The 52,999-nt window shown below is 62.4% G+C and carries 68 protein-coding genes and 1 pseudogene (2 of these 69 cut by a window edge); 48 read left to right on the top strand and 21 right to left on the bottom strand.

Translation table 11 applies throughout. From position 1 onward, the window contains the following. Positions 1-53, bottom strand: partial view of a hypothetical protein gene (locus NKJ35_RS03505; protein ID WP_352645054.1) — the 5' portion only. The gene continues 232 nt to the left of window position 1, outside the view; the window shows 53 of its 285 coding nt (coding positions 1-53); its start codon is at positions 51-53; its stop codon lies beyond the left edge, outside the window. Next, positions 1-201: a tautomerase family protein gene (locus tag NKJ35_RS03500; RefSeq protein WP_352644973.1), complete on the bottom strand. Its 201-nt coding sequence runs from the start codon at positions 199-201 to the stop codon at positions 1-3. The genes NKJ35_RS03505 and NKJ35_RS03500 overlap by 53 nt, the downstream gene beginning before the upstream one ends. A gap of 34 nt (positions 202-235) precedes the next feature. Beyond that, positions 236-975, bottom strand: a pseudogene (locus tag NKJ35_RS03495) (SDR family oxidoreductase). 100 nt (positions 976-1,075) lie between these two features. Between NKJ35_RS03495 and NKJ35_RS03490 the strand changes: the two are divergent. Together NKJ35_RS03490 and NKJ35_RS03485 are read left to right on the top strand one after the other, a co-directional pair. Beyond that, positions 1,076-1,966 carry a LysR family transcriptional regulator gene (locus NKJ35_RS03490; protein WP_352645048.1) on the top strand — a complete coding sequence of 297 codons (891 nt, stop codon included), beginning with the start codon at positions 1,076-1,078 and terminating at the stop codon, positions 1,964-1,966. Positions 1,967-2,813: 847 nt separating this feature from the next. Beyond that, complete coding sequence (locus NKJ35_RS03485; protein ID WP_352644971.1) at positions 2,814-4,436, top strand: ABC-F family ATP-binding cassette domain-containing protein; 1,623 nt, start codon at positions 2,814-2,816, stop codon at positions 4,434-4,436. 35 nt (positions 4,437-4,471) lie between these two features. Here the strand turns inward: NKJ35_RS03485 and NKJ35_RS03480 are convergent, their stop codons facing one another. Next, positions 4,472-4,918: an SAM-dependent methyltransferase gene (locus NKJ35_RS03480; protein WP_352644969.1), complete on the bottom strand. Its 447-nt coding sequence runs from the start codon at positions 4,916-4,918 to the stop codon at positions 4,472-4,474. A gap of 491 nt (positions 4,919-5,409) precedes the next feature. Here NKJ35_RS03480 and NKJ35_RS03475 point away from each other — a divergent pair, with 491 nt between their 5' ends. Beyond that, positions 5,410-6,570, top strand: a complete 1,161-nt coding sequence (locus NKJ35_RS03475) for a KamA family radical SAM protein (RefSeq protein ID WP_502904607.1) — start codon at positions 5,410-5,412, stop codon at positions 6,568-6,570. 153 nt (positions 6,571-6,723) lie between these two features. After that, positions 6,724-6,975 (top strand): exopolysaccharide production repressor protein, encoded by a 252-nt coding sequence (locus NKJ35_RS03470; protein WP_352644965.1) that lies wholly within the window; start codon positions 6,724-6,726, stop codon positions 6,973-6,975. 299 nt (positions 6,976-7,274) lie between these two features. Here NKJ35_RS03470 and yghU read toward each other — a convergent pair whose 3' ends face one another. Then, complete coding sequence (gene yghU / locus NKJ35_RS03465; protein WP_352644964.1) at positions 7,275-8,162, bottom strand: glutathione-dependent disulfide-bond oxidoreductase; 888 nt, start codon at positions 8,160-8,162, stop codon at positions 7,275-7,277. A 249-nt stretch (positions 8,163-8,411) separates the two neighbouring features. On the opposite strand from yghU, the gene NKJ35_RS03460 reads away from it, so the two are divergent. Further along, positions 8,412-9,317 (top strand): S1C family serine protease, encoded by a 906-nt coding sequence (locus NKJ35_RS03460; RefSeq protein ID WP_254819635.1) that lies wholly within the window; start codon positions 8,412-8,414, stop codon positions 9,315-9,317. 15 nt (positions 9,318-9,332) lie between these two features. On the opposite strand, the gene NKJ35_RS03455 is transcribed toward NKJ35_RS03460, so the two are convergent. The 5 genes from NKJ35_RS03455 to NKJ35_RS03435 form a co-directional block, all read right to left on the bottom strand. Then, positions 9,333-9,944, bottom strand: a complete 612-nt coding sequence (locus NKJ35_RS03455; protein ID WP_352475530.1) for a hypothetical protein — start codon at positions 9,942-9,944, stop codon at positions 9,333-9,335. Between the two features lie 43 nt (positions 9,945-9,987). Next, positions 9,988-10,170, bottom strand: coding sequence for a hypothetical protein (locus NKJ35_RS03450; RefSeq protein ID WP_245274654.1), 183 nt, complete (start codon positions 10,168-10,170; stop codon positions 9,988-9,990). A 223-nt stretch (positions 10,171-10,393) separates the two neighbouring features. Then, positions 10,394-10,576 (bottom strand): DUF3606 domain-containing protein, encoded by a 183-nt coding sequence (locus tag NKJ35_RS03445; protein ID WP_023675702.1) that lies wholly within the window; start codon positions 10,574-10,576, stop codon positions 10,394-10,396. An 11-nt stretch (positions 10,577-10,587) separates the two neighbouring features. Continuing rightward, complete coding sequence (locus NKJ35_RS03440; RefSeq protein WP_352475529.1) at positions 10,588-10,896, bottom strand: hypothetical protein; 309 nt, start codon at positions 10,894-10,896, stop codon at positions 10,588-10,590. Further along, positions 10,893-11,147 (bottom strand): hypothetical protein, encoded by a 255-nt coding sequence (locus NKJ35_RS03435; RefSeq protein WP_352644963.1) that lies wholly within the window; start codon positions 11,145-11,147, stop codon positions 10,893-10,895. The genes NKJ35_RS03440 and NKJ35_RS03435 overlap by 4 nt, the downstream gene beginning before the upstream one ends. Before the next feature lie 410 nt (positions 11,148-11,557). On the opposite strand from NKJ35_RS03435, the gene NKJ35_RS03430 reads away from it, so the two are divergent. Further along, positions 11,558-12,517, top strand: coding sequence for a prohibitin family protein (locus tag NKJ35_RS03430; RefSeq protein WP_254819631.1), 960 nt, complete (start codon positions 11,558-11,560; stop codon positions 12,515-12,517). Positions 12,518-12,577: 60 nt separating this feature from the next. Here NKJ35_RS03430 and NKJ35_RS03425 read toward each other — a convergent pair whose 3' ends face one another. Then, a complete protein-coding gene (locus NKJ35_RS03425) occupies positions 12,578-13,144 on the bottom strand; it encodes an RBBP9/YdeN family alpha/beta hydrolase (RefSeq protein ID WP_352644961.1) in 567 nt (188 codons plus the stop codon). Between the two features lie 111 nt (positions 13,145-13,255). Here NKJ35_RS03425 and NKJ35_RS03420 point away from each other — a divergent pair, with 111 nt between their 5' ends. Next, positions 13,256-13,729: an Lrp/AsnC family transcriptional regulator gene (locus NKJ35_RS03420; protein WP_352644960.1), complete on the top strand. Its 474-nt coding sequence runs from the start codon at positions 13,256-13,258 to the stop codon at positions 13,727-13,729. Between the two features lie 5 nt (positions 13,730-13,734). On the opposite strand, the gene NKJ35_RS03415 is transcribed toward NKJ35_RS03420, so the two are convergent. Next, positions 13,735-14,211, bottom strand: a complete 477-nt coding sequence (locus NKJ35_RS03415) for an Lrp/AsnC family transcriptional regulator (RefSeq protein ID WP_254819628.1) — start codon at positions 14,209-14,211, stop codon at positions 13,735-13,737. Between the two features lie 156 nt (positions 14,212-14,367). Here NKJ35_RS03415 and NKJ35_RS03410 point away from each other — a divergent pair, with 156 nt between their 5' ends. Then, entirely contained in the window at positions 14,368-15,120 is a 753-nt protein-coding gene (locus NKJ35_RS03410) for a tryptophan 2,3-dioxygenase family protein (protein ID WP_352644959.1), read from the top strand. A gap of 252 nt (positions 15,121-15,372) precedes the next feature. Then, positions 15,373-15,804: a DoxX family protein gene (locus NKJ35_RS03405; protein ID WP_352644958.1), complete on the top strand. Its 432-nt coding sequence runs from the start codon at positions 15,373-15,375 to the stop codon at positions 15,802-15,804. A 39-nt stretch (positions 15,805-15,843) separates the two neighbouring features. Here NKJ35_RS03405 and NKJ35_RS03400 read toward each other — a convergent pair whose 3' ends face one another. Then, positions 15,844-16,149 carry a hypothetical protein gene (locus tag NKJ35_RS03400; RefSeq protein WP_254819625.1) on the bottom strand — a complete coding sequence of 102 codons (306 nt, stop codon included), beginning with the start codon at positions 16,147-16,149 and terminating at the stop codon, positions 15,844-15,846. 764 nt (positions 16,150-16,913) lie between these two features. Between NKJ35_RS03400 and NKJ35_RS03395 the strand changes: the two genes are divergently transcribed. From NKJ35_RS03395 to NKJ35_RS03335, 13 genes are all read left to right on the top strand, one after another. Then, positions 16,914-17,321 (top strand): hypothetical protein, encoded by a 408-nt coding sequence (locus NKJ35_RS03395; RefSeq protein ID WP_352644957.1) that lies wholly within the window; start codon positions 16,914-16,916, stop codon positions 17,319-17,321. A 3-nt stretch (positions 17,322-17,324) separates the two neighbouring features. Continuing rightward, positions 17,325-17,723 (top strand): hypothetical protein, encoded by a 399-nt coding sequence (locus NKJ35_RS03390; RefSeq protein WP_254819622.1) that lies wholly within the window; start codon positions 17,325-17,327, stop codon positions 17,721-17,723. Positions 17,724-17,802: 79 nt separating this feature from the next. Then, entirely contained in the window at positions 17,803-18,354 is a 552-nt protein-coding gene (locus NKJ35_RS03385) for a terminase large subunit domain-containing protein (protein ID WP_254819621.1), read from the top strand. A 279-nt stretch (positions 18,355-18,633) separates the two neighbouring features. Then, complete coding sequence (locus NKJ35_RS03380; protein ID WP_352644956.1) at positions 18,634-19,389, top strand: phage terminase large subunit family protein; 756 nt, start codon at positions 18,634-18,636, stop codon at positions 19,387-19,389. After that, entirely contained in the window at positions 19,386-19,979 is a 594-nt protein-coding gene (locus NKJ35_RS03375; protein WP_352475518.1) for a hypothetical protein, read from the top strand. The genes NKJ35_RS03380 and NKJ35_RS03375 overlap by 4 nt, the downstream gene beginning before the upstream one ends. A 468-nt stretch (positions 19,980-20,447) precedes the next feature. Then, entirely contained in the window at positions 20,448-21,611 is a 1,164-nt protein-coding gene (locus NKJ35_RS03370) for an acyltransferase family protein (RefSeq protein WP_352644955.1), read from the top strand. A gap of 180 nt (positions 21,612-21,791) precedes the next feature. After that, positions 21,792-23,543 carry a portal protein gene (locus tag NKJ35_RS03365; RefSeq protein ID WP_352644954.1) on the top strand — a complete coding sequence of 584 codons (1,752 nt, stop codon included), beginning with the start codon at positions 21,792-21,794 and terminating at the stop codon, positions 23,541-23,543. Then, positions 23,540-23,860 (top strand): Bbp19 family protein, encoded by a 321-nt coding sequence (locus tag NKJ35_RS03360; protein WP_352644953.1) that lies wholly within the window; start codon positions 23,540-23,542, stop codon positions 23,858-23,860. The genes NKJ35_RS03365 and NKJ35_RS03360 overlap by 4 nt, the downstream gene beginning before the upstream one ends. A gap of 272 nt (positions 23,861-24,132) precedes the next feature. Next, positions 24,133-26,622, top strand: coding sequence for a hypothetical protein (locus tag NKJ35_RS03355; protein WP_352644952.1), 2,490 nt, complete (start codon positions 24,133-24,135; stop codon positions 26,620-26,622). Further along, positions 26,622-27,050, top strand: coding sequence for a hypothetical protein (locus tag NKJ35_RS03350; RefSeq protein ID WP_352475513.1), 429 nt, complete (start codon positions 26,622-26,624; stop codon positions 27,048-27,050). The genes NKJ35_RS03355 and NKJ35_RS03350 overlap by 1 nt, the downstream gene beginning before the upstream one ends. Before the next feature lie 795 nt (positions 27,051-27,845). Further along, positions 27,846-28,034 (top strand): hypothetical protein, encoded by a 189-nt coding sequence (locus NKJ35_RS03345; RefSeq protein ID WP_352644951.1) that lies wholly within the window; start codon positions 27,846-27,848, stop codon positions 28,032-28,034. Between the two features lie 174 nt (positions 28,035-28,208). Further along, entirely contained in the window at positions 28,209-28,508 is a 300-nt protein-coding gene (locus NKJ35_RS03340; protein ID WP_352644949.1) for a DUF7716 domain-containing protein, read from the top strand. Between the two features lie 8 nt (positions 28,509-28,516). Next, positions 28,517-28,831, top strand: coding sequence for a hypothetical protein (locus NKJ35_RS03335; RefSeq protein WP_352509919.1), 315 nt, complete (start codon positions 28,517-28,519; stop codon positions 28,829-28,831). Positions 28,832-28,860: 29 nt separating this feature from the next. Here the strand turns inward: NKJ35_RS03335 and NKJ35_RS03330 are convergent, their stop codons facing one another. Then, on the bottom strand, positions 28,861-29,163 hold the full coding sequence (locus NKJ35_RS03330; RefSeq protein WP_352644948.1) for a hypothetical protein: 303 nt from the start codon (positions 29,161-29,163) through the stop codon (positions 28,861-28,863). 243 nt (positions 29,164-29,406) lie between these two features. Further along, on the bottom strand, positions 29,407-29,724 hold the full coding sequence (locus NKJ35_RS03325) for a YMGG-like glycine zipper-containing protein (protein WP_352644946.1): 318 nt from the start codon (positions 29,722-29,724) through the stop codon (positions 29,407-29,409). A 251-nt stretch (positions 29,725-29,975) separates the two neighbouring features. Here NKJ35_RS03325 and NKJ35_RS03320 point away from each other — a divergent pair, with 251 nt between their 5' ends. From NKJ35_RS03320 to NKJ35_RS03255, 14 genes are all read left to right on the top strand, one after another. Continuing rightward, a complete protein-coding gene (locus NKJ35_RS03320; protein ID WP_352644944.1) occupies positions 29,976-30,548 on the top strand; it encodes a hypothetical protein in 573 nt (190 codons plus the stop codon). A 218-nt stretch (positions 30,549-30,766) separates the two neighbouring features. Continuing rightward, a complete protein-coding gene (locus NKJ35_RS03315; RefSeq protein WP_352644943.1) occupies positions 30,767-31,675 on the top strand; it encodes a hypothetical protein in 909 nt (302 codons plus the stop codon). A gap of 24 nt (positions 31,676-31,699) precedes the next feature. Further along, a complete protein-coding gene (locus NKJ35_RS03310) occupies positions 31,700-32,689 on the top strand; it encodes a Coat protein (protein WP_352644941.1) in 990 nt (329 codons plus the stop codon). A 208-nt stretch (positions 32,690-32,897) separates the two neighbouring features. Further along, a complete protein-coding gene (locus NKJ35_RS03305) occupies positions 32,898-33,149 on the top strand; it encodes a hypothetical protein (RefSeq protein WP_352505470.1) in 252 nt (83 codons plus the stop codon). 287 nt (positions 33,150-33,436) lie between these two features. After that, positions 33,437-34,039, top strand: coding sequence for a phage connector family protein (locus NKJ35_RS03300; protein ID WP_352644939.1), 603 nt, complete (start codon positions 33,437-33,439; stop codon positions 34,037-34,039). After that, the gene (locus tag NKJ35_RS03295) at positions 34,036-36,492 is read left to right on the top strand and encodes a phage tail protein (RefSeq protein WP_352644937.1); all 2,457 of its coding nucleotides are present in this window, start codon (positions 34,036-34,038) and stop codon (positions 36,490-36,492) included. Before NKJ35_RS03300 ends, NKJ35_RS03295 begins: the two co-directional genes overlap by 4 nt. Positions 36,493-36,692: 200 nt before the next feature. Next, positions 36,693-37,349, top strand: coding sequence for a hypothetical protein (locus tag NKJ35_RS03290; RefSeq protein WP_352644936.1), 657 nt, complete (start codon positions 36,693-36,695; stop codon positions 37,347-37,349). A 2-nt stretch (positions 37,350-37,351) separates the two neighbouring features. After that, positions 37,352-37,843, top strand: a complete 492-nt coding sequence (locus NKJ35_RS03285) for a hypothetical protein (RefSeq protein ID WP_352644935.1) — start codon at positions 37,352-37,354, stop codon at positions 37,841-37,843. Next, positions 37,843-40,551 (top strand): hypothetical protein, encoded by a 2,709-nt coding sequence (locus NKJ35_RS03280; RefSeq protein WP_352644934.1) that lies wholly within the window; start codon positions 37,843-37,845, stop codon positions 40,549-40,551. Before NKJ35_RS03285 ends, NKJ35_RS03280 begins: the two co-directional genes overlap by 1 nt. After that, complete coding sequence (locus NKJ35_RS03275) at positions 40,514-41,134, top strand: DUF1851 domain-containing protein (protein WP_352644932.1); 621 nt, start codon at positions 40,514-40,516, stop codon at positions 41,132-41,134. Before NKJ35_RS03280 ends, NKJ35_RS03275 begins: the two co-directional genes overlap by 38 nt. A gap of 290 nt (positions 41,135-41,424) precedes the next feature. Next, positions 41,425-41,775 (top strand): hypothetical protein, encoded by a 351-nt coding sequence (locus NKJ35_RS03270; RefSeq protein WP_254820487.1) that lies wholly within the window; start codon positions 41,425-41,427, stop codon positions 41,773-41,775. A 142-nt stretch (positions 41,776-41,917) separates the two neighbouring features. Further along, positions 41,918-43,390, top strand: a complete 1,473-nt coding sequence (locus NKJ35_RS03265) for a hypothetical protein (RefSeq protein WP_352644930.1) — start codon at positions 41,918-41,920, stop codon at positions 43,388-43,390. After that, positions 43,291-44,649: an SGNH/GDSL hydrolase family protein gene (locus tag NKJ35_RS03260; RefSeq protein WP_352644929.1), complete on the top strand. Its 1,359-nt coding sequence runs from the start codon at positions 43,291-43,293 to the stop codon at positions 44,647-44,649. Before NKJ35_RS03265 ends, NKJ35_RS03260 begins: the two co-directional genes overlap by 100 nt. 33 nt (positions 44,650-44,682) lie before the next feature. Next, complete coding sequence (locus NKJ35_RS03255) at positions 44,683-45,267, top strand: acyltransferase (RefSeq protein WP_352644928.1); 585 nt, start codon at positions 44,683-44,685, stop codon at positions 45,265-45,267. Between the two features lie 92 nt (positions 45,268-45,359). On the opposite strand, the gene NKJ35_RS03250 is transcribed toward NKJ35_RS03255, so the two are convergent. From NKJ35_RS03250 to NKJ35_RS03230, 5 genes are all read right to left on the bottom strand, one after another. Beyond that, a complete protein-coding gene (locus tag NKJ35_RS03250; RefSeq protein WP_352475728.1) occupies positions 45,360-46,106 on the bottom strand; it encodes a hypothetical protein in 747 nt (248 codons plus the stop codon). 270 nt (positions 46,107-46,376) lie between these two features. Then, positions 46,377-46,550: a hypothetical protein gene (locus tag NKJ35_RS03245; protein ID WP_352644927.1), complete on the bottom strand. Its 174-nt coding sequence runs from the start codon at positions 46,548-46,550 to the stop codon at positions 46,377-46,379. A 167-nt stretch (positions 46,551-46,717) separates the two neighbouring features. Then, positions 46,718-46,885 carry a hypothetical protein gene (locus NKJ35_RS03240; protein WP_254820491.1) on the bottom strand — a complete coding sequence of 56 codons (168 nt, stop codon included), beginning with the start codon at positions 46,883-46,885 and terminating at the stop codon, positions 46,718-46,720. A 175-nt stretch (positions 46,886-47,060) separates the two neighbouring features. Further along, complete coding sequence (locus tag NKJ35_RS03235; RefSeq protein WP_352644925.1) at positions 47,061-47,210, bottom strand: hypothetical protein; 150 nt, start codon at positions 47,208-47,210, stop codon at positions 47,061-47,063. Between the two features lie 171 nt (positions 47,211-47,381). Then, positions 47,382-47,567: a hypothetical protein gene (locus tag NKJ35_RS03230; RefSeq protein ID WP_254820493.1), complete on the bottom strand. Its 186-nt coding sequence runs from the start codon at positions 47,565-47,567 to the stop codon at positions 47,382-47,384. A gap of 151 nt (positions 47,568-47,718) precedes the next feature. Here NKJ35_RS03230 and NKJ35_RS03225 point away from each other — a divergent pair, with 151 nt between their 5' ends. The 6 genes from NKJ35_RS03225 to NKJ35_RS03200 all read left to right on the top strand — a co-directional run bounded on the left by NKJ35_RS03225 (position 47,719) and on the right by NKJ35_RS03200 (position 49,987). Next, a complete protein-coding gene (locus tag NKJ35_RS03225) occupies positions 47,719-48,522 on the top strand; it encodes an N-acetylmuramidase family protein (protein ID WP_352644923.1) in 804 nt (267 codons plus the stop codon). Position 48,523: 1 nt separating this feature from the next. Next, the gene (locus NKJ35_RS03220; protein ID WP_352644922.1) at positions 48,524-48,736 is read left to right on the top strand and encodes a hypothetical protein; all 213 of its coding nucleotides are present in this window, start codon (positions 48,524-48,526) and stop codon (positions 48,734-48,736) included. Then, positions 48,736-49,005 (top strand): hypothetical protein, encoded by a 270-nt coding sequence (locus NKJ35_RS03215; RefSeq protein ID WP_352644921.1) that lies wholly within the window; start codon positions 48,736-48,738, stop codon positions 49,003-49,005. The genes NKJ35_RS03220 and NKJ35_RS03215 overlap by 1 nt, the downstream gene beginning before the upstream one ends. Further along, positions 48,990-49,193 carry a hypothetical protein gene (locus tag NKJ35_RS03210; protein ID WP_352644920.1) on the top strand — a complete coding sequence of 68 codons (204 nt, stop codon included), beginning with the start codon at positions 48,990-48,992 and terminating at the stop codon, positions 49,191-49,193. Before NKJ35_RS03215 ends, NKJ35_RS03210 begins: the two co-directional genes overlap by 16 nt. Next, on the top strand, positions 49,193-49,516 hold the full coding sequence (locus NKJ35_RS03205) for a hypothetical protein (protein WP_023675762.1): 324 nt from the start codon (positions 49,193-49,195) through the stop codon (positions 49,514-49,516). The genes NKJ35_RS03210 and NKJ35_RS03205 overlap by 1 nt, the downstream gene beginning before the upstream one ends. Before the next feature lie 171 nt (positions 49,517-49,687). Next, a complete protein-coding gene (locus tag NKJ35_RS03200; protein WP_254820498.1) occupies positions 49,688-49,987 on the top strand; it encodes a hypothetical protein in 300 nt (99 codons plus the stop codon). Positions 49,988-50,045: 58 nt separating this feature from the next. Here NKJ35_RS03200 and NKJ35_RS03195 read toward each other — a convergent pair whose 3' ends face one another. Next, entirely contained in the window at positions 50,046-50,321 is a 276-nt protein-coding gene (locus tag NKJ35_RS03195) for a hypothetical protein (RefSeq protein WP_254820499.1), read from the bottom strand. 168 nt (positions 50,322-50,489) lie between these two features. Between NKJ35_RS03195 and NKJ35_RS03190 the strand changes: the two genes are divergently transcribed. The 6 genes from NKJ35_RS03190 to NKJ35_RS03165 form a co-directional block, all read left to right on the top strand. Further along, a complete protein-coding gene (locus NKJ35_RS03190) occupies positions 50,490-50,783 on the top strand; it encodes a hypothetical protein (protein WP_352644917.1) in 294 nt (97 codons plus the stop codon). 364 nt (positions 50,784-51,147) lie between these two features. After that, entirely contained in the window at positions 51,148-51,453 is a 306-nt protein-coding gene (locus NKJ35_RS03185) for a DUF1236 domain-containing protein (protein WP_352475486.1), read from the top strand. Positions 51,454-51,578: 125 nt separating this feature from the next. Continuing rightward, positions 51,579-51,791, top strand: a complete 213-nt coding sequence (locus tag NKJ35_RS03180) for a hypothetical protein (protein ID WP_254820502.1) — start codon at positions 51,579-51,581, stop codon at positions 51,789-51,791. A gap of 81 nt (positions 51,792-51,872) precedes the next feature. Further along, positions 51,873-52,103, top strand: coding sequence for a DUF2934 domain-containing protein (locus NKJ35_RS03175; RefSeq protein ID WP_352475485.1), 231 nt, complete (start codon positions 51,873-51,875; stop codon positions 52,101-52,103). Positions 52,104-52,389: 286 nt separating this feature from the next. Continuing rightward, on the top strand, positions 52,390-52,641 hold the full coding sequence (locus NKJ35_RS03170) for a hypothetical protein (RefSeq protein WP_352644915.1): 252 nt from the start codon (positions 52,390-52,392) through the stop codon (positions 52,639-52,641). A gap of 167 nt (positions 52,642-52,808) precedes the next feature. Beyond that, a protein-coding gene (locus NKJ35_RS03165; protein ID WP_352644914.1) for a GntR family transcriptional regulator crosses the window boundary here: on the top strand, positions 52,809-52,999 show its 5' end (the start). Its footprint extends 535 nt past the window's final position; only the first 191 of its 726 coding nucleotides appear in the window; its start codon is at positions 52,809-52,811; its stop codon lies off the right edge, out of view.

Below are 52,999 nucleotides of genomic sequence, written 5' to 3'. Positions count from 1 at the left end.
TTATCCTGCCCCAGGAATCGTGAACACCACGTCGGCGCGGCCGTAGCCGCCATCGGCAACCTCCTCGATCAGCACCATGGTGTAGGGGCGCACGCCTTCGCCGAACATCTCGACGAACAGGGCTGTGGTCTTGTGGACGAGATCCTCCTTCTGTCCGGCGGACAGCGCGCGCTCAGGTACCTTGAAGTTTGTAAAGGGCATGACGTCGATTTCCTGTTGGTTGTTGGAGATAAAGTCAGACCGTGCCGCCATTGGCGCGCAGCACCTGGCCGTTGACCCAGCCGCTGTCCGGTCCGGCGAGGAACGACACCACGCCGGCGATGTCGGCGGGCTGGCCGAGCCGCCCCAGGGGATCATCCTGGTGATCGTTTCGACCAGTGCCTCAGATTTGCCGCCGAGGAACAGCTCGGTGGCCACCGGCCCCGGCGCCACGACATTGACTGTGATGCCGCGCGGCCCGAGTTCCTTGGCCAGCACATGCGTCATCGCCTCGACGCCGGCCTTGGTGGCAGCGTAAACGCCGTAGGTCGGCTGGTAGAGCCCGACCACGCTGGACGAGAAGCTGACGACGCGTCCGCCGTCGCGCAGCCCTCGTGCGGCCTCGCGCATGCCGCGGAAGACGCCACCGAGGTTCACCGCGACCTGCTGCTCGAAACCGGTGTCGTCCATCTGCGCGATCGGCGCGAGCTTCATGATGCCGGCGTTGTTGACCAGCACGTCGAGGCCGCCAAACGCCTGCTCGGCTGCGTCGAACAGATGCGCCACGCCTTTGGGATCGCCGACATCGGCCTGAACGGCGATCGCCGTGCCGCCCGCCGCTTCGATCCCGCCCACCACGCCTTCGGCTGCTTCGGCGCCCCTGGCATAGTTGACGACGACCGAAAAGCCGTCGCGTGCCAGCCTTCTGGCAATTTCGGCGCCAATACCCTTCGAGGCGCCGGTTACCAGCGCCACCTTTGCATTCCGCGCAATCATGTCAGCTCTCCAATTCTTGTCGGCTGAAAATAGGCGATAAATCCTGCGGGATAATCGCTCGGGACTTGCCAACACCATTCGGATATGGCGAACAATGGCGATGGACAGTCTCGACCGGATGCGCCTGCTTGCCCGTGTGATCGAGCGCGGCAGCTTCACCGCGGCCGCCGCCGATCTGTCGATGTCGCGATCGAGCGCCACCGAGGCGATCAAGGATCTCGAGGCGCGGCTGGGGGTGAGGCTGCTGGAACGCACCACGCGCCATGTCAGGCCGACATTGGACGGCCAGGCCTATTACCAGCGCTGCCTCGCCATCCTTGCCGATGTCGAAGATGCCGAGGCCGGCTTTCAATCGGCGCAGCCGCAAGGCCTTTTGAGGATCGACGTGCACGGCTTCATCCTGCCGCGGCTCACCGAATTTCTCGACCGCTACCCCGGGATCGACCTGCATATCGGCGACGGCGACCGGCTGGTCGATCTGGTGCGCGAGGGCATCGACTGCGTGCTGCGTTCCGGCGAACAGGCCGACAGCGGCATGATCGTGCGGCGGGTGGCAACATTGCGCGAAGTCACCTGCGCCAGCCCCGCCTATCTCGAAAAGCACGGCATGCCGGCAACCCCCGACGATCTCGAAGGCCATCTGATGGTCGGCTTCCGCTCGTCGCGGACCGGCGAGATCATGCCGCTCGAATTCACCGTTGGCGGTGCGTTGCGCTATGTCACGCTGCCGAACCGGGTGACGGTCAACGGCTCCGACACGATGGCGGAACTGGCGCGTCTCGGCTTCGGCCTGGTGCAGGCGCCGCATTACCGCTTCGCCGGGGATTTCGCACGCGGCACGCTTGTCGAAGTGCTGCCGGATTACCCGCCGTCGCCGACACCGCTGTCGGCGCTCTACCCACAGAACCGCCAGCTCGCGCCACGGGTACGCGTGTTCATCGACTGGGTGACCGGGATTTTTGGCGAGGGTGGGACATCGGGCCGGGTGTGATCGTGCACCCAGGCCGCCGGCTACTTTGCGAAGGGCGATCGGACGAGATAAACATCGCGCTTGCGTTTAGTGACAAGATCGGGACCGGGACCAAGACCAAAACCAAAACCAGCGCAAAGTCCATGTCAACGGCGAGCCTGTCATTATGCATCGGAGCGGCATCGGAGCGGCGCGCGCTTCACCGGTAGTGTCCTTGTGCCGGCCGGTGCGACTTGAGGACAGGCGCGCCGCCGGCGCCTATGAGGCGACGGGATCGGGTGAGTGGTCCTGCTGCAACCAACAGTGTTGACCGAATGCAGTAGCCAATAGGGAAGCTCCAGTGAGAAGATTTCGTGTAGTCGGCGCGATTATGCTCGCAACCTACGGCGCCTCGCACGCCCAGACTGTGGGCGAAGGCATCCACCGCGACGCGCATGGGCCGTCGACGATGTGCGGTTTCCACGGTGCTGACGCATTGGATTTGGTCGAGCAACTGAGGGCGTCTCCCGCGTTGCGTCGGGTTGCTGCCTCATCCCGCTTCGAACTGTTCGTTTCTGCTGACGGGCTGACACAGTGGACTTTCACAAGGCCCACCGAACAAGCGTATCCCGCCATAACCTGCAATCGCCTCAGCAGGGACCGGCAGGGCAGTTGGTACCAAACACGGACTATGCGATGCGAAGCGGGTCGCCGGGCATGCGATGGGCTCTTTGCCGAGTTCCAGCAACTGGACGAGCGATTCCGGCGGGCGATGCAACGATAGGGTTCAGACAATTTGGCGCGGGGCGCCTCACCACTGCGGGCTTCCGCCGGCGCGGCCTATCGCGTATTGGCGCGGGAACTCTCCTTTGGCCTTTCCTGGAAAACCATGATTCGTCTCGAAAGCATCAGCAAGCAGAACGGCCGGCAGATCGTCTTCATCGAAGCGTCCGCCGCGTTGCAGAAGGGCGAGAAGGTCGGGCTGGTCGGGCCTAACGGCGCCGGCAAGACAACGCTGTTTCGCATGATCAACGGCGAGGAGCAGCCTGACGAGGGCCAGGTCTCGGTCGATCGCGGCGTCACCATCGGCTATTTTAGCCAGGATGTCGGCGACATGTCCGGCCGCAGCGCCGTTGCCGAAGTGATGGACGGCGCCGGGCCGGTCAGCGAAGTGGCGGCCGAGATGCGCGAGCTCGAGCACGCGATGGGCGACCCCGATCGCGCCGGTGAAATGGACGAGATCATCGCCCGTTACGGCGAGGCACAGCACCGCTTCGAGGAGCTCGACGGTTACGCGCTGGATGGGCGCGCTCGCGAGGTGCTGGACGGCCTTGGCTTCAGCCAGGAGATGATGGACGGCGACGTCGGCAAGCTGTCCGGCGGCTGGAAAATGCGCGTGGCACTGGCCAGGATCCTTTTGATGCGGCCCGACGCCATGCTGCTCGACGAGCCGAGCAACCATCTCGACCTCGAAAGCCTGATCTGGCTGGAGCAGTTCCTGAAGAACTACGACGGCGCGCTGCTGATGACCTCGCACGACCGCGAGTTCATGAACCGCATCGTCAACAAGGTGGTCGAGATCGATGGCGGCTCGCTGACCGCTTACTCCGGCAACTACGAATTCTACCAGCAGCAGCGGGCGATCGCCGACCGGCAGCAGCAGGCGCAGTTCGAGCGCCAGCAGGCGATGCTGGCCAAGGAGATCGCCTTCATCGAGCGCTTCAAGGCACGTGCCTCGCATGCCGCCCAGGTGCAGAGCCGAGTGAAGAAGCTGGACAAGATCGACCGGGTCGAGCCGCCCAAGCGCCGCCAGAAGGTATCGTTCGACTTTCAGCCGGCGCCGCGCTGCGGCGAGGACGTGGTGACGCTGAAGAACGTGCACAAGGGCTATGGCAGCCGCTCGATCTACGCGGGATTGGATTTTCAGGTGCGCCGCCGCGAGCGCTGGTGCGTGATGGGCGTCAACGGCGCCGGCAAGTCGACGCTGCTGAAGCTGGTCGCTGGCGCTTCCGAGCCGGACAATGGCACGGTTGCGCGCGGGCCTAGCGTCAAGATGGGCTATTTCGCCCAGCACGCCATGGAAGTGCTGGAGGGCGAGCGCACCGTGTTCCAGACGCTGGAAGATGCATTTCCGCAGGCCGGCCAGGCGCCGCTCAGGGCGCTGGCCGGCTGCTTCGGCTTTTCCGGCGACGAGATCGAGAAGAAGTGCCGCGTGCTGTCGGGCGGCGAGAAGGCGCGGCTGGTGATGGCGCTGATGCTGTTCGATCCGCCCAATTTGCTGGTGCTGGACGAGCCGACCAACCACCTCGACATCGCCACCAAGGAAATGCTGATCACAGCACTGTCGCAGTACGAGGGAACCATGCTGTTCGTCTCGCATGACCGCCATTTCCTGGCGGCGCTGTCGAACCGGGTGCTGGAACTGACGCCCGAGGGCATCCACACCTATGGCGGCGGCTATACCGAATATGTCGAGCGCACCGGGCAGGAGGCGCCGGGGTTGCGGAGCTGAGGCGCGCACCCAGCTCTGCCGCTCGATTCCGGAGGCTAAGCACGAGCTGTTCTGCCGTGTATCGCAATTTCGCGCAGCGGATCGCCGCCGTCGATGAACAGCCGGCCTTGCGCGGTCAACGCCGCCTTGAGCCGTCGCAGGGCAATTTTTCCTGCTTCGGGATGACGCCCGTCCAGCGCGCCGACGCGCACCGCAACGGCAATGTCGAAGTGCTTCTCGTCGGCCTCCAACTCGAAATCCTCGATGGCGACCTGGCGGAGGCTCAGCCGGCCTGCCGCAATCTCGGCGCGCGAAGCGGCCCCGGCCTGCGCGATGGCCTTGGCCGAGCGGTCGATCGCCAGCACGTGCCCGCCGCCGATCCGGCGCGCGATCTCGCGCGCTGCAGCCCCCGGTCCGCAGCCGATCTCCAGCACTCGCATGCCCTGCCGCAAGGGCAGGGCATTGACGATCGCCAAAAGCCTTGGCGACAAGTCGTTCGCCATACGCTCTTCTCCAGCTTTTTCGCAATCCGAGATTAGCGACCGTGGCCGGCGACGGGAAGGCCGGAGAGACGCGGGCATCGCCGATGTGTTCAGCTGGTATGTTCTGTTGGGTGCTGCTTGAGCAGGGGGCATGATCGACATCGAAGAGGTCGACGATCCGGTCTCAGCCGCGGGCGACCGGGCGGACCCCGAGCGGCCCGGCGTCGTTGACCTGAGGGGTAGGGAGGGACTGGCGCCGAGCCTAACCGGTTGGGGGGTAGATCACCGGCCGTTTATGTGTATACGCTCAAGCTAATATGAGCGCAAGCTAATGTTTTGCCTCAGCGATGTTGGACGATTGTGCTGATCAGTGGCCGGTTGTGGCTTCCTGCCGCGCCCTCCAACCCGGCTAACACCGCTTATTGCCTTCAAGTCCTGGCTCCGATGCTGTACCTCGGCCGAAATTCAAGGAGCCTTCAATGACCTCACATCCCGACATCCCCGACGCCAGCATGGCGGTCGATGCGGCCGGCGTGGCAGCCGATGACCGGCGCGCTTGCGAGGCGGATGCCGCATGGCAGGACGATGTTCGCGAGGGCGTGCGGCATGTAGGCGATCTGGATTCGCTGCCGCTGTCGCCAGCCGAGCGGGCGGCGGCCGAAGCCGCGGCCACGCGCCACAAGGTTCGCATCCCCAAGGCCTATCTCGACCTGATCGACTGGAACGACCCCGCCGATCCGATACGGCTTCAGGTCATCCCGTCGCCCGACGAACTGGCAGAGCAGGAGGGCGAGCTCGACGACCCGATCGCCGACCACGCCTTCAGTCCGGTGCCGAGATTGACGCATCGCCATGCCGACCGGGTTTTGCTGTTCCCGACCTATCAATGCGCCGTCTATTGCCGGTTCTGCTTTCGCAAGGAGCAGCTGACCTCGATCGGCCGCGGCTATACGCGCGAAGCTCTCGACGAAGCCTTCGCCTATATCGCGGCACATCCGCAAATCCGGGAGGTGATCCTGACCGGCGGCGACCCACTGTCGCTGCCGGACAAGGCGCTGGCCGAAATCCGCGCCCGAGTCGAGGCGATCCAGCACGTGCGGCTGTTGCGCATCCACACTCGCGTACCCGTCGCGCTGCCGTCGCGCATCACCGGCCGGTTGGTTCAAGCCTTGCAAGGCCGGCTGATGGTCACGGTCGTCACCCATTTCAACCATCCACGGGAAATCACGGAGGCGACCGAGCGGGCCTGCCGTACTTTAAGGCAGGGCGGCTTCGTGCTGCTCAACCAGAGCGTTCTGCTGAAAGGCGTGAACGATACGGTCGAGGTGTTGGAAGAGCTGTGCCGCGAGCTGATGTATCGCCTTGGCGTCAAACCCTATTACCTGCACCACGGTGATCTCGTGCGCGGAATGGCGCACCGGCGCACCACGATCGCCGAGGGCCAGGCGCTGGTCAGCGCCTTGCGTGCGCGCCTGTCCGGCATCTGCAATCCCGTCTACGTGCTGGACCTGCCGGACGGCGGAGGGAAAGTCCCGCTCGGCCAGTCCTATCTCGAGGCGTGCGAAGGGGAGACGTGGCGAATACGTGGGCTTGATGGGGTTGTGAGGGGGTATGGAGAGCTGGTCGGGGAGGAGGGACGCGCAGCCGCCGTCCAAGCCAGCCCACCTTGGTGACCTGACACGCAGCCCTTGATCACGGAAGCATGCGTTAACTGCTGTTCTATTCGGTGGTTGCGCAATTGCCAAAATAGTGAAAATGTTGGTCCGGGGTAATGGGTTAGGGGAGTTCGTCCCGGCTGTTGCGAGTTACGGGGCGGCGCAAAAATCATGAACTTTCCACGGTTCCTGGTGGGGCTGACCACCATATCGTCCGTCGTGGCGATCTCGACTTACCTTGCGACGGGTTCAATCTGGAAGACGCTGGCCTGGACGATCTTGACCTTGATCGTCATGCAGGTTGGATATTTCCTGTTCGTCGTCCGGTTGATCTACGGATCCGGGGCGAAAAGCGCGGAGGTAAAGCCGCGGCGTCTGAGGGCTGTGCCGCCAAACCGTCGAGGTCGCGTTCAGCTTATGTAGTAATGTCCCATATAGATATCATGGTCTAGACAGGACATGTTCGGTTCTGGGAATGTGCATTGGACGTTCCGCTAGTTTAGTCAACTAATATATATCGCCCAACTCATATCGTCGTTTTTGAGCTAGCGGGAAAACCTGCCTGCTGCTTGTACGACCGTGCCCAACGCCACATTTTACAACCGGCTGGCAAGCTCCCTTTTGTTGATGCCAGCTTGGATGGCGGCGGTAGAGACGGGCCTGAGCAGTCGGCCGAAGCTGCCGATCTCCCCTACAAGGCGAGAGATCGGCGCGTCGTCGGCTTAGCTTTTGGCCGCCGCGAGCTTGTCTTGCGTCTTGGTCTCGAAATCGCTGGCATCATGGCGCTCGTGCAGCTGCATCGAAGGCTCGCCGAAGGTGCGGTTGACCATGCGGCCGCGCTTGACCGCCGGCCGCGCGTCGATGGCGTCGGCCCAACGCTGCACGTTCTTGTACTGCTCCACCTGCAGGAACTCGCCGGAATCGTCATACATGCGGCCCTTGGCCAGCCCGCCATACCAGGGCCACACCGCAATGTCGGCAATCGTATAGTCGCTGCCGCCTAAATACTCGCTTTCGGCGAGGCGTCGGTCGAGCACGTCCATCTGCCGCTTGGTTTCCATGGCGAAGCGGTCGATGGCATATTCGATCTTCGTTGGCGCATAGACATAGAAATGGCCGAAGCCGCCACCGAGATAGGGCGCCGAGCCCACCTGCCAGAATAGCCATGACAGGGTCTCGGCGCGGGCCGGCTGCTCCGTCGGCAGGAATTCGCCGAATTTTTCGGCGAGGTAGAGCAGGATCGAGCCGGATTCGAAGATGCGGACCGGCTTTTTCCCACTGCGATCCATCATGGCCGGGATCTTCGAGTTCGGGTTGACCTCGACGAAGCCGCTGCCGAACTGGTCGCCGTCGTTGATCCTGATAAGCCAGGCATCGTATTCGGCGCCGCTGTGGCCGAGCGCCAGAAGTTCCTCCAGCATGATCGTCACCTTGACGCCGTTCGGTGTCGCCAGCGAATAAAGCTGCAGCGGATGCTTGCCGACCGGCAGTTTCTTGTCATGCGTCGGGCCGGCGATCGGCCGATTGATGCTGGCGAAAGCGCCGCCATTTGCCTTGTTCCAGGTCCAGACTTTTGGCGGCGTGTATTGGTCCGTTGCGTAGTCGTTCATTTGGCAGGCCTTTGGAAGGGTTGGGTTGGGAGGATATCGGATATCAACGTGGGTAATGGCGGAGGAACTTTGCATAGGGCAGCTTGGGATAGCCGTAGGTACAGATAGGGCTGCCGGCGCTGTTGCAAAACCCCGGCGCGAACGGCGCGGCGCCGGTCCACGCCAAAGCCGGCGCCACCTCTTGCGCCTGATCACCTGCGCCATACCTATAGCCCATATAAGCCTGCGAACATTGCCGGGAACCAAAGCATGAATATCGAACCCCTTTTGCGATCCATCGTGGCCGTCCGCGCCACCGTGCCGGAGGACGCCTTCACGGCAAATACACTTGGCACCCGCCGCGAGGGCAGTGGCGTGGTCATCCGCGGCGACGGGCTGGTACTCACCATCGGCTATCTCATCACCGAGGCCGAGGAGGTCTGGCTGGCCGACCAGGACGGGCGCGTGGTTCCCGCCCATGCGCTCGCCTACGACCAGGAGTCGGGCTTCGGCCTGGTGCAGGCGCTGGCGCCGCTTGGACTGCCCGCCATTGCGCTCGGCGACGCGTCCAGGGCGAAGATCGGCGATCCCGTCGTGCTCTCCGACGGCGTCGGCCGCTCCGTGCGGGCGCGAATCGTCACCAAGCAGGAATTCGCCGGCTATTGGGAATATCTGCTCGACGAGGCGATCTTCACGGCGCCGGCTCACCCCTCATGGGGCGGCGCCGGCCTCATCGGCGCGGATGGAAGGCTGCTCGGCATCGGTTCGCTGCGCCTGCAGATGAGCCGCAACGGCGAGGTCGCCGACATCAACATGGTGGTGCCGATCGATCTTCTGCCACCCATCCTCGACGATCTGCTGACGCGCGGGCAGGTCGCCAAGCCGCCGCGGCCGTGGCTCGGCGCCTTCTCGGCCGAGAGCGACGGCAAGGTCGTGGTGATGAGCGTCGCCGAAGGCGGTCCAGCCGCCCAGGCGGGCCTTCGCCAAGGCGATGTCATCTCGGATGTCCGCGACACGGCGGTCGATGGGCTTGCCGATTTTTATCGCAAGCTTTGGAACAGCGGCCCGGCGGGCGCCGAGATACCGCTCCGGGTGCTGCGCGACGGCCGCGAAACCTGGCTGCGCGTCAAGTCCGCCGATCGCAACAGTCTGCTGTGGAAGCCGCCGCTGCAGTGAGGCAACCGAAACCTCTCACTCTCCGCAAGCGCTGAAGCCAGTGCCCGGAGTCCATTCCGCAAATGGGATGACCTTGCCTTCGACCGATACGGTCGCTTGCCTGGTGCTGCCGTCCGCCAGCTTCTTGCTGCTTTTGCCCTTGCCGGTCAGCACATTGTAGTCGCAGTCGCCGGCAACATTGTCGTCCATGTAATCCCAATACTCGTAGGCAAAACCGGCGACGACGAACGTGCCGTTGCGCCAGGCGAGCGTCAGCGTCTTGTTGGTCCGCTCGCTGCCGATCTCCATCGCCGGAACATAGAGCTTGATCGAGCCGTTGGGGAGCGCGGTGAGTTCGGGCTCGGTGTCGGATGTGGCGGGGCCCGGCCGCTCGTAATCCTTCCATTCGCCGTAAATCTGTTCATGCACGACCCCGGCAGGTCTGAGAAAATTGCCGTCGCGGTCCCTGAGGAACAAATGCAGATCCATGGGATGGCCGGGCTCGGTCTCGACGATCATCGCCAGATCGGCGGCACCGTCGCCGTTCCAATCGCCGGTCGCCGCCGTGATGATCTTCTGCGTCTCGATCGGTTCTGCCAGTGCGGCGGCCGGCAGCAGCAGGACCAGACCGAATATTGTCGATCGCATGTAAAATCCTCTTGGCCTGGCAGGCCTGAGACGCACGCGCTTCTCAGGAGGCCCGGCTCTGCCGCGTCTCGGAACGGCTCGTCTCGTTTAGCAGCCGGCAGAGCGAAACCGCTTCACGACGGCTCAGGCCGATCAGCGCGATTTCCGAAAATTGCGCCGGCAGATCGTGAACGATGTCCCACACCATCCAACGGCCGTTCGGCTCCATGACACATTCGTAGCGCAACAATTGTTCCTGCATCCGACCCCCGGCTTTGCTCACCGGACTGGTACAGCGTCGAGGTAAATGAGTTGTTGCGCCGCGAGAGTATTCCGCGGCTGTCAAAACCAGGCGTTGAATCCCCACAGGGGCGAACCCGACAGGTCATGGCTGACGGTGCCGATACTCTCGACAAGGCGGCAAGGCAGGGACGCTTCCGGCGTGAACGGCGGCCGCCGCCAGAATTGGTTCAGGCGTTGCGGCTCGCCATATGCGCGTCGAGCTTCCTCCTCGAGGGGCCGTAACGCTTGATGATGGTCGCGGCCTCGCTTTGCGGTATGCCGTATTTGCGGGCAAAGGCAGCGACCTCGTATGGCTCTTCGCCGGAAACCAGTTTGCGATCCTGCTTGGTCTTGGATTTGTCGTCGGCCATGGCGTCCTCCATCACATCTGGTCGTTATAGGGCTGCTTGGTCCGGCCGACCATCCTTGCCAGTTCGGCAAAGGACGGTACGCCGGTTTCCCCCTGGGCATTGTTGGCCGCCTGCAGCAGCCTGAGCGGAAAACAGACGGCGTCGCGGTTGGATGGCGACATGTCTTCATAGAGACGCTCGTCGCTCGTCATCGCCGCCTCGGCCCGGCGCAACGCCATGTCGACCTCGTCGACCGACAGCAGGCCCTTGTGGACCAGCGCATTGTTGACGGCCGCGATCGCCATCATCAATCCTTCGAGCTGGAGATTGGCGACGTTCATCGTTTTGCGTCCTCGCCGGGCTTGTTGGGGCTGGCCTTGTCGTCTGGCCGGATCACTGCGCGCGGCGGGTTCTGGCCCTCCGAATGCCGGGTCTTGTCGTCGAAATCGTCAGCCGGCCTGGTCAATCCCATGCCGCCGGGAGGCGGCTTGTTGCCGGCCGCATCCTGCGAAAATTGGTCGGCCGCGTCGGTGCTCGTCTTTGCCGGATATTTCCTCGCTCCGGTCTCGTAGCGGTTCGGGTCGTCGGCCATGTCCTGTGCTCCCGTTGCAATGAGTAGATAACTTTCATGCGGCGGCAGCGGTTCCGTGGCGAAATCGACGTTGCCGGTGCGCAAGCCTTCGCAATCTGTCGGGTTTTCGTGCATCCTTGTGCATGCCAACGATGCTTCGCTCCGACGCGCCGGCAAAATGCTGCTCCTACTGCGGTGGGCGCGACCACGACTACGAGGATTGCCCGAAGCGCAAAAGCGATGCCGAACGGCAGAAGGAGACGCCAGCCAACGCGTCCCAGCCCGCTGCCGCGACAGCAGGGGAAATCCGCTAGCCAGCCTGACCACCCCGCCGGTCCGGGGCCGGCGCGAAGGTCCTTCCATATCCAGAGGATTGCAATGCCGCCACTATTGGGCAAAAGCAGCACGGGCAATCGGGTTGGGGTGGGGTAATGACCGAAACGCAAGGCAATTCAGGCCGTCCGCAGGGCAAGCCGGGGACGGCGTCGGGGTCGATCGGTTCCGGCCTGGTCGCACTCCTCATCGTGGCGCTCGGCATCTTTGCGCTGTTTGGATCCTGGTACACGATCGACCAGGGCGACCGCGGCGTGCTCTTGACCAACGGGGCGCTGAGTTCGGTCGTCGATCCCGGACTGCATTTCAAGCTGCCGTGGTTGCAGCGCGTCGAGAAGATCAGCCTGCGCCAGCAGGTGCTCAAATGGGGCTGCGAGAACCAGAACGATTGCAGCGGCCTGCCGGCCATGCAGGCCTATTCGCGCGACCAGCAGCCGGCCGACATGCGCGTCACCGTCAACTTCCACGTGCCGGCCGCCGAAGTCAGCAACGTCTACACCAATTACGGATCGATCGAGGCACTGGCCGACCGTGTCATTGCCAGGAAAGCACCGCAGGAGATCAAGACCGTGTTCGGCCAGTACGACGCGGTGTCGGTTATCCAGAACCGGGCGAAGTTCAACAAGGACGTCGCCGACGCCATCGCGGCGGTAACCGACGGCCCGGTGATGATAGACAGCGTGCAGGTCGAGAACATCGACTTCTCCGACGCCTACGAGCAGGCGGTCGAAGCCAGGATGACGGCGCAGGTCGAGGTGCAGAAGCAGGAACAGAACCTGCAGCAGGAAAAGATCAAGGCCGATATCGCCGTCACCCAGGCCAAGGGCCGCGCCGACAGCGTCAAGGCCGAAGCCGAGGCCAGCGCCTACAAGACCAGGGTCGAAGGCGATGCGACCGCGGGCGCCATCAAGGCTCGCGCCGCCGCGATCGCCAACAATCCGCTGCTGGTCGAACTGACCAAGGCGGAGAGATGGAACGGCGAATTGCCGAAGTCGATGATCCCGGGTTCGACAGTGCCGTTCCTGGAGCTCAGCACGCCTGCCGCAGCATCGAACTGAGGCGCGGCGCCGCGGCGCAAACCAGATCAGGACGGCGGCGCGGTAGCCGTCCCATTGCGGTCACGGCTGAAGCACGGCGCCTCGGGCGCTTGCTTCCGTTCGCCCGAGAAAAGCCGTCAGCAGCTCCATTCCCACCGGCCAGTCGCCGAGCCCGCTGTCGCCATTGATGTGGCCAAGCGGCCCGGCGATATGGAGATCGCTGCCCCAGCGCTCGGATTTCGCCCTGACATAGTCCAGCGAGCCGTAGGGATCGTTGGTGCTGGCGACAATCAGCGACGGAAAGCGAAGCCGTTGTTGCGGCGCGTCGGCGAAGGCCCGGGCGGAGGAGGGAAAGGCCGACGACGCAGGGTCCGGAACCGCGACCAGCAACGCGCCGCCGATAGAGCGGGGGGAGATCCGCTGCCAGTGTACGACCAGCAGACAGCCGAGGCTATGGGCGACGAGCACCGGCGGTGTCCATGCCTGGCATACAGCGGTTTCCAGTGCTGCCACCCAGTCGTCGAAATCCGGCGCATCCCAACTCGCCGGACTGAACCGCCGCATCGCCGGGCTTGCCTGCTGCCAATGCGTCTGCCAATGGGCTTTGCCCGATCCGCCGATGCCCGGCACAATGATGAATTCGGTCATGCGAAGCCCTTCTTTCCTGATGCAGCGCGTGCAATTCTAGGTCTTCTCCCCGGCGGCGGAATGAGAGATCATCGGAAAGCAGCGACGAAATCCGATGGATTAAAGGCGATCATGCGGAACGGCGATTACCGGCCAAGGCTCGATCCCACCGATCTGGCGATCATTGAGATCATGCAGGAGGATGGCCGCATCGGCATCTCCGAGCTTGGCCGCCGCGTCGGACTGTCCCAGCCCGCCACCTCGGAACGGGTGAAGCGGCTGGAGGAGCGCGGGGTCATCCTCGGTTACAAGGCGGTGATCAATTCGGCAGCGCTCGGGCTCGGCACCATGGCGGTTATCCGCCTGCGCACCACGCATGAGCATATCCAGGCCTGCCTGAAGAAGTTCGCCCAATTGCCGGAGGTGGTCGAGGTGCTGCGGGTGACCGGTGAGGATTGTTTTCTGGTCAAGGTCGTGGTCCCGTCACCGCCCGACCTTGAAAGCATCGTCGACAGCATCGGCCGGTACGGCACGGTGACGACAAATGTGGTTCTGCGCGCCGAGCAACCGAAGCGGCTGGGCCGCGAATTGATGACCAGGGCCTGACCGGTCTATCGCTTGGTCTGTGTATGCCCGACGGCATTGGCGAACGAGATGCCGCCCTTGATCTCGCGCATCGCCATCGAGGTGATCGTGCGCCGCACGCCGGGCAGCCGGCTAAGCTCCTCGCGCAGCATCCTGTCGAGCGCCATCATGTCGACGGTGACGATCTGCAGGAGATAGTCTGCCTCGCCAGTCGTGGCGTGGCAGCGGCGGATCAGCGGATGCTGTTTGACCGCCGCCTCGAAGGCGTCCGACAGTTCGAAATCGATCGACACCTGGATGAAGGCTTCGATGCCGAAGCCGAGCTTGGCCGGGTCGATCCGGGTCGAGTAGCCGCGGATGACGCCGGCATCCTCCAGCGCCTTGACCCGCTTCCAGCACGGCGTCTTGCTCAGGCCGACCTCGTCGGCGAGCGCGGCAAAGGAGGTGCGGGCATCGCGTTCGAGCGCCGCGACGATCTTCCGGTCGACCGCATCCAGCATCATTCGTTCTTTCTGTCTGCTTCAGAAGCAGCTTTCGTCCTTCATTTCTCGCCAATCGAATAACAGAAAGGGACAATGTTCGGCAAGAAAGCGATTAGACTCGGGGGCTGGGGTCCAACAAACGCCTGCGGCCCAACGGCCGCGGCAAGGAGCATGGCCATGGACAAGCAGGACTATTATGCCCGCATCGAAACGCCTGAGATGCGCGACTATGGCGTCTACCTCAAATGCGACAGGCTGCTGGCCTGCCAGAAGCCGCTGGCCGAGATGGTCAATGCCGACGAGCTGCAGTTCCAGATCGTGCATCAGGTCGAGGAGCTGTGGATGAAGCTCATCGCCTATACGCTGGTCGATGTCGTCGATTTCCTGGAAAAGCAGGACACGCATCGCATCGTCACGCTGATGGGGCGCGTGCACCGGCTGATGCGGCTGATGACGGCGCAGCTCGACCTGCTCGAAACCATGTCGCCCAAGGAGTACCAGCAGATCCGGCTGCAGCTCGGCAATGGCAGCGGTCAGGAATCGCCGGGTTTCAAGCAGCTGTTGCGTCTGCCGCCGGATCTGTGGCGGGCCTTCAAGGCGTCATACCTCGACGGCCGCGGCCTCTCGGTCGAGGATGTCTACGATACCGGCTACGATCACGGCGACAGCTATGTCGTTGCCGAAGCGCTGGTCGAGTTCGACGAGCTGTTCCAGAAATTCCGCGCCAACCACCTCTACCTCATCCACCGCACGATCGGCCTCGGCGCGAGATCGCTGAAGGGCAGGCCGGTCGAATTGCTGGAGGCCGGCGCCCGCCACCGCTTCTTCCCGGAACTCTGGGACATACGCTGGGCGATGACCGACCGCTGGGGCAGCCAGTATGGAACGGTACGGGAGCCGATCAGCAAGCCGGGGGTGAACTTAGGGTAGTTCCAGGCTCGGGTTCCTCGCCTCGCGGCGGAGAGAGGGCCGCGAAGCGGCCGGAGAGGGGCCTTTCTTTGCCGGCGCAGTCCCCCGCTTCGCCGCGCCACCTCCCCCCATGAATGGGGGCGAGGAAACCTGGTCTTGCGAGGCCTTCTCCCCGCGCACTTGTCTCCTGCAGGTTTTTCGGGAGATGATGTCGGGCTTGCGGCTGGTGGTGCGTCCTTGGGGCACAACCATCGTAACTCTCGGGAGGACGTCGTGACCTTGGAAACCGCTCAATCAACCGTCCAGTCGCCGTGGCAGACGGCGGCAATCCTTATCGCCCGCCTGATCTTCGCAGCCGTCTTCCTGATGGCCGTGATCTTCAAATTCGTCGATATCGGCGTCACCGCCGGCTATATCGCGGCGGCCGGGTTTCCATTCCCGCTCTTCCTGGCCTGGTGCGCAGCCCTGCTTGAGGTCGTCCTCGTTCTATGCTTCCTGACTGGCGCCTTCTTCTCATGGGCAGCACTCGTCGCCGGCGCCTATGTGCTGTTCCTGGGCTTCGCCTTCCACGGGCCGTCGCACTGGGCCGGCAACCAGGCGGAGTTCGGCTTCTTCGTCGATCACTTCACCTTCCTGGCCGGGCTGCTGTTTGCCGCCGTGCACGGGCCGGGCCGCGTCCTGGCACTGAGGCTTGGCAGGGGGTGATGCCAAAGCTTGCTGCGGCGGTCACCCTTGGTCGCGGCGTCACATCTGGTCGTTGTAAGGTTCCTTGATCTGACCGACCATGCGCGCAAGTTTTGAGAAGGACGGCATGTCCGTCTCCGGCTGACATTGATTGGCCAGCTCCAGCAGTCGGATCGGGAAGTTGACGGCATCGCGACTCGACGCCGACATGCCTTCGGACCTTTCCTCGTTGGTCTCGCTGGCTTCGGCCTTGCGCAAGGCGATGTCTATGTCCTCGACGGAGAGCACGCCCTTGCGGACCAGGACCTGATTGATCGATGCGATGGCCATAAGCAGGCCTTCGAGTTGCAGATTGGCGACGTTCATGATTTTTGCTCCCATTGGCTAAGGGTCAAACGCGCGAATGCCTGTTCTGATCCGGACGGTGGCGTCTCGCCGGAGATTCCAGTGTGCTTCGCAAATCGGCTACTCTGCGTTTTTTTCGCGTCTCAGGTGAATTTTGTTCTTGCTTTGTGCCGGCAGCTATGCTACTAATTTGCGTATGGTGCTAATTGGCTCCAACGACCCGCCCGCCGAGGCGGGTTTTTTGTTTCAGGCTTCTTTTTCGATCGGACGTTACGTGAGCTGGCTATGAAGTCGGCGGGACAGCGCCCCCCTCTGTCCTGCCGGACATCTCCCCCTCTAGTGGGGAGATTGGCTGTCATTGCCGCTTTCGCCAATTTTGTAGGTGCAAAAAGGCGCTGCCGCCAAAGCTGCCGATCTCCCCCCTCGTGGGGGAGATGTCCGGCAGGACAGAGGGGGGCGCGAAGGAACGCAAGCTTGCCGGCTGACAGCCGAGGCACCGAGGGAAGTTCGCATTTTTTCTGCCGCCGTGCCACATTTTGTTCTTGCTTTGTGCCGGCAGCTATGCTACTAATCTGGATATGGTGCTAATTGGCTCCAACGACCCGCCCGCCGAGGCGGGTTTTTTGTTTCAGGCTTCATTTTTGGACCAAACGCTACGTGAACTGCCGGCTGTTAAATCGGCGGGCGCGAAGGAACGCGGCTCTGGCGATCGTCGGAACTGCAAGTCTCACCAATCGTAAATTTTCCAACGCGCCACTGAGCGCCCATCCCCAGAGAACATCCCCATGTCCAACCGTTACGCCACCATCATCATCGACGATGACGGCCGAGAGGTCGTCAGCGCTATTGGCGAGTTCGCCGGCGCCGCACCCTATGCACGCCATGGCCGCTTCGAGCAGGTTGTCGTCGGCGTGCGGATCGGCATGGTGCGCGGCGGCCCCGGCGACGCGGCCGGCGGTTTCGGCTTCCCGTTGGGAGCACTCGACGGCAAGGCGGCGGCAATTCTAAGGGCAAGGCTGAATGCGTTGCCCGACGCCAGTACGTTGGGGCCTGGCACGACGACCGATGCGAAATCGGCAAGCCAGCCGCCGAAGCCGAAGTCGGCGCGCGCCGCCAAGAAAGCGAAGCCGCGCAAGCGCATCGTGCGGCCAGGCAACAAGAAGCCGGCGATCTCCGCCGGGACGGCGGAGTAGGGCATGGCCAAAGCCCCTTCCGCCGGCGATCCGCAGCCGCACGATCAAGCACCCGGCAAGCAGACCAGGCGGGCGAAGAAGACGCTGGCCGACGGCTTTCTCGAAGCGATCCGCGCCGATTTCCGCGCCCATGGCGCCGGCGTCATCGCCGAGGTGCGCGCCGAAAAGCCCGACCAGTATCTGAAGCTCGTGCTGTCGGTGCTGCCCAAGGATCTTAGTGTCAACATCAACAATCTGGATGCATTGAGCGATGACGAAATCAGGCAGCGCATCCGCGGCCTCGAAGCCGTCCTTAGGCCGTTCCTCGAGAAGCCGGGCCTCGAAAAAGGCCTCGCACAGCCGGGCGGCAAGGAAGGAATATCTCAGCCTGCTGGCGGAGCTGGACCGGAGGCGCCGCACTAACCAGCTTGCCGCCTATCGGCCCTATCCCCGACAGGCCGAATTCCACGCCGCCGGGGCGACCAATCGCGAGCGCCTGTTCATGGCCGGCAATCAGCTCGGCAAGACCAGGGCCGGCGGCGCCGAGTGGGCGATGCACCTCACCGGCCGCTATCCCGACTGGTGGCAAGGCAAGGTTTTCGATTGTCCGGTTCGGATGTGGGCGGCCGGCGTCACCGGCGAAAGCACGCGCGACAACCCGCAGCGCATCCTGATCGGCCCGCCGCAGCAGCAGGCGGCCTGGGGCACCGGCATGATCCCGGCCGACGCGATCCTCAGCACGATGGCGGGGCGGGCGCCGGGCGCGCTCGACAGCGTCGTGGTGGCCTGGGGCGGCGGTGGCGACGTGCAGGCCGGCGAATCCGTGCTGTCGTTCAAGAGTTACGAGAAGGGCCGCGAGAAGTGGCAGGGCGAGACGCTGCACGGCGTCTGGTTCGACGAGGAGCCGCCGCTCGACATCTATTCCGAAGGGCTGACCCGCACCAACGCCACCGGCGGCATCACCATCGTCACCTTCACGCCGCTGCTCGGCATGTCGGACGTGGTGCTGCTGTTTTTGTCGGCGGAGCAGGTGGGAGGGATGGGGAGGGGATGACAGGGCTGCGAAATCGCGCAACTCGCGTTCCTTCGCGCCCCCCTCTGTCCTGCCGGACATCTCCCCCTCTAGTGGGGAGATTGGATGTCGCATTGGCTTTCGCCAATCTCCAATGCTTGTGGATAAGCGAGACGCTGAAGCTGCCATCTCCCCCCTTGAGGGGGAGATGTCCGGCAGGACAGAGGGGGGCGCTGTCCCGCCATCATGAAAACATCTTACCGAACAGCAGCATACGTCCAATACCTGCCACCATGATTCAATGCCGCGAGGGTGAAAACAATGACCCGTCACGTCACCTTCATGACCATCGACGACGCCGAGCACTACACGCCGCAGCAGCGCGCCGAGATCATTGCCGCCTATCCGGCGCATGAGCGCGAGGCGCGGGCCAAGGGCATTCCGGTGCTCGGCTCCGGCCGCATCTTTCCGGTGGCCGAGGAGCTGATCGCCTGCGAGCCGTTCCGGCTGCCGCGCTATTGGCCGCGGCTCGGCGCACTCGATTTCGGTTGGGACCATCCCTCGGCCGCGGTCGAGCTTGCCTGGGATACGGAAGCCGATGTCGTCTATGTCACGAAGGCCTGCCGTGCCTCGCAGCAGACTCCCGCCATGCAGGCGCTGACGCTGAAACCGTGGGGCGATTGGCTGCCCTGGGCATGGCCGCGCGACGGCCGCCGCGAGACGCTGGAAGGTGCCGGCACCGCACTTGCCAGGCAATATTCGGCACATGGGCTGAACATGCTCGCCAGCCATGCGCAGTTCGCCGACGGGTCGGTCTCGGTCGAGGCCGGACTGATGGACATGCTCGACCGCATGCAATCCGGCCGCTTCAAGGTGTTTTCGACGCTTCTGCCCTGGTTCGAGGAGTTCCGGCTCTACCACCGCAGGGACGGCCAGGTGGTGAAGCTGCGCGACGATCTGATGGCCGCGACCCGCTACGGCGTGATGATGCTGCGGGAGGCGGTGGTCGACCCGGCGGTATTCAAGGCGGCGCGGCGGAAGGCCGGGCAGGCCGATCCGCTGGGGTTGTTCAGGTGACCCTCCGCATCATTCCCGCCACGTTGCGCGACCTCTCCTACATCGCCGCCAATCTGCGCCCCGAAGACCGGGCCGAGATCGACTGTCAGCTCGACCATTGGTCGCCGGCTTTGCTGGCACTGACAGCGCTGCAGGGCTTTGCCTATGTCGCCGAACTCGACGGAAATCCGGAGGCCGGCTTTGGTGCTGCCGAGCAGCGCAGCGGGCTGTGGATCGCCTGGAGCTGGGGCACGCGCCGCATGAGGCGCTGCGTGCCTGCGATTACGGAGTTCTTTCACGCGGTGCTCGGGCCGGAAGTTGCCGCGCGCGGCGCTTGGCGGGTCGAGGCCCGCGCCTTGGCCGCCAATCAATTGGCGCTGCGCTGGCTTGCACGGCTGGGCGCGACGCAACGCTGCCGCCTGCCGGGCTATGGCCGGAACGGCGAGGACTTTCTGCTCTACGACTGGACAAGAAGCTCTCATTTCGGAGAAAACCATGTGCCTTTTTCAAAAGCCGCCGGCGCTGAAGCCGTTGCCGCCGACACCGACCATTGCCGACAAGGACGTGCAGGCGCGCGAAGCCGCGTTGCGGGCTCAGCTTGCGGCCAATGATGGCACTGCAGGAACCGTGAAGACCGATTTGTCGCCCGGCGATCTGACCGGCCAGCGCCGCGTGCTGCTGGGGGTTTGACATGGGCGCCATGAGACGAGTGTTCCGCAACCGGGTGCTGGCCTGGTGGTACTGGCGCCGGCACGCAAGGTTGGTAAAGAAGCGGTGAAGCTGCCGATCTCCCCCACTCGTGGGGGAGATGCCCGGCAGGGCAGAGGGGGCGCTACCCTACCGGCCTTGGTGATCAATTTGCATTGCCGCTATCGGCTCATTCCGGTGGGAACGAAACTGAGCTTGGCGTTCCTTCGCGCCCCTCTCTGGCCTGCCGGCCATCTCCCCCACGAGTGGGGAGATCGGCAGCTTCCGCATTTTCCGTAACAGCCGAGCGCAATTCGTGTTCCTTCGGCACGGTTGACATTCCTTCCTCAGCAGCCATGCTGCAATGCAACATGGCTATCGAGGAGTCCGGCATGACAGAAGCCCGGTCATCGCGCATCGAGTGCCTGGACGGGCTTCGGGCGCTCGCCGCGATCTGGGTGCTCATCGGACACTGCCTGCTGTTGACCGGCTGGCATATTCCTATTCTCGGCGAGCCGGATCTCGGCGTCGACCTCTTCATCATGCTGTCCGGCTTCCTGATGGTGTTCCATTACCAGCTGCGCCAGGACAAGGAGCCCTGGCAAAGGCCGGAAACCTGGCTGAAGTTCTGGAGCCGCCGCTATTTCAGGATTGCGCCGCTGTTCTACGTCATGCTGTTCGCTGCCCTGGCGCTTGGCCCCTATCTCTACCAGTCCAGGATGGTCATCGACGAGTTCCTGCTGAGGTCGCCGCAGGCGCCCGAGCGGTATCTCGACAGCGGCCTGAAAAACATCGGCGCCCATCTGCTGTTCCTGTTCGGCCTGGTGCCGAATTTCGCCTATCGCACGCCGCTGCCCGACTGGAGCCTTGGCTTGGAGATGCAGTTCTATGCAGTGTTCCCGGCGATTATGCTGTTGGTCCGCAGGCTTGGCTGGATATCGAGCGCCATTCTGGTCGCGGCGACCGGCAGCGCGATCGTGTTCTTGGTAGGACAATTGTCGGTGCATTTTCCGATGCCGTCGTTCCTGCCGCTGAAGATGCAGATTTTCCTCTGCGGGATGCTGCTGGCGGGCGTCGTCCATCAAAGGCAAAAGCGGCCTTTCGTGCATCTGACATTGGCTATGCTGCTGGCCGCGCTGCCGTTCGGCGGCGGCTATGGGCTGAGCAAGCTTTTGATGCGGGAAGCGCTCGTTGTGGGCTTCTTTGCGCTGGTTCTCTACCGGATGCTGCCGGGAATGGCGGGCACCGTTGCCAGAAAGATTGCCATGACGCTCGCCAACCGGTTCTTTCATCTGATGGGTGAGCTTTCCTTCAGTATCTATTTGATCCATCTGCTGGTTCTCCAGCCGGTCGCGGCTCTGGTCATCACCCAGTTCGGCCACGAGCTGTCGGCGCCACTGCGCTTCGCGATCGTTGTTGTCCTCGTCTTGCCGGTGGTGTGCCTGCTGTCCTGGATCACCTATACGCTGATCGAAGTGCCCGGCCAGAAGATGGGACGCTTCGTGGTGCAGCGCTTTGGGCGCAAAGCCGCGCTGGAGACGACGCCGGCGGAATAAGGCGCTTCCAATCTCCCCGCTTGAGGGGAAGATGTCGCCGAAGGCGACAGGGGGGTCGCCGATCCACGCGAGACGACCCCCTCTGTCCTACCGGACATCTCCCCCTCAAGTGGGGAGATTGGCAGCTTCGGCGTGCCCGCCATTTCTTTTTCCAATTGAGTTCATCAAGCGAGGCTGACCATGAGCGATTCCCGTGCTCGCGATATTTTGTCGCGACAGGCAGAACTGGAGAGCGAACGCAGCCAGTATGAGCATGTCTGGGAGGCGGTGTCCGAATTCTGCGACCCCGATGCGCCCGACATGTGGAGCGGCCGCCGGCAGGCCGGCGCGGACTCGCAGGCCGAGCGGCAGGAGCGGCGCGGTGCGCGTGTCTACGCCAATACCATCAACTCGGCCGCCAACCGGCTGGCCGCGGGGCTGGAAAGCCTGATCATTCCACAATCCGAGAAATGGCACGGTCTGTCGACCGCGGCCATCAACGACGATGAGACCGACGAGGAGAAGGAATGGGCGGAAGCGCTGCGCGATTTCCTATTCTCGCTGCGCTACTCCGCCAACTCGAACTTCGTGGCGGCAACGCAGGCCTGCCTGCGCAATGTCGTGCGCTACGGCCCGGCTTATCTCTACGCCGAGGAGGGTTTTGGCAGCACGCTGATCCGCTATGCCTCGATCCCGGTGGTCGAGGGCTATCTCTCGCGCAACCGTTGGGGCCAGGTCGACATTTTCCACCGCCGTTACGAGCGCACCGCAAGACAGGCGGCGCAACTGCTCGGCTACGACAGACTGCCGGCGCGGATCAAAGTTCTGGTCGACAACCCCGCCAAATGCGAGACAAAAATCTCGCTGATCCAGTGCATCCAGCCGCGCGACGAGCGCAAGATGTACAGCCTGAGCGGCTCCTACCAGTATCTCGACACGGCGTTCGCGTCCTATCATGTGATCGAGGACGAGGAGGCGATCGTCAGGGAAAGCGGTTTTCGCTCCTTCCCGGTATCGTGCTTCAACTGGCGCCGCTACGAGGGCGACCCGTACGGCATCTCGCCAACCATCGAGGCACTGACGACGGTGCGCGAAGAGAACGCCGTGCGGCGCTCCGGCCTGCGCGCACTTCAGCAGATCACCGATCCGGCGACCGCCTCCAAGGCCAGGCTCGACTATGTGCCGGTGCTCAATCCCGGCGAGAACTATCCCGGCCTGATCGACGATGCCGGCCGGCCGCTGATCGCGCCGATCGCCACCGGCCAGAACCCGACCTATGCCTTCAACTACGCCGACAGCCGGGCCGAGGAGATCCGCGACATGATGTTCGTCAATCTGTTCCAGACGCTGGTACAAAACCCGCAGATGACGGCGACCGAGGCCTTGATCCGGCAAGAGGAAAAGGGTGCTCTGCTCGGCCCCTCCGGCTCGATTATCCAGGCCGGCTTTGCCTCGAATCTCGACCGCGAGCTGGGTATTCTGGAAGACAAGGGACTTTACGAGGAAGACAGCCGCTTCCTGCCGCCGGCGAGCCTTGCCGGCAAGGCGCTGCGGCCGACCTTCACCGGCCCGCTCGACGTGCTGCGCCGCTCGGCCGAAGCGCGCGACACCATCCAGGTGGTCACCACCGCCATGCAGATGGCGCAGTTCGACCCCGGCGTCATGGACAATATCGACGGCGACGAGGCGCTGAAGATCGTGCAGGGCGCCGGCCGCAGCCCACAACGCATCTTCCGCCGCCAGGATGAAGTGGCGGGCATCCGCGATGCCAGAGCCAAGGCTCAAACCGCACAAGCAGGCATGGCTTCGATCGTTTCTGCCGGCAAGCTGGCCAAGGATGCCGTGCCGGCGGCAGTGCAGGCGCGCGACAGCGGCCTGCTCGATGGGCTCGGCGGGCTGATGCCGCAGGGCAACGGCGTACAGGGTGGCGACGTACAGGGTGGCGGGGCATGAATGGCAAACGCTTCGCCCATTCCAGCCAGGCCGGCGGCCCGGCCAAGGCGCGGGATGCCCTGGCCAAAGCCTATTTCAGGGTATTCTCGGGCCAGGACGGCGAGATGGTGCTGGCCGACCTGACGGCTGCGACCGGCTATTACCGCCGCCCGTCCTACGGTGAATGGCTGGCCAAGACCAAGACGCCGATCGGCTTCGAGCTGCACAGCGCGCTTAGCAACGCGCGGGCCGAAGTGGTGCAGCACATTATGGGTTTCCTGACGCTGGACGAAGCGCAGCTGGCGGCGCTGGAGAAGGCGGCGAGGCTGGAGGGGTAGCGGGCCTAGGACCGGCGGCCTTGCCACAGTCATGGCCTGCTCCGACCGATCGTTCGCGGGAGTCCGCGAGCCCGGCCAACTCATAAGGGAATGACAATATTTTGCCGAGGCCATTTAGCCGACGGCGCAGACCGCCAGCATCTTCAGTGCCGGCGACACTCTCATTGGCGACCTCTCCAAAATTCATGACCCGACGAAGGCGGCGGCACGGGGCCGGCGCGCGGCAGCGCCGCGCCACGATCCCCGGCGCGCTCATGGCAGGAAACAAATAGATGGCGACCATACCTCTCCAGCTTGCCCAGCGGCGGCTCGACGTCGGCAATGTGCTCTCCTATCCCGAAGGATCGCCGGTCGGCAGGGCGATGCAGGGTTTTGGCGACGAGCTCTCTGCCGTCGCCGAACGCTACCAGCAGCAGAAGCAGCAGGAGGAGGCGTTCGACGCCGACCTCGCGCGCCGTCGGTTCAACGGCCAGATCGGGCAGGCGGAAGACGAGGTGGTGGCGAATGCGCCGGCCGACGGCAGCGGCCTGCATGACACGATGTATGGCCAGGTCGATCCGCGCACCGGCAGGATGATCAAGACCGGCCTTTTCGACACGCTGTTCGCCGATGCCCTGCCGAAAATGCCCGAAAGCCAACGCGCCAATTTCGCCAGGCAGAAGGAGGCCATGCGCGAGGCCGGCTCACTACGGATGGCGGCGAGGCAGCTTCAGCGGCGCGACGAATATGAGCAGGCCGAGTGGACCAAGGTCGACAACATCTCAACCAGTGCCATCGCGCAAAGCAACCCGAAGGACACCGAGAACTTCGAGGCGATCCGGCAGAACGGTTTTGACCTGATTGCCAAGATCGGCAACCCGCTTGCCCGGCAAGCGGCGGCAGTCGCCTGGCGCAGCAACACGGCCAAGGCACTGGTTCAAGCGATGATCGCCCAGGACCCGAAACGTGCTGCCGAGGTGCTGGGTGCCGCGCAGGCTGGAAGCTGGACTAAGGGCGACACCGCCGAGGCCGTTGGTGGTTCCAACGCCTTTGGTGCGCCCAATGCGGCGGCAGCGAAGGGTGACCGCGTCGGCAACGAGACCCCGGATGAAAGGTTGGCGCAGGCGTTCAGGGACGACCTTCCGCAACAGGAACAGGCAGCGCTGATCCGACAGGCGCAGGCGGCCAACATTGCTCAGCAGGTTGAGTTTCGCACCAACATTGGTCTCGCCGAGCAGAACGCGCCGGGCGCCATCGCACAGACTGGCGCCTATTCCGGCAAGATGCCTGGTCGGGACGCCTTCATCGCTGTCTATGGCGTCGAGCAGGGCGGCAAGCAGTACGGGGATTTTGCCAGAAAGATTGATGTTGGTCGTCAGGCCTTCGGCATGCGCACCATGCCCAACCAAGCAATCCATGCGGCGCTACGCGATGCCGAACCTGGTCCTGCAGGTTCCCAAGGGGAGCAGGCGCGGTATCACGTCACGGCCGCCGCCGCGCTTCAGACGCTGGACGCCAGACGGACGGACCCTGCCGCATACGTTCGCAAGGTCTTTCCGAGCGTCGACGCAGCCTGGAGCGAGATCACCACTCCCGACAGCGAGTCATGGAATCGTGAAGGAGGGCCGGACACCTACGACCGAGGAACTTATGTCCGAGCAATCGCCGCTTCAGTTGCAGCACAAAAGCAATTGGGCATCGAGAACTATCAACCTTTCCCATGGTCTGTTCTCAAGAACATCGCCACGACATTCAAAGACGGGAGCGTGCCACAGGCGGACAAGCACACCATCCTGTACAGCCTCGTTGGTGGGGCGTCCGATCCAGAGGTCCGAGCAGCCTTATCCCAACAGCTCGTCCAAGCCGGGCTTCCTCAATCGGTCGAAAGCCAACCGGCTAGGCCCGTTGTTGCACCTGTGATCGCCGGGAAGCAGAATCAACCGCCTGCTCCTTCAAACCGCAGGAAACCTCAATCGAAACTGGAACTCGCCGCGGAGGACTTCGGCAACTACCTCACCGAAGGTTTTGAAGGCCTAGGCCGAGGCCCGCACGACATTGGGCTGTTTCTTCAGGATCTGCGCGACGATCCTTTGGACGCGCTCAGTCAACTGCCGGTCACTTCTGCCTCCGGATTAGCTGCAGAGGGCAGCCTGGCGTTCGAGTCACTCGGCCAAGCCATTGCAAAAGGACTGGCCATTGTCCGCGGCGGGACGGGCAAGTTTGCCAAGCCGTTAGAGGAGCTTACGGCCAGTGGGTCGCGGGCCACATCAGAACTCGCCGTTGAGGGAGCGGCGGTTCGCCAGACGACCGAGGTTGAGTCTCGTGCAATAAATGCAGCAAAAGAGGCCGCTTACCTCTTGAGCACCGGCGTCAAGCCTGACAAGGCTGAGCTTCTTGCGATAATAAAGTCGATCGCCAGAGACCCCTCTAAGATTAGGCATCCGGGAGCATCGTTTGGCAAAGCTCTTTCAAAAAATTACCGCAAAACATTTCTTGATGCGAACCCGAATCTAAAGGGAGAGGTTGTCGTCCATCACGCTGCAGAGCAACAGATATGGACCAGATATCCAAGCCTTGTTGCTGAAGATGAGATGCACTCTCTTCAAAATCTTCGCGGCATACCAAAAGGATTAGATAACCTTTTGCACAAGATCGTTTTCCGATTCGAATGGGATAAATTTTATGCGTCGCACCCCCAGCCAACGCGTCAGCAGGTGCTGGACTACGTGACTTATATCGACAAACAATACGGACATCTGTTCAATCCTCCAATAGGTGAGTGATGCAATATTTTTACATATGGCCGAACGTCGCTGGTGGACTTGGTGAAAATACCGTTCTTGACTCGAGTGTCCATCCGCCAATCGTGACCAAGCTTCACTACGTTATAGAGGGCTGGTTTGGCGATGTGATCGTTACGACGTTCCCGTGTTACCTCGTCACCGAAGACACCCAGCGCGCACTGCAAAAGATGGGTTTTTCAGGCGCGACGTTCGCCGACGCCGAAGTGACAACATCCGAAGAGTTTCATGAGGATCAACCTGGGCAGGAACTTCCACCCTTCGTCTGGCTTAAAGTGAATGGCAAGGCCGGCCGGGACGATTTCGGGATCGCAGCGGACTATCGCCTCGTCATCTCGAAACGCATTCTTGATTTGCTGGAATCATTGGGAATACCGTTTGCTGTCATCGAGCCTTACGATGGTAAGTAGCAATGAGGTTGGGCTTTCATTTTTTTGATCCTCATTAGGTGAATGGTGGACTATTTTTACATAAAGCCCAATGTCGCCGGCGGAATAGCCCGTGGCACCATCATGGACACAAGCGTTCACCCCCTGTTGTGAGCAAACTCACCTACCAGATGGAAGGATGGTTCGGCGATGTTATCATTGCTGGCGATCTGCGTGTGGTCATATCGGAGCGTGTGCTGAATCTACTCGACCGCTTTGGTATCCCGTCAGCGACGGTTGAGCCCTAGACGGTCGATAGTGCTATTGTTGCCATAGTTCGCGCTGTAGTGGATGTGCATGAAATCAATCCAGTGAAGTTTGGCGGCAGTTCACCGACAACAGGGGTATGCCGTGGTGGAACCAGTTGCTGAGCGACCTGTGACGATAGCAATGGGACATATTTAACTGAGGGACATTCGACGCACCGGCTGAATCCGCAGTCGTCGACGGCCTGTCCGCACGGTTGGGAGTCGTGCTGCCAAGGATTACATGATTTCCTCAAAGAGCATAATGGAGGCGACGGTTTCATCGGCAATAACTATACTATTTTTTTAAAGCCGAAGAACTGGCTGACTTCAACCGCGGATATGAGGTTGAAAAATATGCGCCAGGCATCTTCTTATTCGCATCTGACGGAGGAGGTGAAGGCTATGGCTTCGACACTGAAGATGCGGCCATGCCAATCGTACGCATCCCATTCATAGGTATGGATCGGCAATCCGCTGAGACGATAGCGCGTGACCTCGCCGATCTATTTGCTCGGTTGGTGGACTGAAAATGCCCGACCACAATAGATATTTGCGCCCCAAGGGCATGGAGCTGTTTGAGATCGGCGATCCAGTCACTTTGGAGAATAAGATCTGGTTGACCAGACAAGGGCATTTTGAAGCGGTGCGCTACTGGAATCGAGCTATCGGGATTCTGCGTAAGGCGGCGCCGGAGAAAGCGGCACCGGCGGATGGGTAGGGTGCGGGGAGCACTGACCTTGCGGAGGCCATGACGCTTTCGGCCGATCATTGTGCAAGTTTACGAACCCGGTGTAATGCAACTCGTCCCTAGATCTCAACATGATCGAGGGAGTATCTTCCAGAAAACACTGCATCCGAATGGCCGAGGAGGATTTTCCCTATGGGGAAAAAAATGAAGTTGCTGGATATCGTTGGGCGGTTGTCGGAATTTGACGAGGAGGACCCGGTCTACGCAGCGGAGCCCACAATCTACGCGGCGGAGCCTTGGACAGAGGATTCAGACGCGATGGTTTTGCCTCAGCAGGATGGGGTGTTGGTACCACCCGAGGCAGCTAAAGAGGGCCTGGCATACTTTCTCGAAATCAACCTTGCGATCGAGATTACCGAGACTTTGGTTGCATCGCAGAAAGAAAAGCCAAGCATTTCTGCCATCTGCGAACGCGTTATTTATTATGCCACCTATGATGCGTGAGAGGTTAAATGTTGACTAACCCACGTTATGACGGACAGCCGCTGCTTAGGCTGCTCGATGTTTATGTGCTCTGGGCGATCGGAGAACTTTCTCAAGAGTCGGAGGATGGCTTGAAAAGGATGGCCCCCAAACTGCGATCTATCTATGGCGGCGACGGACAATGGCATGACGCAATAGCCCACTCTATGCACATGCCCGAGGGAATGCCGGCAGCAATCCGGGATATGTGGGCAAGGAATCTCGAGATCGCCCGCGTCAATGGTGTAACCCTCCCACCCCAGAAATTTGCCGAGATGTTCGTGGACGAAAATTTCGCGGGTTGAACGTTCTTCTCTCTGAGGCTGCGCTATAGCTAGAATTTGCTCAAATCCACTGTGATCCGCAACGGGCTGGTTTTGACGCCTGGCGGCCAACACCTCTGGACCGATTTCGAAAGTTGTCGGGCCGCTTCCGCCGCTGCTTCCGAATGAGGTTCGTAGGATACAACCGTAACCGACTTGATCTTGCCGGCCTTGTCCAGTGTCACCTCGAAAGTGGCTTTGACACGATTGTCGACAGCGGCCACCGGCAAGACCAGGCATTCGCCAATCCGCTCAACGCTGACAGCCTGTCTGGCGTGTGCGGAAACCGAACAAACAGCCAGCAGTGAGGTCATCAAAAATCGCATCGTCGCCCCCTTTGGATAGCAGACGATAGCGCCGACGTTTAATCAGCGGAAGGACCAAATCATCGGGGAAAAAGGATGCGCCGAGGCTGAAGCTGCGCCCCTCTCCCCGTTCTACGGGGAGATGATGCCGGCAGGCAGGTGAGGGGCGGAGCCGACATGTCAGAAGTTTGCGCTGCCCCTCATCCCCCTGCCGGGACCTTCTCCCCGCAGAACGGGGAGAAGGGGGCACGCTCAATAATCGCCGTTATAATAGCGGTCGTCACAGGGGGCGGTGTAGATGCGGCCGCTGTTGCGATCCTGATAACGGCAAAGCTGTTCGCCGCGCGGCTGCGGCGTGGTGGCGTTGCCGACGACGGCGCCCAGCAAGGCGCCGGCTCCGGCACCGATGACCGTGCTCTTGGTGTTGCCGCCGATCGCCTGGCCGGCAAGCGCACCGGCGCCGGCGCCGAGCAGCGCACCGGTGCTGGTTCTCTGCTGTGCTTCGGTCTGCGCGCAGCCTGCCAATGCGGCGGTTACGAGCACGGCGGCAATGGCTCTGGACATGGTCATCGTCTGGTACTCCCTTGAAGTCTATGAACTAATACACGGGCCGATTTTGCCAAGTGCGGTGGCATTTGCGGCGGAACATAGGCACCGTGCCTCACGAAATAAGACATGGTTGTTTTAGTCTGACAGCCGGAGACGACGGCTCGGCAAGACGATGCCCAAACGAGACTAATCTTTGACGGCCCCATGTGCCCGATCTGCTTTTTCTACGCAGCGGCTAACTCTTCCTCAAATCCCAAAAATGGAGAAACCAAATGACCCGAGGTCTTGCCCGGACGCTTTCGCGTGCCGCCGCCAGAGAAGCCGGCCTTGCCCCGCCCAAGGCGGGGCTTGCCGTCAGGACGACCGGACAGGGCGGCGCCTACCGCTCCGTCTTCTCCTTCAATGCCATGCCGGTGCCGGTCACCGATGCACTGGCCTATGCCAGCCAGAAGCTGTTCGATTTCATCGATGGCAAGATCCGTATCAAGGGCGGTACGGCCCGGCTGCAGTTTGCGGTGCTGACTACCCGCGCGTCGACCATCAACGACAATGCCGCGCTGACCTGGTCGCTCGGCTCGGCGGCAGCGTCGAGCGCTGTGCTTGCCGGAACCATGGTCAATGTGCTGGGCGCGACCGGCCGCACGCTGGATGGCGCCGGTGCCGCGCCGTCGAGCGCGTCGATTGCCGATGTTGCCGCAGCCTTGACGCTCGACGGCACCGTGACGCCGGTCGACCTCTATCTCAATCTGGCGTTTGCCACCGGCACCGACATCGATGCCGACGGCACGATTGCCGTTACCGGCACGATCACGCTGCTCTGGGAGAACTGGGGCGACAATGCGTAGGCGCTAATCTCCCCCCTTGAGGGGGAGATGTCGCCGAAGGCGACAGAGGGGGTAGGTTCGACCGGGCGCGACCCCCGGCGACAGATGAGGTCGGCGCTCCACGCGCGGCTACCCCCTCTGGCCTGCCGGCCATCCCCCCCTCGAGGGGGGAGATACCAAGTTTCACCGCCAGTGCTCTCATCACCGGCCTTCAAACTCTCAGCAAAAGGAATCTTCTCATGACAGATCTGGCAGACGCCGGGTCCGTGGTGGCGGTGCCACCGGCGGGCAACCTTGCACGGCCACCGGCCAACGGGGACAACGGGTCCGCCCCGCCTAAGGCCGCAAGCTGGTTTGACGGTCTTTCCGAAGGCAACCGCAAGCTCGCTGAAACCAAGGGCTGGACCAAGCCTGAAAGCCTCGATCGGGTTTTCGCCTCCTATGCGGAGCTGGAGCGGCAGCAGGGTGAGAGCCTGCGCGTTCCGGCAGCCGATGCAGCCGCGGAAGACTGGGACAGGTTCCATGCCCGGCTGCCCGAGGCGATGCGTCCGCTGACCTCGCCCGACAAGGTCGAGTACCGGCGCCCCGACGGGCTCCCCGAAAACTTCGCCTATTCGGACGAGCTCGCCAATGCGTCCAAGGCCTGGGCGGTCGAGGCAGGTGCTACCCCGAAGGTTGCACAGGCCTATCACGACCGCTTCGTCGGCTACATGGCCGAGCAGGCCAAGGCACAGCAAATCGCCGTTGCCCGCTCGGTCGAGACTACGCACGACGACCTCGTGCGGGATTGGGGACCGACCGGGAGCGATGGCTTTCGCCAGAAGCTCGAGGTCGCCAACCGGGCGATGAAGAAGCTCGGCCTGGTCAATGCCTACAAGGCGAAGGGCATCCTTCTGCCGGACGGCGCCTTGACCGACCCGCAGATCGCCAAGGCGTTCCACGCTATCGGCGAGGCGATGTTCCGCGAAGACACGATCGACGGCAATGCTGCCTTGAGCGGAGGCAACCCCTTCAAGCGCAATGCCGCCGGCGAGCGCAACCTGACTGGCATCTCGGCCCTGGTCAAAAGCGACCCCGCCCGCGCCCGGCGGCTGGCACGCGAGGCCGGCGAAAACCCCGACCTGTGGATGCCCAACAACCCTCTTTGACCCCAAACCTGAAGGAAGACAAAAATGGCAGACGCCTACACCCGTATCGCGGACGCGATCGTTCCGTCCGTCTACGCGCAATACTCGTTCGAGGAGCACGTCCAGTCGCTGGAGATTTACCAGGCCGGGATCCTGTTTTCCGACCCGTCGATCGCCTCGAAGCTCAGCCTGGGCGGGCGCTCCGTCGACATGCCCGGCTGGAAGGATCTCGGCAACGATCCCTCCGAGCCGGTCAATGACGACCCGGCCGACTCGATCGAGATGAAGAAGATCGGCGCGCGCCGCGAAGTCGCGGCCCGCAATGTGCGTGCGCAGGCCTGGGGCATCCCGGACCTGACCTCGATCCTTGCCGGTGACGATCCGCAGAAGCTCATCGTGCGTCGCCAGACCGACTACTGGCAGCGCGCCAACAAGCTGACGCTGCTCGGCATCCTGAAAGGCGTGCTGGCCGACAACATCGCCAATGACGGCGGCGACCTGGTGCGCGTCACCGGCGCCTCCATCGTCGACACCGACATCATCGAGGCCGCCTATCTGATGGGCGACCGCGCCGACAAGTTCAAGACGATCTGGATGCATTCGAAACAGATGAAGGCACTGAAACTCGCCGATCTCATCGACTATGTGCCGTCGTCCGAGCAGGGCGGGCCGCTGATCCCCTATTACATGGGGCTGAGGGCCGTCGTCGATGACGACATTCCGGTTGCCGGCGGCGTCTACACCGCGTTCATGTTCAAGGACAAGGCGATTCTGTGGAACGAGCTGCCGGTCAACACCGAAGGCGGGCCGCTCGAGTTCGACCGCAAGCCGCGGCAGGGCCATGGCGGCGGCGTCACTGAAATGGTCGGCCGCCGGCATTTCGTGCCGCATGTGCCGGGCACCCGCTTTCTCGACGCGTCCTCGGCCGGCGAATTCGCCACCGATGTCGAGTTGGCACTGGCGGCAAACTGGGACCGCACGGCCTCGAGCGTCAAGCACATGACGTTCATCGCGCTGAAGACGACCGAGTCCTGATCGGCGAAGGGGCGGGCGTCCGACGTCTCGCCCCTTCGGGACGCCAGGTCGGCCACGGTGGCGAATCCCAAGTTCACCCGCTGCGCTGCGTCAGAGTGATGTGAATTTTGGGGTTCGCTACAACATTCATGTTGCCCTTTGGCCAATCGACGGCACCAAACAGTTACAAGAAAGGGCGATGCTGACTGTCTCGGCAAGGGAGGTAACTATGAACATGAAGTACAAAACAGTTCAGGAAGTGCTCCGAAAAGCGGGGATTGTCATGAGCAAGAAGGGGGAAGTTCATCGCATAAACTTCTTCAGCGGTCTGGAAAACACCGCCTACTACACGCCGAGTCTTCAGGATGCCCTGGACAAGGGCTTGGCTATGGCAGGAGGTGCCGGAAGGGTGAAATCAGGCGCCTTTGTCAAGTCAGCCGAAACAGGGCAGTGGATCGCGACCAGCGCACGCGTCGGCTGACACAATCAAGGCAAGACATCGCCGCGTTGCGCGGCGGTGTCGTGAAACTGCAATAGCCCAAGCATTGCCGTCTTTCTTGCTCGAATGGGAAAAAGACGGCTGACGAAGCGTCTGCCACGCCATTTCCTGACGGGCGGTTGGTGGCGTGACGGCCTCATGCACGAGACGTGCAACATCTGCCCAAGCCAAAATCACAAGAAATCCCCAGCCGCCTCGAAGCGGCTTTTTGCCGTGGAGGCACCATGCCCCGTTTTCCCCGACCAACCACACAGCCGGAGGCCTGAGCTATGGCCATCACCCCGCTCGACATCGCCAACATGGCGCTCGCCGTGCTCGACGAGGCGCCGATCGACAGCCTCGACCAGGACGCCAAGGCGGCGCGCCTGCTCAATCTGCATTTCGACCTGACCCGCGAGGCCGAATTGACCAAGCATGCCTTTGTCTTCGCCATCCTGGCGACCTCGGTCGCCGGCTTCGACACCGGCAGCGGCGCTGGCACGCTGAACTTTGCCTATGAGCTTCCTGCCGATTGCCTGCGGCCCTTGCCGCTGACGGGGAATGGCGAGCCGGACGGCGTTCCGCTCTCATGGCGGCAGGAGGCCGGGCTGATCTATTCCGATCAGGCGGGCCCGCGCATCATCCGCTATGTCGCCAATCTGAGCGACCCGAACGACTGGGATGCGCTGTTCAGCGAAGTGATGGTGGTGGCGCTCGCCGTCAAGATCGCGCATCCCTTGACCCACAAGGCCGGCATGATCGACGTCGCCCGCAGCGCCTATGACAGGGCGCTGGACGCCGCCTACTCGGCCAATGCCATCCAGCGCGGCGGCAGATTATCCAGAACCTCCTGGGCTCTCCAGCGCGGCGACAACAGGTTCGTCGGCCGATGACCACGCTCTATCCGGTCCAGGACGCTTTCATCCGCGGCGAGATTTCTCCCCGCTTGCATGCTCGCGCCTCGCTCGAGCTTTACCGGGCGGCGCTGTCGAAATGCACCAACTTCGTCACGCTGCCGCATGGCGGCATCAGGAAGCGCGGCGGCACCTATTTTTGCGCGCAGGTGAAGGCTCCGTCAAAGGCGACACGGCTGATCCCGTTCATCTTCTCGGCCGACCAGGCCTATGCGCTCGAATTCGGCGATCTCTACATCCGCGTCTATGCCTATGGCGCGCGTGTCGGCACGGTCGAAGTCGTTTCGCCTTATCTCGAGGCCGATCTGTTCGACCTGCAATTCGTCCAGTCGGCAGACCAGATGTGGATCACCCACAAGGATCATCCGGTCAAAGTGCTGACGCGCACCGCGCACACGACTTGGACGCTCGCCGATTTCGTCTTTCTCGACGGCCCATACGACAAGATCAACACCACCGCCACGACGTTGACACCGGCCGCAACCGGCAACGCCATGCCGGTCATGGCCTCGAATACGCTGCCAAGCGGCACGGTCAGCAACAGCAACGGCTCATCCGACGTGTGGCAGGTGTTCGATGGCGACAAGCAGAAGGGGGAGAACATAGCGGGCTTTCCGAGCGGGTATCTGCGCTACCAGTTCGGCGGCGGCGGGACCAAGACGGTCGACGCCTACTGGATTACCGCCACGAATGATCACTCAGACACTGCATCGCCGACCCAGTGGCAATTCCAGGCCTCGCACAACGGCACCGACTGGACGACGCTCGACAGCCGGGACGGAGAGACCGGCTGGTCCAAGTCGGAAACCCGCTTCTTCGACGGCTTCAACAACACGGTTGCCTACGAATATTATCAGCTGCTGTTTTCAGGTGGCGGCAGCGACGGAACCGCTATCGCCGAACTGGCCCTGCACGAATACGCGCCGTCGCAAACGCCGTTCGATCTTTCGGCATCCTCGATCGTCGGCATCAACGACGGCATCGGCTTCCAGACCAGCGATGTCGGCCGCGCCATTCGTCTGCTTGGCGCGGATGGCTTCTGGCGCTGGGTCAAGATCGTTGCCCGGACCAGCGCCACGGTGGTCACGGTCCAGTTGTACGGGCATGCTCTGCCCGATCTCAGCCCGATCATCCGCTGGCGTTTCGGCACGTTCGTGCCCGGCAAGTATGTCCAGAGCGGTTCGCTTTACGAGGAGCGTCTGGCGTTCAGCCGCAAATTCTCGGTCTATGCCTCGCAAACCGGCGATTTCGACAACTTCGCCACCGGTGAGAAAGACACCGACGCGCTGGAATTCGTGCAGGCAGGTGGCGGTCAGGCCAATGACATTACGTGGGTGGCGGAATCGGACGGTGCGCTGATCATCGGAACGCTTGGCGGGGTGAGGGCCCTGTCGGGCTCGGGCATCGACGAGGCGCTGACGCCGTCCTCGTTCAAGAACCGCCGGTCGCGGACCTTTGGCTGTGCCCCGCTGCGTCCCGTCGATGCGGGGCAGTCGTTCCTATATGTCACCCGCTCCCGCAAATCGATCGCCGAGCTAACGCAAAACGCCACCGGCCGCTTCACTTCCGACGATGTCGGTCAAATATCGGAGCACATTCCGAAGAAAGGCGTCGTCGAACTCGCCTTCCAGACCGACCCCGACCCGCTGCTGTGGTTTCCGCTCGGGGATGGCGAGCTCGGCGGCTACACGCACCAGCCGTCGCAAGACGTTCGCGGCATGCATATCCACCAGATCGCCGGAAGCTTCGCCGGATCGAACTGGGCTGTTGTCGAAAGCGCCGTGGTGACGCCCGGCCAGGACGGCAATGACGATCTCTGGCTGATCGTCAAGCGCACGATCGGCGGCGTGACCAGGCGCTATATCGAAATAAAGACCGCGCCGTTTGAGTATGGCGTGATCGGGGATGCATTCGAAGTCGACTGCGGCCTGACCTATGACGGCGTCGCTGTCGGCACGGTCTCAGGGCTTGGTCATCTCAACGGCGAAACAGTCGACGTCCTGGCCGATGGCAAGGTCTACAAGGGCCTTGCGGTGGCGGCTGGCGCGGTTTCGCTGCCCGGCGGGGCTAAGGCAGCCAAATGGCAGGTCGGGCTCGGCTACCAGTCCGAAGCCAACACGCTGGAGCTCGACGTCGGCGGCCGCGACGGATCGATCGTCGGCCGGCGCAAGAAGGTGGCCAAGCTCATTCTTTCGCTGCTGGAGACCGACACAACCGGGCTTCAGGTCCAGTCGTTCATCCGCGGCCGCTGGGAGCAGGTTCGCATCCCGTCCGTGATTGCTCCCGATGGCATGGCGAAATTGTTCACCGGCAATGTCGAGGTGCCGATCGACGACAGCTGGGAAGGGCAGGGGCGGGTGAAGATCCGCCACCTCAATCCAACGCCCTGCACGATCAGGGCGATGACGCCGGTGTTCGACGCCGAGCCTTAGTTAATCTCCCCCCTCGAGAGGGAGATGTCGCCGAAGGCGACAGAGGGGGTCGGCACGTCCTGACGCGGCCTCCCATCGCGAATTGAAGGGGTTGGCGCTCCACGCGAGACGACCCTCTCTGGCCTACCGGCCATCTCCCCCTCGAGGGGGGAGATCACCTGCTCCGTCCTCCATCGCTTCCCCAACCAAGGAACCCACCCGTGACCCCAACCCATGCCGAAGACCTCGGCAGGGCGCGGACGGCTGCCGATTTCGCTGCCATCCGCGCCTTGCTCGACACCGACCTTAACAATGCGATCGCCCGCAAGCAGGAGCTGCAACAGGCCGAGGATCGCGCGATTTTCGGCGAGGGCGACCTGGCGGCGGCGCGTGCCGCATTAGACGACTGCAACGATGCAATTGCGCTCGTCGAGAGGACCATCGAGGCGGTGGACAAGCGCCGTATCGCCGTCGCCCGAAGCGAAGCCCGCGTCGATATTGAAGCGCTTGGCGCCGAGATCCGAACAAAGGCGGCCTCCCTCGGTGAGCGCTGGAAGAGCGTTCACGAACTGATCGAGCAACTGCGCCAGGAGCTGTTCGCGGCCGATGCCTTGAGCCGAGCCGTCATCGCCGCCAACGGCCATTTCGATGCCAACGGCGCCGTCGGCCTGAAGGTCAACCTGACCACCATCCGGCGCACCGCCATGGCCGGCCCGCGGGCCACAGCACCCACGCGTCTCAGCCGCCCGGCAATCCAGGCCGACCGGCTGCTTTTGTCCTTCCTCAGCCCCGGCGGCGTGCTCGACCGGCGCCCTTCGAGCGGCGCGCCGGTCGACGGCATCAAAAGCAAATTCATTCCCGCCGGCGAACGAGGCTGACCATGTGCACACTAGCTCTTATCGGTACGGCGCTTTCCGTCGGCGGCGCGCTAGCGGAAGGCCAGCAGTCCAAGCAGATGGCCGACTACCAGGCCAAGGCCTATGAACAGCAGGCGCGGGCCGACGCCCAAAGCTCGGCCTTCGAGCAGGGCCAGGAGCGCCACAAACAGGATCTCCTCCAGGCTCAGGCGCGTGCCCAGGCCGGCACTTCGGGCGTCGCCATTTCTGGTTCCCCGACCGAGGTGCTGACGGCCAATGCCAGGCAGGGCCAGCTCGACCTCAAGGCGATCCAGTACGGCTCGCAGCTGCGCCAGAACGGTCTCGCCACGCAAGCGGCGATCGCGCGCTTTTCCGGCAAGCAGGCGGTGGGCGCCTCGATCTTCAAGGCCGGCGGCAGCCTCGTGTCGGGCATCTCCGGCCTCTACGACCCGGCCAAGACGGTGACGTTCGGCAGAAGCGCCTTCCCGCCGGCGCCGGGTGGAGGCCTCTACTGATGGCCACCATCCCGCTCCAGCTTGCCCAGCGCCGCCTCGATACCGGCACTGTGGCCTCCTATCCCAACGGCTCGCCGGTGGGCGCCGCCATGCAAGGCTTTGGCGACGAGTTGTCGGCGATTGCCGAACGCTTCCGGCAGCAGAAGCAGCAGCAGGATGCGTTCGACACCGACATTATCGGCCGCGAGCTGAACGCACGCATAGCCCACGCCGAAGCCGTGGCGGTGCAGACCGCGCCGCCCGACGGCGGCGGCCTGCACGACTTCATGTATGGCCAGCTCGATCCGCGCAGCGACGTTGTCGTCAAGCCCGGCCTGTTCGACCGGATCTTCGACGACACCGCGGCGAAAGTGCCGGAGGGCGAACGCGCCAACTTCCTGTCACAAAAGCAGGCGTTGCGGCTCGCCGGCTCGGCGCGCATGGCCGCGCAGCAGCACGCGCGGCGCCAGACCTATGAACAGGCCGAGTGGAGCAAGGTCGAGCAAATCTATACCAGCTCGATCGCGCAAAGCGACCCGAACGACACAGAAACATTCGAGGCGATCAGGCAGAGCGGGCTCGACCTGATCGGCAAGATGGGCAACCCGCTTGCCCGGCAAGCGGCCGAGGCCGCCTGGCGCAGCAACACGGCAAAGGCGCTTGTCCAGGCGATGATCGCCCAAGACCCGAGGCGCGCCGCCGGGATGCTGGGGACTGGGCCGGTCTCAACGGACGGCAGGACTAAGGACGATATCATCGAGGCTGTGGGCGGACCTCGGGCGAGTGGGTCCAGCGTGCTGGCGACGCGCGAAGCGCCCGTAGGTGGCCTTCCATCCGACGAACCACCTATCCGCATGGGTTCCATGGAGCCTGTCGGAAATAGAGCCTGGGCTGCCGCAGGACCCTGGATTGCCGACCTGTCGCCGGACGCGATTCAGGATCTCGGCCAGAAGGCGCAGGTAGCGACTGCCGCAAGCCTGGTCGATGCGCGTACCAACATCGACCTTGCTTACCAGAATGCGCCGGCTGCCATTGCCAATACCGGCAGCTATTCTGGCAAGACCCCGGGTGCCGAAGACTTCACTGCCGTATACGGCGCCGAAGATGGCGGCAAGCGTCTCCGAGCCTTCAACATAACGGCTGATATCGGTCGCGCGGTTTTCGACATGCGACCCGTCCCGAACCAGGCGATACACGCCCAGATTCGGGATTTTGAGCCCGGCCCCTACGGCGCGCCGGAAGAGCGCAAGCAATATGAGATAAGGGCCGGCGCCGCGCAATTGGTGCTTGGTGCCAGGCGCGCCGATCCCGCCGGTTACGTCGGCCAACTGTTCCCGAACCGTGCTCCGGACTGGGACAAGATCACAGCTCCTGAGGATTATAAGGCCGCCGTCACCTGGGCCGTCGCTGCTCAGCAGGAGTTGGGCTTCGACCGAATACTGCCAATGCCTTGGGCTGTAGCTGGCCAGCAGGCGGCGAAATACATCGACCAAGGCGTCCCGTTCGAAAACCGCTTTGCCGAGTTGAGTTCGATCGTCCTGGCGGTTCGCGATCCGGATGCCCGCAAGGCGACAACCCAACAGATTTCTGTGGCGGCGGAAGCCCAGTGGCGAGCCAAGGCCGCCCAATATCCGAACCTCGCGCCAGAGTCGTTGGAAGCCCAGGTTGCAGTGCTCAAGAACGGGCTGGCGTGGATCGGGGAACATCCGGCCCGAGCCCAGTACAGCACCATGCCGCTGCTGCAGCAATTCGGCTTGGCATTGTCGGATGTCGGCCGCCTCACGGCTAAGGGCGTGGCTGCCGACGGTGCGGACGCGATCTCCGCCGGGCTGGACTCCGTTTGGTCGAGCGGAAACTACGAGAACCTTCTTGAAGATGAGCAGGCCGAGACAGAGGACGCCGAGGACCGGGCCGCCTCGGCCGGTTGGGTGGCGGAGGCCCTCGGCGCAGGCTTAAGCGGATATGCCCTGGCGACGGGTTTGTTCGGTTTGCTGGGTCGGGCAAGCGCTGGCGCGGCGGCGGAGAACGGCGTGATCGGTCTTGGTGCCCGAACCGGCGTAGCGGGTGTGGCGGGTGGCACTTATGGCGGGGCATACGCCTTCAACACAGGACAGAGCGTCCCCTGGGGAATTGCCAACGGCGCGCTTTGGGGGGCGGGCGGCAATGTCCTTGCCGAGGGACTCAGTGCAGGTGGCAGCCAGGTGGTGGCAAGGCTGGCGGAGCGTCCTGCGAATGCTGGTTCTGCTGTAACTCCAGAAGCTTCGGGTCCTCGGATATCCGAGGCAATGCCAGACCCGCTTGCTACAGATGTGGGAGCAACCGGTGGCGGCATCAGCGAAATCTCTGTTGGTCAGGACCTGCATCTATATTACATGCCTGAATGGGACGTTGCGCAACGGGCTGCCGCGGATCTCAAAGTGCAGCTGTTAACTGCTGCTGAAACCGTCGTGAGCCGCGCGGTTCGGGTCATCAAGGGAGCTCGTATGAAGTTTATTGCCGCCGGTAATAAAGTCCCCGCTAGCAGCCATGTTGATCATACAATTGATTTGCAACTAGGAGGTTCTGACAAGCTATCCAATATGGCCACATTGGATGCGAGTGTTAACACCAGCCTTGGTTCTCAGATACAGCAGCGGATCAAGCATTTGCCTTATGGAACCAAAATTAACAAAGTAACGATTGGAGATCGCAATGTTCGAGACATTTCGCCAAAACTTCCCGGTGGATAGTAGGGTGCCCGCGGACACCGGCAATTTCTCCCTGGATACGAAAGTACCTGGATTAAACGAGCTGCTGGCCAGTTTCGGCGGTGCTTCGTTCAAGCACGGTTTGTACAGGATAATCCGGGCGCAGGACGTGGCACGTTGGAACGCACGTGTCTGCCTGGGTTTTCCGGAATTCACCGGCCGGATCACCTGCTTTGGTTATGATTGGCTGGGGACGGCGCTTGCAGTCGATAGCCAAAGGCTGGAACAAGGGGAACCTGGTGTCGTGATGTTCGAGCCGGGCATGGGCGAGGCTCTTCAGGTGCCTGCCAACATCCGGACCTTCCACGAAGTCGATGTCATCGAGGACGAAGATGCAGCATTGGCCGCCAATCTCTACTCAGATTGGCGTGAGGCCGGCGGCGCCGAGCCAGCCTTTAACCAGTGCGTCGGCTATAAGATACCGCTGTTTCTCAACGGGAAGGACGAAATCAAAAACCAGGAGCTGTCGGACCTGGAAGTCTATTGGCACATAATGGGCCAACTTATTGCGAAGGTGAAAGACCTGCCACCGGGAACACCTGTCAATATCCGAGACCTTCTCTAAAACAGGGTTTCCGCTGATCTGCCACTCGGGACTCCCGTTCGAAGCATGGCTAGAAGCGGTATTTGCCTCTGGTCCGAAGGGGTGCGACCCCCGCGGTCTGTGATGCGCTATCCGTTTTGTGGCCGGACGGTCCGGGTAGAGCGTGCCGCAAGTAGCCAGCGGTCTGATTGTGGTCACGATGCTGGCTTATGGCCTGATAACCGCAGAGCGGTCCAGTCGGTGGTGCCTTCTGGATCGTCTCCCATTTCAGATGAAGGATTGACCTGTTGCGCACGGACTCTTTTTCGACCATGGCAAGGATCGTTTTTCTGCTCACCTTGACCGGCGTTCTCCTTCTCGCGCTTTCGCCGGTGCGCTTCCTGCAGGAGTTGGACCTGGGCTTCACCTTCCACCACGACAAGCTCAACCACGCCGCGGCATTCGCGGTGCTGGCGGCGCTGGGAAGCCTCGGCTGGCCGGAACACAAGACGAGACTGGTCCTGCTCCTCGCCATCACCGGCGCGGCGATCGAGCTTCTTCAGGGCGCCCAACTGATCGCGCGCGATATGGATATCCTCGACTGGGTCGCCGACTGCGCCGGCATGGCCTGCGGACTGGCGGCCATGGGCGGCACAAGAAGGCTGATTGGCGGATTGCTGTAGCCCGTTGCCGCTCTCTGTCCGGAAAATCGCCGGCTGCGCCGGATAGCGCGGTGTCCGGCCGCGTAGCTTAAGTCTCCCACCGACAGCACTGAACCCCTTCCAGCCTCGCTTGTGCGGGGCTTTTTTTATGGAGCAAGCCCTCATGTCCCGACCTGCAACTGCTGCCGTTCGTCTCCTGACCGGCGAACGCGAACCCGTGGGCCTCGCGACCACGGCCGACATCCTCCTGCATGGCCTGCAGGCGATCGACGGCGTGCCGGCCGAGGTCGGAGACCGCGTGCTGGTCAAGGACCAGGCCGACCCGACGCAGAACGGCATCTACACGGCGAGCGCAGGCGAATGGTTCCGCGCCGCCGATGCCCGCACTACGCGCACCCTGCAGAAGGGCACGACGGTCCACACCCAGATCGGATCGGTCAATGCGGACCGCGTGTTCGAGTTCACGGCCGACGAACCAGCCGTCGGCGCCGATGCCATCACCGTCGCCGCATCCGTTCCGCCCGACATCGCGGAGATGGTCGATGAGGTCGAAGCATTGCGCGATGAAACCCAGGCGCTGAAGGATGCTGCCGAAGCCAGCGCCGGCCAGGCATCCGCGAGTGCTGCCGCTTCAGCAGCGAATGCCGGGCAAACCACAGCCGACCGGGCTGCAACCAATTCCGATGCCGTCGCGGCCGCGGCGGCCGTCATCAGCGCTCAGGCTGCACGCGACGCTTCGCTCTACGGCAAGGGCATTTTCCCGACGACTGCCGCGGCAATCGGCTTCGGCGTTGCCGGCAACGGTGCGATCACGCCAGGCTCGGGCGGCGCCAACGGTACATTCGACCTGGCGTTTACCGGCGGCACCGGGTCGGGCGCTGCCGGCCGCTTCGTGGTGGCGGGCGGGGCGCTGACGCAGATACTGATCACGGCGCCGGGCTCCTACACAGTGGCGCCGACGGTCAGCTTTGCGGCGTCGGCAGGACTGGCCGGCGCCGCCGCTGCGGCGGTGCTGGGCAGGAATGTCGATGTCGGCGAGTATTTCTGGACCGAAGTTTCGACTGGTTCTTTGGGGTTGTTCAATGTCGGGGCCGGACCGGTAGCGGCTGATACGGGTGTCCGGGCGGCAACGGCTGCTCTCCTTTCGAGCGTCGATAGCCTAGCAATGATCGAAGGCCTTAGCGTTCCGACCGCCAGGCTAACAGAGGCGGCCGGATCAGTCAGCCCATCTGTATATCGATCCTACTCTTTTGTGTCGGGCGACACGATCGAGCACATTGCCATTGCCAAAGCTGGAGAGCGAAGCATTCTGCAGCTTATCCACGCGGGGGCTGGTGCGGCCTCTTCAATCTTGAGGAGGGTATCGTCTCAAGCAGTTCAGGCGCGAACCTCGTCAGCGCTGCCATCACAGATATTGGCTCCGGCTGGTACGAGTGCAAGGCTGTCGTCCTGGTTGCGGCAAATATTACGAACAATGTGCAGGCACGTATGTCGGCTGCTGGCGTTTTTCCGTTCACCGGCGATGGAACCAGCGGTATGTACATTCGCAGTGTCGTGCTCCGCAAGCAGGGCCTGCCGGCTAACCTGTTCCCGAGCAGCGACCCCGCCAACGCAGCCTTCACGAAGCAGAACGTGACGGTTACCACCACGGTCAGCCCTTATGAACCGGTGCTGATCTCCCTGCCTCCGCTTGTCGATGGCCTCGACGTGACCGTCAGAGGCCGAATGACGGCATCGAAGCTTGTCGAAATGGTCGGCTCTGGCAATCCTTCCGTTTATCAGGGCAGGTCCGTGGTCAATGGCGACAATATCGTCTGGAAAGTCACCGCCAAAAAGGCCGAACGCAATCGTCTCAATCTCTACTCCAACAACGCCGTCATCTTCGACTGCACCTTCAATCTCGATACCGGGACCGCGACCGGCACAGGCGCGAGCATCGTCGCTCTTGGCAACGGCTGGTACGAATGCACGGTTACGAAGACGGCAACAGCCACGGCCGCGACGAACTGGCAACAGCGTATTTTCCCGTCTGCTGGCGGTCACCCGTATGTCGGCGATGGTGTGTCTGGATTCTATGTCCAAAGGTCGGCTCTAAGCATTAATGGTGGGCCGAATGTCTTCTCGTCTTCGGAAAACCTCTCCAACTCGGCCTGGACCAAAAGCGCCGGCGTGACGGCAGTCGCCAATGGCGCTCTGTATCTTGGCCTATTGTCGGATCCGGCCAACATCGGCGGCGACCCATATGACGACGGCTCGGCCGCCCTGGTTGGCAAAAAATTGACCCTGATCGGCTCTAGCATTTCGGCCGGAGCCTACTACGTTCCCGTCCTCGCCGGTCTGACCGGTATGGTCCCTACCAATCTAGCGGTCAGTGGCTCGGCCTTGGGGCTGAGCACCACCGCCTATCCGAGCTACGGAATGTCCAATGCGATCGCCAACATTCCGGTCGACGCGGAGTTGGTAATCTTGGAGCCGGGCCCGAACGCCTTTGGCGCGCAGGAGACGCCCCTGGGCGCTCTCGGCGACACGACTTACGCCACTCACTATGGTTCGCTGTGGGCGGCCTGCGCCGCCATCCGAGCGCGTGCGCCGAATGCCAAGATCGTCATGATTGGTACCTACAGCGGCGGCCCTGGACACGCGACGCACCGGATAGGAAGAATAAACGGTCAAGGCAACACGCTGGTCCAGTTCATGAAGGCGGAGCGGGAGGTAGCCGATATGCTGTCAATACCGTTAATTGACGTAGGAGGCGAGAGCGGCATCGGCTACCTGACCTCGTTGCTTTACATGAGCGATGAGCTTCATCCGACTGCTACCGGCAGCCTGCGGCACGGAACTTTCGATGCAGAGGAACTTCGTCGTCTCTCGCGACGGGGCTTCTTCGGAGCCTAGACTGGAGTGATCCTGTGTGGCAGATGTTCGCGAATGCGCGTCTTCTCCACCGTTCTAGCTCTTCGCCGCCGCTTTTGGTCATGGATCGCCACTGGCGCCGCTAGGGAAAATGCCGTCATCGGGCCGCGCACGAAGTTTGGCGCCGGGGCGGAAATTTTCAATATCCGCGGCGACCGGTCTCGCGTCTCGATCGGCGCGGACAGCCATTTGGATGGGCATTTGCAGGTGTTTGCCCACGAGGGTCGGATCAAAATCGATGACTGGTTTTATCTTGGTCCAGGCTCGACGATTTGGTCGTCGGACCCGGTGGGGATCAAGATCGGCAAACGAGTGCACGTCTCATGGGGCGTGGCGATCCACGACACCAATTCGCATCCGATGGACCCGCAGAAGCGTTTTGCTCAGATGCAAGCCATCTTTCGTGAGGGCCATCCGCATGTCGACCCGGGCATTCGTTCGGCGCCGATCACTATTGGAGATGACGTCTGGATCGGCAATAGCGCCATGGTCATGAAGGGTGTCACCATCGGCGATCGGGCGATTATCTCGGCCGGATCGATTGTTCGACACGACGTCCCGGCCGATTCGTTGGTGCGGCCAGAAGACCTAGTGAAGTGATGCCTTTGGCTGCCGCTCATCAATGAGCGTCGTGCCATCGTATATGGCTACATGTCGATGCGGTTATCCAGCATACATTTCTCGTCTCCGTTTCAGGTCGCTTCGACAAAAGGCATATGCTTGATACGCTCCCATTGATCCTTAGCGGTAGTTCCAGACCAGCGGTTGCGCAGGGTGCTCTCTCGATAGGACTGAGCCGGCTCCAATCCCGGCATGTCCGAACCGTTAGGTAAGAAGAACGCGTTCCCCCCGGCGGACGAGACGGCAACGAGCTTGTAGCCGTACTTCTTGCAGAGATTGGCCAGGGCGGTGATCGATGCACCGTGATACCAGCCACTGTCGTGCTTGGCGGTGCGATCGAAAGCGTGATCATACGGCACTGTGATAGGATTGAGACCAAAACTGGCGTTGTACTCCGCCACAATGACGGCCGGCCGCACTGGCAGCAAGGCTTGCAGAAACCAGTAGTCGTTTCCATCGACATCGACGGAAAGGACTCCAAGTTGCGGAAAATGCGTGGCGAGACTTTCGATGTTGTTGAGATCAATGAAGCTCTGGCGCACTTCAATCCGCTTTGGAAGCAGCGAGCGCGCTAACCGCACGGTCGTTGCGTCGCCGTCGACGAGCAGACCCCTGAATTCACTAAGCCCAATGCAGTTGTATTCCGTCGGATGGAAGCCAAATTCCAAGAACGTTTTCGGGCTTTGGCCAACAATCTGCGACAGGATCACACTTTCATCTGATTGCGGAGACCCGGCAAGGCGAGCCTTTGCGAGGTGAAAATAATATCGGAGCGGACTTGAGCGAAGGAAAGCATGCATGCGCGATTGGACATTCATCAATGAATGACTCCTGATCGCCCGCCCGCGGCCAATTATTTGCGACAAGCGGCGGCGGTTTGCAAGCTTGCAAACACCCGCGCCCGCCAGTCTGGACGCCGTTTGAAAATCGCCGAAAAGACGTCGGAAGAATTGCTCTGCGAGGGCCGCTCGGGATGCTGTGCGCACCAACAATGGCACAGCCGGCCGACCAAAAATTCCTACAGCTGGAGTTGTATTTCGGAATTGTCAGGGTTTATCGCTGACGCGGACCCGTCGCCGGCGGAGCCGCTACCGTCTGCTGTCCTGCGGCTTCTGGTGAGGTTCCTGGTTTTTCGACCACCAGACAAAATAAAGCGAACCCATCTTCATCACAGGCACGCGGCGGTCGCGTTCCCGGGCTCGCAACTCACGATAGGTCTTCATCTTCAGAGTGCCGCCAGGCAACCTGATACGCACTGCCATCGGTCCAACTCCCGTTGTGCAACGCAGCAATTTTCGTGCAATGCGGTAAGTAGAGACCTTCCGTCACGGAAGAGTCAACAGCAGCCTCATCAACTTATCTTGCGAGCTCGCCTGCGGCGGCTGAGCGGGCGTCCCAGGCGCATGCCAGGTCGGAAGAATTGGGACGTTCACCGTGGCGACTGGTCGTCAATGAGTCGCTGGCGGTTCGACCACCAGGTGAAATAAACCCGGCCGATCTTGACGACAGGTATGCGGCGGGCGCGTTCGCGATCGCGCAATTCGCGGTACACTTTCACCTTCAGCGTGCCGCCTGGCATTCTGATACGTACTGCCATCGGCCCCCGCCTGATTGTGCAATGCAGCATCAAAACCTTCCGTGGCGGAAGAGTCAACGCTGTCCGCTGACTTTTTCTGGGATTTGTCGAGCGGTCTCGGAAGTTTGGCGCGCACGGCGGTTCCTGATCCGGCACCGAGGCATCAGTGCCGGGTCGGGATCGTCGGGTGCCCGGGCTATTTCCTGGGCGAGGACTTGTTGGACGACGATGGGCGATCGGACATGCCGCTCGGCCACCAGATGACGAAATAATTGCCGACCTGCCAAACCGGCACCTCGCGCTTCTGCTCGCGCCGCCGCAGCTCGTCCCTTTTCTTGATCTTCAAAGTCCCGCCTGGAAGCCTGATTCTTATCGTCACGTGTCCTCCCGTACCCGCTACAGGTACGAACGATAGACGGGAACAGTTTCATCCCGGCTAAGCAATTTCATCAGGTCGAGCAATTTCGGGCGCGGTGGACGCAGGAACCGGGCCGGAGCGACATCGCCGGAACCGGCTTCATTTGAAGAAATCCGCAATGCCGTTGATGGCCAGCACCGCATAGACGATCGGTCCGGCGATAAACGCACAATAGAGGCAGAGGATCGCCGCCAGCACCAGCAGCAGCGGCTTGTCGCGGCCGACGGCGCGGAGTTCGGACTTCACCGTCCAGCGCGCCGCAGCGGTTTGTTCATCATCAGACATGTGCACCATCCCGCGGCCATTTCACATGGCGGGTCGAAAACATCAACCTTGCTTGCCACATCGGCGCGCGCTGCCGCCCAATTCTGCTCTGCCGCCACGCACGTGCTGTTTCAACCTCAAAACCCTGCCCGCAAGGGCGGAAAGGAACCCTATGGACCTTTTGTTCAAGGGCGCTGCCAAGCGCCTCGATAATCTCGACTTGCCGAAACTCGGCGCCCGGATCGGCGTCGGCGAGGACGAGATGCACGCGTTCCTCGATGTCGAAACCAGCGGGCACGGCTTCGACGCCCTTGGCCGGCCGGTCATCTTGTTCGAACCGCACGTCTTCTACCGCAACCTGTCGGGTGCCAAGCGGGCAAGAGCGGTAGCCGCTGGCCTCGCCTATCCGAAGTGGGGCGAGAAGCCCTATCCCAGGGGTGGCTACCCACGGCTCAAGGCAGCTTGTGCGATCGACGAAACCGCGGCGCTCAAATCCGCGTCATGGGGTCTTGGCCAGGTTCTCGGCGAAAACCACGCCGCCGCCGGGTTTGCGACAGTGCAGGCCATGGTGGAAGCCATGATGGCCGACGAGGAAGCCCAGCTTGAGGCCGCGATCAACTTCATCAAGACGAACAAGCTCGACGACAATCTGCGCAATCATGACTGGGCGGGCTTCGCCAAGGGCTACAACGGCGCCGGCTATCGCAAGAACGCCTACGATACCAGGCTTGCCGAGGCTTATCGCAAATGGTCGCGCATCAAGGACACGCCTTGGCTGTCTGCCGGCCCGGTGTCGTCGGCGGTCGTCCCTGCAGCTCCGCCAGAGCCAGCGAGCCCAATTCCCGTTCCACAAGCGGCCGCCACGCACGCGCCTCCTGGGCCTCCTGTGCCTGCCGCCAAGCCCGGCTTCTGGGCAGCGCTGATCGCCACCATCCTCAAATTATCAGCAATCCTCAAACTATTCGGAAGGAAATGACATGTGGACCCGGATCAAGAGCTTCTTCCGCGACAGCGAAACAATATTCTGGGCGCGGCTTCAGGCGGCTATCGGCATCATCGCGAGCATCGTCACCTATGTCGACCCGCAGGTTCTTTCGCCGGTCATCCCAGGGGAATGGTTCCCCTGGTTTCTTGTGCTCAACGGCGTCTTGACCGAGTTCCTGCGCCGCCGCCGCGCGGAGGATTTGTGATGACCGCGCTCCTTGCCATTCTCAGCGCCATCATCGGCAACAAGGTCGTCATGACGGTATTCGCTGCTGTGGCCGGCGGCATCGGCCTTTATATTGCGGGCGGCATCAACCGGGCGAAGAAGGAGGCGGTCAAACAGGCAGAGGCAAAAATCGCGGCCGCCGAGGACCGCCTCGAAATGAACCGCGAGGCTTCCGCCGAAGGGCGGAAGGCCGCCGGCATGACCGATGCGGCTGCAAGAGCGGAGGCTGAGAAATGGGCAAGGCGCTGATCCTCTGCCTGGTGCTGGCCGGCTGCACGACAACCGCGCCGACCGGCAATCCGCGGCAAGTCTGGTGCGACCAAAGTCAGCCACGCCGGCCATCCGCCCCGGTCGTCGCCGCCATGACCCGGCCCGAGCTCAACGAGATGAACGCCTTCAACGGGCAGGGCGCCAGATGGTGCGGGTGGACGCCATGATGCATGAGCTGCTCGACGTTCTGGGCATCAAGGCGCCGGTATTGGTCGCCGGCCTGTCCGGCGGCATTTTGCGGGCCTTGTCACGTCACCGCTACAAGGTCCGCGAAATGGTGGCCTCGCCGATCTGCGGCGCGCTGGCGGCGGCCTATCTGACGCTGCCGGTCGTGCATTATTTCCGCGCCGCCGGCCTGCCCATTCCTTCTCCGGACGACGACACCACGACGCTGGCCGCGGCCTTTCTGATTGGCGTATCGGCGATGTGGATCTCGGATATCGTCTTCGAAATGATCGTGCGTCGGTTCGGGCCGGTGAAGGAGGAGTAAGCCGCCCAAGCCTGACTAAGAGTGACGTTCAGTTGAAGCCCGCCGCGCCGAAAGGTGCGGCGGGCTTTTGCATTTTTCCTGGCAATCTGTACGATCTTTTCTTTGCGAGGGCGGCTCGATCCGGCGCTTGCGAAACCAAGATGCGCGTTAGGCTTCACGGGAGATGGTCTCATGCTTGGCAGAGTCCTGACACAAGCGGCAGTCCTTACAGCCGGGGCGCTTCTGTTTGCCGCGACGGCCGACGCCCGGCCGGACAGCCGCGCGATGACATGCGAACAGACGCAGCTTCTGATCCAGAGGCATCGCTCGGTGGTGCTGACCACCGGCCAGAACACCTACGACCGTTACGTCCGCCAATTCGGCAATGAATGCGACTGGCCGCAAGTGCCGCGCTCCGCGTATATCAAGACGCGTGACGGTCAATGTCTGGTCTATCGCTGCCAGGAGCCGGTCTTCGACCTCCCGAATTGAAAGCAGAGGCTCATCCGACCGTCTACCCGGACAGCGAGCGCAGTGCGAAGGCAGTCGCTCATTCCTCGTCGAAAGGACCACCTTCGCGTGCGAGATCGCGTGAAATAACGCGTTCCTCAGTATCGTCCGGCAAGGCCTCGTCGCTGTCCTGGTAGGCGTTGTCGTCGTCCTCCTCCGGCAGTTCGCCGTCTTTCTCGACGTCGTAACGGATGTCGCCGTTTTGCGGCACGCCGTCAGGGAGGATTCTCCCGCTCCGGATGGCATCCCAGTCCTGCTGCTGGATCGTCGGGCTCTCTGTCTCGTCGTCGGTTCGTTCTTTCCTGCGCGGTTCCATCGCTGGTTCTCCATAATGTCGGCAGCCCTGAACTGGCTCAGTGGTTGAACTCATAAGTCTGGCAGCCGGTTCCGGGCCGCTGCGGTCCGGGCGCATTGCCGCACGACGGAACCAATCGCGCCTGCCCGCCTTCACATTCAGAAGATACTGGCGCGAAAGGAGCTCGACATGAGACCGCTCATTTTCTTGCCGTATATGCTAGGCGCGCTGCTGGCGGCGCCGGCGGCCGCGCAGCCGGGCGAACAGGCGCAATCCGACCGCTGCAAGGTCGAGCCGCAGGATCAGAAGAACCAGCAGCAGAAGCCGGCCGGCAACAATTTGTCCGACACGCTCGAGCCATGCGGTGGGGTTCTGAAGCCGCCGCCAACGGGCGATCAGGGCATGGCGGCGCCACCGCCGGACGAGGGCAAGACCCCGGTGCTCAAGCCCGGCGAGGTGCCGCCACAGCCGCCCAAGCAGTAGCCGCTTCATTTGCTGCCACAGGGGCTTGCCCATGGGCGGTAACGCCGCGCTGTACCGGCAGGTTTGTTGCCCTCTCTTAGGAACATTAGCTTGTCCTAAACGTTGTTTCAGACGCAGCCGATATCACCCCCCTCCGGTGTCGCTGCTGATCGGGAAACCGATCGGCCCGCGTCTTGCGACGCGGGCCACCGTAGCTCATTTGCAGTTCATTCGCCGCACCGCGCGGGCACTTCACCGCCATTCGATTAGCCGCCACTTGCGGAACAACAAGGTGGCGTGGGCGTTTGCCTAGAGGGTTCGCCGCTTCGACCGGAATGCCGCGTCGCAACTGTAAGGGCGAGGCCCGTAACAACAGGAGTAGACGATGAAAATCCACCTTGTTCCTGCTGCGGCGGGATTGGTGTTGCTCGCCGGCGTCGGCGTGGCCACCGCGGACCAGGTGATTGTCACGCCAGAACAGCAGACGGTCATCCGCGAATACGTCCATAAGCACCCGTTGGCGTCGATCAATCTTCTGGGCGTGGAGCTCAATATCGGTTCCACGGTGCCAGATACGGTCGAGCTGCAACCGATCGATGTTCCCGACGTGAAGTACAGATACGTCGTCGTCGGCAATCGCACCGTGCTCGTCGACCCAGGCACCCGCAAGATCGTGCACGTCATCGAGTGATCGGCGCTCTCAAACCGCGAACCGGATTTGGAAAGGTCACGGTTTAAATTATCGAATAAGAGCTCCATCCCGAGCGATCGGGATGGAGCCGCTGTCGTCGCGAAACAAGGAAAGGAGCCATTCCCATGCTGCCGCATGTCGAGCGGGCCAACGTGGCCGCCGCCGTCGACAAACTGCTTGCTGAACGAGGCGATGGGCTGCTGTCGATGAAGGCGGCGATTGCACTGTTGCGCGAACGCACCGGAACCGAGCGCTCGGACGCCGACCTTGAGGGGCTGATCATCAAGAAGGCGGCGCTCCTCGGCGTCGCCGTCCTGTGTGACAGAGAGGTTCAATGACGGTGTTGCCTGGGGCTCAAGACGCCGGTCGAAATTTCAGCTAGAACAAAGTTGCTTACGCATAAACCGACGGAGGCAACGGTGAGGGACAGACAGGAACGGATTCGCCAGCGTGCACACGCGATCTGGGAACAGGCAGGCAGGCCCGACGGGGCGCATCAGCAGCATTGGGATCAGGCTACCGCCGAAATCGACGCAGAAATCGCCACGAAAGAGACGGCCAGCCGGCCGAAGTCGAAAGCACGTCAGCCTAAGCCGGCGCCGGCCGCCAAGGACGGAACCAAACCCAAGGCGCGACCACGCAAAGCGTGAACTCGCGCGGATTTGATTCCAACGCTGGATCTCGCGGTTCGGCGCTCTGTACTTTCGTCTGCGGTCGGCAGCAGAGACAGTCCAGACCGGTCAAAAATGACGCAGCACGGTGAAGCAAACCCGCGCAGGGCGGATCTTCTCGGCCCATTGTTCCATTGCCGAGGGGTCGGTTTGATGTTGTGGTTTGCAGATTAGGAATTCGCCTTTTCGGCCGCCGACCCGTTGCGACGTTCGTCTGTTGCGGCGCCCACCAGCCGACTCTCGCATCGCTTCACTGGAGGCCGAGATGCCCGAACTGGAACGCCCGGAACGATTGCAGATCATGCTGACTGTCGATGAACTGGCGGCGTTGGAGAACTGGCGCTTCGAAAAGCACATGCCGAGCCGGTCGGCCGCGGTACGGGAGTTGCTGAGACGTGGGCTGACCGCCGACGGGTTCCTGACGGCGGCGCATGGGACCAAGTCGCGCGACTTCGGCATCCTGCCCCGCTCCGCAGATGGCGACGGGGCAGTCGACGGGTCTTCCAGCAGCGAATAGTGACATCTCCAGCGGCCTGTTCGCCCGCGGCACCTCGCATGGTCTTCACGGCCACCAGGTTTCGTCAAGCAGCGTGGTCTATCTGTCCCCTCCCGCGGTCAGTTGACAGAGCTGGCTTTGCAGATACATTGCACAGGACTATACAGGTGCAATGAACAGGTATACCTATGGTCCGTCGCGTGGTTCTATCGTCTCCCGGCACGGGCAAGCCCGAACAGATCGCGACTGTTCTCGAGCATGAGATTCGCTCCGGCGTTCTCGGTTTCGGTGATCGCCTGCAAAGCGAGAACGAACTGGTCCAGCGCTTCTCCGTCAGCCGCAATACCGTCCGCAAGGGGCTGGAGGAACTGTCGAGCCG

The organism is Mesorhizobium sp. M0136 (assembly GCF_040322515.1).
Lineage (GTDB): Bacteria > Pseudomonadota > Alphaproteobacteria > Rhizobiales > Rhizobiaceae > Mesorhizobium.
This window is presented reverse-complemented; position numbering and strand designations above follow the sequence as displayed.

Bases quoted from the DNA above. Each gene is read 5' to 3' on its own strand.
- NKJ35_RS03500 (WP_352644973.1), bottom strand. From the start codon at position 201: ATGCCCTTTACAAACTTCAAGGTACCTGAGCGCGCGCTGTCCGCCGGA.
- NKJ35_RS03490 (WP_352645048.1), top strand. From the start codon at position 1,076: ATGGACAGTCTCGACCGGATGCGCCTGCTTGCCCGTGTGATCGAGCGC.
- NKJ35_RS03485 (WP_352644971.1), top strand. From the start codon at position 2,814: ATGATTCGTCTCGAAAGCATCAGCAAGCAGAACGGCCGGCAGATCGTC.
- NKJ35_RS03480 (WP_352644969.1), bottom strand. From the start codon at position 4,918: ATGGCGAACGACTTGTCGCCAAGGCTTTTGGCGATCGTCAATGCCCTG.
- NKJ35_RS03475 (WP_502904607.1), top strand. From the start codon at position 5,410: ATGGCGGTCGATGCGGCCGGCGTGGCAGCCGATGACCGGCGCGCTTGC.
- NKJ35_RS03470 (WP_352644965.1), top strand. From the start codon at position 6,724: ATGAACTTTCCACGGTTCCTGGTGGGGCTGACCACCATATCGTCCGTC.
- yghU (WP_352644964.1), bottom strand. From the start codon at position 8,162: ATGAACGACTACGCAACGGACCAATACACGCCGCCAAAAGTCTGGACC.
- NKJ35_RS03460 (WP_254819635.1), top strand. From the start codon at position 8,412: ATGAATATCGAACCCCTTTTGCGATCCATCGTGGCCGTCCGCGCCACC.
- NKJ35_RS03455 (WP_352475530.1), bottom strand. From the start codon at position 9,944: ATGCGATCGACAATATTCGGTCTGGTCCTGCTGCTGCCGGCCGCCGCA.
- NKJ35_RS03445 (WP_023675702.1), bottom strand. From the start codon at position 10,576: ATGGCCGACGACAAATCCAAGACCAAGCAGGATCGCAAACTGGTTTCC.
- NKJ35_RS03440 (WP_352475529.1), bottom strand. From the start codon at position 10,896: ATGAACGTCGCCAATCTCCAGCTCGAAGGATTGATGATGGCGATCGCG.
- NKJ35_RS03435 (WP_352644963.1), bottom strand. From the start codon at position 11,147: ATGGCCGACGACCCGAACCGCTACGAGACCGGAGCGAGGAAATATCCG.
- NKJ35_RS03430 (WP_254819631.1), top strand. From the start codon at position 11,558: ATGACCGAAACGCAAGGCAATTCAGGCCGTCCGCAGGGCAAGCCGGGG.
- NKJ35_RS03425 (WP_352644961.1), bottom strand. From the start codon at position 13,144: ATGACCGAATTCATCATTGTGCCGGGCATCGGCGGATCGGGCAAAGCC.
- NKJ35_RS03420 (WP_352644960.1), top strand. From the start codon at position 13,256: ATGCGGAACGGCGATTACCGGCCAAGGCTCGATCCCACCGATCTGGCG.
- NKJ35_RS03415 (WP_254819628.1), bottom strand. From the start codon at position 14,211: ATGATGCTGGATGCGGTCGACCGGAAGATCGTCGCGGCGCTCGAACGC.
- NKJ35_RS03410 (WP_352644959.1), top strand. From the start codon at position 14,368: ATGGACAAGCAGGACTATTATGCCCGCATCGAAACGCCTGAGATGCGC.
- NKJ35_RS03400 (WP_254819625.1), bottom strand. From the start codon at position 16,149: ATGAACGTCGCCAATCTGCAACTCGAAGGCCTGCTTATGGCCATCGCA.
- NKJ35_RS03395 (WP_352644957.1), top strand. From the start codon at position 16,914: ATGTCCAACCGTTACGCCACCATCATCATCGACGATGACGGCCGAGAG.
- NKJ35_RS03390 (WP_254819622.1), top strand. From the start codon at position 17,325: ATGGCCAAAGCCCCTTCCGCCGGCGATCCGCAGCCGCACGATCAAGCA.
- NKJ35_RS03385 (WP_254819621.1), top strand. From the start codon at position 17,803: ATGGCCGGCAATCAGCTCGGCAAGACCAGGGCCGGCGGCGCCGAGTGG.
- NKJ35_RS03380 (WP_352644956.1), top strand. From the start codon at position 18,634: ATGACCCGTCACGTCACCTTCATGACCATCGACGACGCCGAGCACTAC.
- NKJ35_RS03370 (WP_352644955.1), top strand. From the start codon at position 20,448: ATGACAGAAGCCCGGTCATCGCGCATCGAGTGCCTGGACGGGCTTCGG.
- NKJ35_RS03365 (WP_352644954.1), top strand. From the start codon at position 21,792: ATGAGCGATTCCCGTGCTCGCGATATTTTGTCGCGACAGGCAGAACTG.
- NKJ35_RS03360 (WP_352644953.1), top strand. From the start codon at position 23,540: ATGAATGGCAAACGCTTCGCCCATTCCAGCCAGGCCGGCGGCCCGGCC.
- NKJ35_RS03355 (WP_352644952.1), top strand. From the start codon at position 24,133: ATGGCGACCATACCTCTCCAGCTTGCCCAGCGGCGGCTCGACGTCGGC.
- NKJ35_RS03350 (WP_352475513.1), top strand. From the start codon at position 26,622: ATGCAATATTTTTACATATGGCCGAACGTCGCTGGTGGACTTGGTGAA.
- NKJ35_RS03345 (WP_352644951.1), top strand. From the start codon at position 27,846: ATGCCCGACCACAATAGATATTTGCGCCCCAAGGGCATGGAGCTGTTT.
- NKJ35_RS03340 (WP_352644949.1), top strand. From the start codon at position 28,209: ATGAAGTTGCTGGATATCGTTGGGCGGTTGTCGGAATTTGACGAGGAG.
- NKJ35_RS03335 (WP_352509919.1), top strand. From the start codon at position 28,517: ATGTTGACTAACCCACGTTATGACGGACAGCCGCTGCTTAGGCTGCTC.
- NKJ35_RS03330 (WP_352644948.1), bottom strand. From the start codon at position 29,163: ATGACCTCACTGCTGGCTGTTTGTTCGGTTTCCGCACACGCCAGACAG.
- NKJ35_RS03325 (WP_352644946.1), bottom strand. From the start codon at position 29,724: ATGACCATGTCCAGAGCCATTGCCGCCGTGCTCGTAACCGCCGCATTG.
- NKJ35_RS03320 (WP_352644944.1), top strand. From the start codon at position 29,976: ATGACCCGAGGTCTTGCCCGGACGCTTTCGCGTGCCGCCGCCAGAGAA.
- NKJ35_RS03315 (WP_352644943.1), top strand. From the start codon at position 30,767: ATGACAGATCTGGCAGACGCCGGGTCCGTGGTGGCGGTGCCACCGGCG.
- NKJ35_RS03310 (WP_352644941.1), top strand. From the start codon at position 31,700: ATGGCAGACGCCTACACCCGTATCGCGGACGCGATCGTTCCGTCCGTC.
- NKJ35_RS03305 (WP_352505470.1), top strand. From the start codon at position 32,898: ATGAACATGAAGTACAAAACAGTTCAGGAAGTGCTCCGAAAAGCGGGG.
- NKJ35_RS03300 (WP_352644939.1), top strand. From the start codon at position 33,437: ATGGCCATCACCCCGCTCGACATCGCCAACATGGCGCTCGCCGTGCTC.
- NKJ35_RS03295 (WP_352644937.1), top strand. From the start codon at position 34,036: ATGACCACGCTCTATCCGGTCCAGGACGCTTTCATCCGCGGCGAGATT.
- NKJ35_RS03285 (WP_352644935.1), top strand. From the start codon at position 37,352: ATGTGCACACTAGCTCTTATCGGTACGGCGCTTTCCGTCGGCGGCGCG.
- NKJ35_RS03280 (WP_352644934.1), top strand. From the start codon at position 37,843: ATGGCCACCATCCCGCTCCAGCTTGCCCAGCGCCGCCTCGATACCGGC.
- NKJ35_RS03275 (WP_352644932.1), top strand. From the start codon at position 40,514: ATGTTCGAGACATTTCGCCAAAACTTCCCGGTGGATAGTAGGGTGCCC.
- NKJ35_RS03270 (WP_254820487.1), top strand. From the start codon at position 41,425: ATGGCAAGGATCGTTTTTCTGCTCACCTTGACCGGCGTTCTCCTTCTC.
- NKJ35_RS03265 (WP_352644930.1), top strand. From the start codon at position 41,918: ATGTCCCGACCTGCAACTGCTGCCGTTCGTCTCCTGACCGGCGAACGC.
- NKJ35_RS03260 (WP_352644929.1), top strand. From the start codon at position 43,291: ATGTACATTCGCAGTGTCGTGCTCCGCAAGCAGGGCCTGCCGGCTAAC.
- NKJ35_RS03255 (WP_352644928.1), top strand. From the start codon at position 44,683: ATGCGCGTCTTCTCCACCGTTCTAGCTCTTCGCCGCCGCTTTTGGTCA.
- NKJ35_RS03250 (WP_352475728.1), bottom strand. From the start codon at position 46,106: ATGAATGTCCAATCGCGCATGCATGCTTTCCTTCGCTCAAGTCCGCTC.
- NKJ35_RS03245 (WP_352644927.1), bottom strand. From the start codon at position 46,550: ATGGCAGTGCGTATCAGGTTGCCTGGCGGCACTCTGAAGATGAAGACC.
- NKJ35_RS03240 (WP_254820491.1), bottom strand. From the start codon at position 46,885: ATGGCAGTACGTATCAGAATGCCAGGCGGCACGCTGAAGGTGAAAGTG.
- NKJ35_RS03230 (WP_254820493.1), bottom strand. From the start codon at position 47,567: ATGTCTGATGATGAACAAACCGCTGCGGCGCGCTGGACGGTGAAGTCC.
- NKJ35_RS03225 (WP_352644923.1), top strand. From the start codon at position 47,719: ATGGACCTTTTGTTCAAGGGCGCTGCCAAGCGCCTCGATAATCTCGAC.
- NKJ35_RS03220 (WP_352644922.1), top strand. From the start codon at position 48,524: ATGTGGACCCGGATCAAGAGCTTCTTCCGCGACAGCGAAACAATATTC.
- NKJ35_RS03215 (WP_352644921.1), top strand. From the start codon at position 48,736: ATGACCGCGCTCCTTGCCATTCTCAGCGCCATCATCGGCAACAAGGTC.
- NKJ35_RS03210 (WP_352644920.1), top strand. From the start codon at position 48,990: ATGGGCAAGGCGCTGATCCTCTGCCTGGTGCTGGCCGGCTGCACGACA.
- NKJ35_RS03205 (WP_023675762.1), top strand. From the start codon at position 49,193: ATGCATGAGCTGCTCGACGTTCTGGGCATCAAGGCGCCGGTATTGGTC.
- NKJ35_RS03200 (WP_254820498.1), top strand. From the start codon at position 49,688: ATGCTTGGCAGAGTCCTGACACAAGCGGCAGTCCTTACAGCCGGGGCG.
- NKJ35_RS03195 (WP_254820499.1), bottom strand. From the start codon at position 50,321: ATGGAACCGCGCAGGAAAGAACGAACCGACGACGAGACAGAGAGCCCG.
- NKJ35_RS03190 (WP_352644917.1), top strand. From the start codon at position 50,490: ATGAGACCGCTCATTTTCTTGCCGTATATGCTAGGCGCGCTGCTGGCG.
- NKJ35_RS03185 (WP_352475486.1), top strand. From the start codon at position 51,148: ATGAAAATCCACCTTGTTCCTGCTGCGGCGGGATTGGTGTTGCTCGCC.
- NKJ35_RS03180 (WP_254820502.1), top strand. From the start codon at position 51,579: ATGCTGCCGCATGTCGAGCGGGCCAACGTGGCCGCCGCCGTCGACAAA.
- NKJ35_RS03170 (WP_352644915.1), top strand. From the start codon at position 52,390: ATGCCCGAACTGGAACGCCCGGAACGATTGCAGATCATGCTGACTGTC.